47 protein-coding genes, 1 tRNA gene and 1 pseudogene (1 of these 49 running past the window's edge) are annotated in these 57,671 nt (G+C 56.9%); 21 read left to right on the top strand and 28 right to left on the bottom strand.

The window, feature by feature from the left end:
- The 8 genes from KGB03_RS11530 to arcD form a co-directional block, all read right to left on the bottom strand.
- A protein-coding gene (locus KGB03_RS11530; protein ID WP_223527113.1) for an efflux RND transporter permease subunit crosses the window boundary here: on the bottom strand, positions 1 to 1,469 show its 5' end (the start). 1,741 nt of this gene lie to the left of the window's left edge; 1,469 of the gene's 3,210 nt are visible here — the first part of the coding sequence; its start codon is at positions 1,467 to 1,469; its stop codon lies beyond the left edge, outside the window.
- On the bottom strand, positions 1,466 to 2,554 hold the full coding sequence (locus KGB03_RS11525; RefSeq protein ID WP_309140072.1) for an efflux RND transporter periplasmic adaptor subunit: 1,089 nt from the start codon (positions 2,552 to 2,554) through the stop codon (positions 1,466 to 1,468). The genes KGB03_RS11530 and KGB03_RS11525 overlap by 4 nt, the downstream gene beginning before the upstream one ends.
- Before the next feature lie 225 nt (positions 2,555 to 2,779).
- Positions 2,780 to 3,970: a cation:proton antiporter gene (locus KGB03_RS11520; RefSeq protein ID WP_223527111.1), complete on the bottom strand. Its 1,191-nt coding sequence runs from the start codon at positions 3,968 to 3,970 to the stop codon at positions 2,780 to 2,782.
- A gap of 84 nt (positions 3,971 to 4,054) precedes the next feature.
- Entirely contained in the window at positions 4,055 to 4,417 is a 363-nt protein-coding gene (locus KGB03_RS11515) for a DUF5064 family protein (protein ID WP_218537187.1), read from the bottom strand.
- Positions 4,418 to 4,480: 63 nt separating this feature from the next.
- Complete coding sequence (gene arcC / locus KGB03_RS11510) at positions 4,481 to 5,410, bottom strand: carbamate kinase (protein WP_111449877.1); 930 nt, start codon at positions 5,408 to 5,410, stop codon at positions 4,481 to 4,483.
- A 179-nt stretch (positions 5,411 to 5,589) separates the two neighbouring features.
- Positions 5,590 to 6,600 (bottom strand): ornithine carbamoyltransferase, encoded by a 1,011-nt coding sequence (locus tag KGB03_RS11505; protein WP_111449876.1) that lies wholly within the window; start codon positions 6,598 to 6,600, stop codon positions 5,590 to 5,592.
- A gap of 82 nt (positions 6,601 to 6,682) precedes the next feature.
- Complete coding sequence (arcA, locus tag KGB03_RS11500; protein ID WP_223527110.1) at positions 6,683 to 7,939, bottom strand: arginine deiminase; 1,257 nt, start codon at positions 7,937 to 7,939, stop codon at positions 6,683 to 6,685.
- A 35-nt stretch (positions 7,940 to 7,974) separates the two neighbouring features.
- Positions 7,975 to 9,402 carry an arginine-ornithine antiporter gene (gene arcD, locus KGB03_RS11495; RefSeq protein WP_223527109.1) on the bottom strand — a complete coding sequence of 476 codons (1,428 nt, stop codon included), beginning with the start codon at positions 9,400 to 9,402 and terminating at the stop codon, positions 7,975 to 7,977.
- 387 nt (positions 9,403 to 9,789) lie between these two features.
- Between arcD and KGB03_RS11490 the strand changes: the two are divergent.
- Positions 9,790 to 9,978, top strand: a pseudogene (locus KGB03_RS11490) (arginine-ornithine antiporter); the annotation flags it as partial.
- A gap of 106 nt (positions 9,979 to 10,084) precedes the next feature.
- Here the strand turns inward: KGB03_RS11490 and KGB03_RS11485 are convergent.
- From KGB03_RS11485 to KGB03_RS11445, 9 genes are all read right to left on the bottom strand, one after another.
- On the bottom strand, positions 10,085 to 11,893 hold the full coding sequence (locus tag KGB03_RS11485; protein ID WP_218537185.1) for a DAHL domain-containing protein: 1,809 nt from the start codon (positions 11,891 to 11,893) through the stop codon (positions 10,085 to 10,087).
- A gap of 173 nt (positions 11,894 to 12,066) precedes the next feature.
- Complete coding sequence (ftsH, locus tag KGB03_RS11480) at positions 12,067 to 13,890, bottom strand: ATP-dependent zinc metalloprotease FtsH (protein ID WP_223527108.1); 1,824 nt, start codon at positions 13,888 to 13,890, stop codon at positions 12,067 to 12,069.
- A 160-nt stretch (positions 13,891 to 14,050) separates the two neighbouring features.
- A complete protein-coding gene (locus KGB03_RS11475; protein WP_192407872.1) occupies positions 14,051 to 14,599 on the bottom strand; it encodes an Hsp20/alpha crystallin family protein in 549 nt (182 codons plus the stop codon).
- 1,161 nt (positions 14,600 to 15,760) lie between these two features.
- Entirely contained in the window at positions 15,761 to 16,912 is a 1,152-nt protein-coding gene (locus tag KGB03_RS11470) for an MFS transporter (protein ID WP_223527107.1), read from the bottom strand.
- A 100-nt stretch (positions 16,913 to 17,012) separates the two neighbouring features.
- Entirely contained in the window at positions 17,013 to 18,047 is a 1,035-nt protein-coding gene (locus tag KGB03_RS11465; protein ID WP_223527106.1) for a GlxA family transcriptional regulator, read from the bottom strand.
- A gap of 47 nt (positions 18,048 to 18,094) precedes the next feature.
- Positions 18,095 to 19,444 (bottom strand): MmgE/PrpD family protein, encoded by a 1,350-nt coding sequence (locus KGB03_RS11460; protein WP_192407878.1) that lies wholly within the window; start codon positions 19,442 to 19,444, stop codon positions 18,095 to 18,097.
- Positions 19,445 to 19,530: 86 nt separating this feature from the next.
- Complete coding sequence (gene proX / locus KGB03_RS11455; RefSeq protein WP_165933957.1) at positions 19,531 to 20,574, bottom strand: glycine betaine/L-proline ABC transporter substrate-binding protein ProX; 1,044 nt, start codon at positions 20,572 to 20,574, stop codon at positions 19,531 to 19,533.
- A 69-nt stretch (positions 20,575 to 20,643) separates the two neighbouring features.
- Complete coding sequence (gene proW, locus KGB03_RS11450) at positions 20,644 to 21,648, bottom strand: glycine betaine/L-proline ABC transporter permease ProW (RefSeq protein ID WP_223527127.1); 1,005 nt, start codon at positions 21,646 to 21,648, stop codon at positions 20,644 to 20,646.
- 8 nt (positions 21,649 to 21,656) lie between these two features.
- Entirely contained in the window at positions 21,657 to 22,694 is a 1,038-nt protein-coding gene (locus KGB03_RS11445) for a glycine betaine/L-proline ABC transporter ATP-binding protein (RefSeq protein ID WP_111449779.1), read from the bottom strand.
- Between the two features lie 448 nt (positions 22,695 to 23,142).
- On the opposite strand from KGB03_RS11445, the gene KGB03_RS11440 reads away from it, so the two are divergent.
- Positions 23,143 to 24,105 (top strand): LysR family transcriptional regulator, encoded by a 963-nt coding sequence (locus KGB03_RS11440; protein ID WP_218537179.1) that lies wholly within the window; start codon positions 23,143 to 23,145, stop codon positions 24,103 to 24,105.
- A gap of 138 nt (positions 24,106 to 24,243) precedes the next feature.
- On the opposite strand, the gene KGB03_RS11435 is transcribed toward KGB03_RS11440, so the two are convergent.
- Positions 24,244 to 25,479 (bottom strand): aromatic ring-hydroxylating oxygenase subunit alpha, encoded by a 1,236-nt coding sequence (locus KGB03_RS11435; RefSeq protein ID WP_223527105.1) that lies wholly within the window; start codon positions 25,477 to 25,479, stop codon positions 24,244 to 24,246.
- Positions 25,480 to 26,269: 790 nt separating this feature from the next.
- On the opposite strand from KGB03_RS11435, the gene KGB03_RS11430 reads away from it, so the two are divergent.
- The 4 genes from KGB03_RS11430 (at position 26,270) to KGB03_RS11415 (ending at position 31,060) form a co-directional block, all read left to right on the top strand.
- Positions 26,270 to 27,181, top strand: a complete 912-nt coding sequence (locus tag KGB03_RS11430) for a dihydrodipicolinate synthase family protein (RefSeq protein WP_223527104.1) — start codon at positions 26,270 to 26,272, stop codon at positions 27,179 to 27,181.
- A complete protein-coding gene (locus KGB03_RS11425) occupies positions 27,174 to 28,691 on the top strand; it encodes an aldehyde dehydrogenase (RefSeq protein ID WP_223527103.1) in 1,518 nt (505 codons plus the stop codon). The genes KGB03_RS11430 and KGB03_RS11425 overlap by 8 nt, the downstream gene beginning before the upstream one ends.
- Positions 28,688 to 30,034: an NAD(P)/FAD-dependent oxidoreductase gene (locus KGB03_RS11420; RefSeq protein WP_223527102.1), complete on the top strand. Its 1,347-nt coding sequence runs from the start codon at positions 28,688 to 28,690 to the stop codon at positions 30,032 to 30,034. Before KGB03_RS11425 ends, KGB03_RS11420 begins: the two co-directional genes overlap by 4 nt.
- A 108-nt stretch (positions 30,035 to 30,142) precedes the next feature.
- Positions 30,143 to 31,060, top strand: a complete 918-nt coding sequence (locus tag KGB03_RS11415) for a DMT family transporter (RefSeq protein ID WP_223527101.1) — start codon at positions 30,143 to 30,145, stop codon at positions 31,058 to 31,060.
- 103 nt (positions 31,061 to 31,163) lie between these two features.
- Here the strand turns inward: KGB03_RS11415 and fdhA are convergent, their stop codons facing one another.
- The 3 genes from fdhA to KGB03_RS11400 form a co-directional block, all read right to left on the bottom strand.
- On the bottom strand, positions 31,164 to 32,363 hold the full coding sequence (gene fdhA / locus KGB03_RS11410) for a formaldehyde dehydrogenase, glutathione-independent (protein WP_102614267.1): 1,200 nt from the start codon (positions 32,361 to 32,363) through the stop codon (positions 31,164 to 31,166).
- Positions 32,364 to 32,650: 287 nt separating this feature from the next.
- On the bottom strand, positions 32,651 to 33,406 hold the full coding sequence (locus KGB03_RS11405; protein WP_192407896.1) for an SDR family NAD(P)-dependent oxidoreductase: 756 nt from the start codon (positions 33,404 to 33,406) through the stop codon (positions 32,651 to 32,653).
- Positions 33,407 to 33,418: 12 nt separating this feature from the next.
- Complete coding sequence (locus tag KGB03_RS11400; protein ID WP_218537172.1) at positions 33,419 to 34,186, bottom strand: SDR family NAD(P)-dependent oxidoreductase; 768 nt, start codon at positions 34,184 to 34,186, stop codon at positions 33,419 to 33,421.
- A 239-nt stretch (positions 34,187 to 34,425) separates the two neighbouring features.
- Between KGB03_RS11400 and KGB03_RS11395 the strand changes: the two genes are divergently transcribed.
- Positions 34,426 to 35,133 (top strand): TetR/AcrR family transcriptional regulator, encoded by a 708-nt coding sequence (locus KGB03_RS11395; protein WP_033061698.1) that lies wholly within the window; start codon positions 34,426 to 34,428, stop codon positions 35,131 to 35,133.
- Entirely contained in the window at positions 35,123 to 35,899 is a 777-nt protein-coding gene (locus KGB03_RS11390; protein ID WP_218537171.1) for a pyrroline-5-carboxylate reductase family protein, read from the top strand. The genes KGB03_RS11395 and KGB03_RS11390 overlap by 11 nt, the downstream gene beginning before the upstream one ends.
- A 70-nt stretch (positions 35,900 to 35,969) precedes the next feature.
- On the opposite strand, the gene KGB03_RS11385 is transcribed toward KGB03_RS11390, so the two are convergent.
- From KGB03_RS11385 to KGB03_RS11375, 3 genes are all read right to left on the bottom strand, one after another.
- Complete coding sequence (locus KGB03_RS11385; RefSeq protein ID WP_223527100.1) at positions 35,970 to 36,353, bottom strand: VOC family protein; 384 nt, start codon at positions 36,351 to 36,353, stop codon at positions 35,970 to 35,972.
- Between the two features lie 63 nt (positions 36,354 to 36,416).
- Positions 36,417 to 37,541 carry an S-(hydroxymethyl)glutathione dehydrogenase/class III alcohol dehydrogenase gene (locus KGB03_RS11380; protein ID WP_223527126.1) on the bottom strand — a complete coding sequence of 375 codons (1,125 nt, stop codon included), beginning with the start codon at positions 37,539 to 37,541 and terminating at the stop codon, positions 36,417 to 36,419.
- A 55-nt stretch (positions 37,542 to 37,596) separates the two neighbouring features.
- On the bottom strand, positions 37,597 to 39,633 hold the full coding sequence (locus tag KGB03_RS11375; protein ID WP_218537169.1) for an NADH:flavin oxidoreductase: 2,037 nt from the start codon (positions 39,631 to 39,633) through the stop codon (positions 37,597 to 37,599).
- A 205-nt stretch (positions 39,634 to 39,838) separates the two neighbouring features.
- Here KGB03_RS11375 and KGB03_RS11370 point away from each other — a divergent pair, with 205 nt between their 5' ends.
- The 5 genes from KGB03_RS11370 to KGB03_RS11350 all read left to right on the top strand — a co-directional run bounded on the left by KGB03_RS11370 (position 39,839) and on the right by KGB03_RS11350 (position 44,358).
- Entirely contained in the window at positions 39,839 to 40,588 is a 750-nt protein-coding gene (locus tag KGB03_RS11370; protein WP_223527099.1) for an electron transfer flavoprotein subunit beta/FixA family protein, read from the top strand.
- Entirely contained in the window at positions 40,588 to 41,523 is a 936-nt protein-coding gene (locus tag KGB03_RS11365; RefSeq protein WP_218537168.1) for an electron transfer flavoprotein subunit alpha/FixB family protein, read from the top strand. The genes KGB03_RS11370 and KGB03_RS11365 overlap by 1 nt, the downstream gene beginning before the upstream one ends.
- A gap of 142 nt (positions 41,524 to 41,665) precedes the next feature.
- Positions 41,666 to 42,565, top strand: a complete 900-nt coding sequence (locus tag KGB03_RS11360) for a glycine betaine ABC transporter substrate-binding protein (RefSeq protein ID WP_192407908.1) — start codon at positions 41,666 to 41,668, stop codon at positions 42,563 to 42,565.
- 289 nt (positions 42,566 to 42,854) lie between these two features.
- On the top strand, positions 42,855 to 43,835 hold the full coding sequence (locus KGB03_RS11355) for an isopenicillin N synthase family dioxygenase (protein WP_223527098.1): 981 nt from the start codon (positions 42,855 to 42,857) through the stop codon (positions 43,833 to 43,835).
- A 22-nt stretch (positions 43,836 to 43,857) separates the two neighbouring features.
- On the top strand, positions 43,858 to 44,358 hold the full coding sequence (locus KGB03_RS11350; RefSeq protein WP_223527097.1) for an NAD(P)-dependent oxidoreductase: 501 nt from the start codon (positions 43,858 to 43,860) through the stop codon (positions 44,356 to 44,358).
- A 175-nt stretch (positions 44,359 to 44,533) separates the two neighbouring features.
- Here KGB03_RS11350 and KGB03_RS11345 read toward each other — a convergent pair.
- Positions 44,534 to 44,621: transfer RNA gene (locus KGB03_RS11345), tRNA-Ser, on the bottom strand.
- A 123-nt stretch (positions 44,622 to 44,744) separates the two neighbouring features.
- On the opposite strand from KGB03_RS11345, the gene KGB03_RS11340 reads away from it, so the two are divergent.
- The gene (locus KGB03_RS11340; protein ID WP_046048530.1) at positions 44,745 to 45,416 is read left to right on the top strand and encodes a Bax inhibitor-1/YccA family protein; all 672 of its coding nucleotides are present in this window, start codon (positions 44,745 to 44,747) and stop codon (positions 45,414 to 45,416) included.
- 65 nt (positions 45,417 to 45,481) lie between these two features.
- On the opposite strand, the gene KGB03_RS11335 is transcribed toward KGB03_RS11340, so the two are convergent.
- Complete coding sequence (locus KGB03_RS11335) at positions 45,482 to 45,919, bottom strand: Lrp/AsnC family transcriptional regulator (RefSeq protein ID WP_008155029.1); 438 nt, start codon at positions 45,917 to 45,919, stop codon at positions 45,482 to 45,484.
- 135 nt (positions 45,920 to 46,054) lie between these two features.
- On the opposite strand from KGB03_RS11335, the gene KGB03_RS11330 reads away from it, so the two are divergent.
- On the top strand, positions 46,055 to 46,951 hold the full coding sequence (locus tag KGB03_RS11330; RefSeq protein ID WP_218537167.1) for a DMT family transporter: 897 nt from the start codon (positions 46,055 to 46,057) through the stop codon (positions 46,949 to 46,951).
- Between the two features lie 14 nt (positions 46,952 to 46,965).
- Here KGB03_RS11330 and KGB03_RS11325 read toward each other — a convergent pair whose 3' ends face one another.
- A complete protein-coding gene (locus KGB03_RS11325) occupies positions 46,966 to 47,985 on the bottom strand; it encodes an FUSC family protein (RefSeq protein WP_223527096.1) in 1,020 nt (339 codons plus the stop codon).
- Between the two features lie 68 nt (positions 47,986 to 48,053).
- The gene (locus tag KGB03_RS11320) at positions 48,054 to 49,679 is read right to left on the bottom strand and encodes an NADP-dependent glyceraldehyde-3-phosphate dehydrogenase (RefSeq protein WP_192407916.1); all 1,626 of its coding nucleotides are present in this window, start codon (positions 49,677 to 49,679) and stop codon (positions 48,054 to 48,056) included.
- 212 nt (positions 49,680 to 49,891) lie between these two features.
- On the opposite strand from KGB03_RS11320, the gene KGB03_RS11315 reads away from it, so the two are divergent.
- The 6 genes from KGB03_RS11315 to KGB03_RS11290 all read left to right on the top strand — a co-directional run bounded on the left by KGB03_RS11315 (position 49,892) and on the right by KGB03_RS11290 (position 57,570).
- The gene (locus KGB03_RS11315; protein WP_223527095.1) at positions 49,892 to 50,779 is read left to right on the top strand and encodes a Dyp-type peroxidase; all 888 of its coding nucleotides are present in this window, start codon (positions 49,892 to 49,894) and stop codon (positions 50,777 to 50,779) included.
- A gap of 16 nt (positions 50,780 to 50,795) precedes the next feature.
- Complete coding sequence (locus tag KGB03_RS11310) at positions 50,796 to 51,764, top strand: Gfo/Idh/MocA family protein (RefSeq protein ID WP_223527094.1); 969 nt, start codon at positions 50,796 to 50,798, stop codon at positions 51,762 to 51,764.
- 74 nt (positions 51,765 to 51,838) lie between these two features.
- Positions 51,839 to 52,456 (top strand): transcriptional repressor LexA, encoded by a 618-nt coding sequence (gene lexA / locus KGB03_RS11305; protein WP_111449853.1) that lies wholly within the window; start codon positions 51,839 to 51,841, stop codon positions 52,454 to 52,456.
- Entirely contained in the window at positions 52,456 to 53,073 is a 618-nt protein-coding gene (gene imuA, locus KGB03_RS11300; protein WP_033061610.1) for a translesion DNA synthesis-associated protein ImuA, read from the top strand. The genes lexA and imuA overlap by 1 nt, the downstream gene beginning before the upstream one ends.
- Positions 53,074 to 53,080: 7 nt before the next feature.
- The gene (locus KGB03_RS11295; RefSeq protein ID WP_218537164.1) at positions 53,081 to 54,496 is read left to right on the top strand and encodes a Y-family DNA polymerase; all 1,416 of its coding nucleotides are present in this window, start codon (positions 53,081 to 53,083) and stop codon (positions 54,494 to 54,496) included.
- On the top strand, positions 54,472 to 57,570 hold the full coding sequence (locus tag KGB03_RS11290; RefSeq protein ID WP_223527093.1) for an error-prone DNA polymerase: 3,099 nt from the start codon (positions 54,472 to 54,474) through the stop codon (positions 57,568 to 57,570). Before KGB03_RS11295 ends, KGB03_RS11290 begins: the two co-directional genes overlap by 25 nt.
- The last annotated feature ends 101 nt before the right edge of the window (positions 57,571 to 57,671 follow it).

Here is a 57,671-nt window from a genome sequence, read left to right as displayed (position 1 = left end):
AAGGCCACGAGGCCGGAGATCACCACGGAGATGGCGATGGTAATCGCAAACTGTTTGTAGAGTTGGCCGGTGATTCCCCCCATGAATGCCACCGGGATGAACACCGCGCACAGCACCAGCACGATGGCCACCACGGGACCGGCCACTTCATCCATGGCGCGTTTGGCCGCCTCCTTGGGGTTCATCTTGTGCACGTGCATATTGCGTTCGACGTTTTCAATCACCACGATGGCGTCGTCCACCACGATGCCGATGGCCAGCACCATGCCAAACAGCGTCAGCATGTTCACCGAAAACCCAAGGGCCGACATGCCGATAAAGGTGCCAACAATCGACACCGGCACGGCGAGCACCGGGATCAGTGTGGCGCGCAGGCTCTGCAGGAAGATGAAAACCACCACGACCACCAACACCAACGCTTCGAAAAAGGTGTGTATCACCTCGGAAATCGACGCGCGGGTAAACGCGGTGGTGTCCATCACGATTTTGTATTCGATCCCTTCGGGAAAGGTCGTCTTCATTTGCGCCAGGGTTGACGTCACGGCCGCCGAGACGTCCAGCGCGTTTGCCCCCGGTTGTTGGTACACCGCGATCAATGTGGCGGGACGTCCCTGATAGGTGCTGCGCAGGGAGTAGTCTTTTTGCCCGAGCTCGGCTCGACCAATGTCCTTCAGACGAACAATGGCAGCCCCGTCATTGCTCGCGCGCAAGATGATGTTCTCGAACTCCGCAGGTTCAGTCAGGCGTCCCTTGGTGGTCACGGCAAAAGACTGTTCCACGGCCTGGCCCGTCGGGGATTGACCCACACGGCCTACGGCGAATTGCTGGTTCTGGTTGGTGACCGCTTTCTGCACGTCAGCGGCAGTAATCCCCAACTGGGCCATTCGATCGGGTTTGAGCCAGATCCGCATGGCGTAGTCCGGTGTGCCAAAAATACTGGCTTGGTTGGCGCCCGGAATACGCTTGATCGCATCCAGAATGTAGAGGTTGGCGTAGTTGGCGACATAGGTGCTGTCATAGCGGTCGCCGGCAGAATACACGGCAAGAACCATCATGAACGCCGAGGATTTTTTCTGTACCTGAATACCCTGGCTCTGAACCGCGGAGGGCAATTGCGGCAGGGCCAGATTGACCCGGTTTTGCACGTCCACCTGGGCAAGAGAAGGGTCGGTGCCAATCTCGAAGAAGACGTTGAGGGTCATGTTGCCCGTCGCGGAGCTCGACGAGTTCATGTAGATCATGTTGTCGGCGCCGTTGACCTGCTGCTCGATTGGCGCTGCCACGTTATTGGCCACGACCTGTGCATCGGCCCCCGGGTAGGTTGCTGAAACCGTAATTTGCGGTGGCGTAATATCCGGGTACTGGGCGACCGGCAATTTAGCCATCGCCACTGCGCCAGCCAAGGTGATGATGATCGAGATCACCGACGCGAAGATGGGGCGATCAATGCAATAGTGTGAAATGCTCATGGGCTGCGCCCAGTGTCTTGCGCCGATTTGGCAGCTGTCGGTTTCGCCGTTGTCTCGCCTGCCTGCGCGGGGGGAGCGGGGGCGATGATATTCAGCGGCCCTCCGGGCGTCACTCTGATCGCTCCGTCGACCACTATGCGTTCGCCCGCTTGCAAGCCTTGGGTAATGAACCAGTCATCGCCATGCCAGTCACCCACTTCGACAACGCGTTGTTCGGGCTTGCCCTCTGCATTGATCACCCAGACGAAGTGGCTCTTGGAACCCTCCAGAACTGCCTTTTGCGGCACCACAATGGCGTTCGGCCTGGAAGCTCCGATTGCCCGCGCCCGTACGAATTGGCCGGGACGCAGTTGGCCGTTGGGGTTGGCCACCACGGCGCGGACCAGAAAGGTGCCAGTGTCCTGGCTATAAGAGGGTGCGGCAAAATTCAGGCGACCACGGTCAGGTACCACTGACCCGTCGGCCAGCACCACTTCAACGACAAACTCACTGCGCAAAGGGAATATGAGGTGCCCGGAGGCAATCTCGTCGCGGTACTTGAGCGTCTCGTTTTCCGAAAGACTGAAGTTGACGTAGATCGGGTCCATCTGTGAGACGGTGGTCAGCAGCCCGGACTCACCTGGTGTGACGTAACTGCCTTCCTGCTTTTTGGCAAAGCTTGAAAGGCCGGTGAGGGGAGAGGCGATGGTGGTGTAACTGAGGTTCAACTGCTCGGTTCGAACCGTGCCCTCGGCGGCAAGCACGGCGGCCCGGGTCTGACGCTCATCGCCGACCGCATTGTCCAGATCCATCTTGCTGACCGCATTCTGCGCCGCCAAGGGACGGACACGGGCCAGTGTGGCCTTGGCCACTTCCCAGCGTGCCTGTTGTTGAGCCAATTGGCCCTGCGCCGACAGCAACGAGGCTTCAAAAGGTTTACGGTCCATCTGGAACAGCGTTTGCCCGCTTTTCACCAAATCGCCTTCGGTGTACAGCCGCTTTTCCAGGAAGCCGGCAACCCGGGCGCGGATCTCCACCTCTCGGGAACTCTGTGTTTGGGCAACGAATTCGAACGTCACCGGGGTGTTGCGCGCGGTGACCGTCATGACCGTTACATCGGGGGCTTGACGGGCAAGCGTAGTGGGCTCTTTGCCGCAACCTGCAACCAGGCTTAAGACCCCTACCATAATGGCGATGGGCAAACCGACGAGCTGTCTGACAACGTTCATGTTTGCGCCCATGCCCATACTCCATAAAGGTCACTCGAACAAAAGCGTAGCCACTATGTCTTCACAATGCGAACTAATAAACCGAGGAAAATTTCACTGAAATCAATGATCACGACGAGCCAGCCGAGCAACCCATGGATTGGCACTCAAACCATGTAGTAGCACGCTGAGTAAAACGGTACAGACAGCGGTAGCCACCAAGGTACGACTGGCTTGTAGAGGGAAGTCCAATATCATCACGGCAAAGACGATACTTGCCAGACCTCGCGGGCCAAACCAACCGATGAACAGGCGGGTTTCGAAATCGAAACGAGTCCCTGCCAGGCTGATGAGCACAGGCAGTATGCGAATCACGGTCAGACTGAGCACTGCGTAGAGCCAGATGTTCAGGGTAAGACTGCTCCAGGCCCGAGGGATGACCAGCGCGCCAAATACGACCCAGGTAATGACCGATAACAGGCTGGCGAATTCTTCGCTGGCCTTAAGCAGGTGATGTTTTTGCTCGGTAAACAAATAGCTTGCGAACAACCCGCCGACGAACGCGGCGATAAACCCGCTACCGCCTAATGCTTGCGCTGTGGCGAAGCAAAGAATGGCTAACCCGGGCAGTGTCAGTTGTGACCACATGGGAGTTTGCCAATGGTGTTTTTCGGAGTGACGCTGCAACAGCCAGGCGATAAGCGTAAGGGCGATACCGATGACTGCACCGATGCCCAACTCCTCGACAATCAACTCCACGGCCAGCGAGAGGGGTGACTGCGTCTGCTGTTCGACCAGCAGGGCCAGGAACATCAACAGTACTGGAACGCAGATGCCATCATTCAAACCGCTCTCCACGTTTAACCCTTCACGCACGGACGCCGAAACCTTGGGATTGCTCACAACGGCCTTACCCAGCGCAGCATCGGTGGGCGCCAGAAGGGTCGCCAGTATTGCCAATTCCACCAGGGGCACCTGCGGGAACAGCCAAATGCCGACCAACCAACCACTTAGCATGGTCAGTGGCAGCCCTATCATCAACAAGCGCAGCGGCACTCCTTCGTGCGCTCTTAGAACCTTGAGGTCGGCGTTGGCTGCATCGCTGAAGAGAACAATCGCCAATGTCAGTTCTGCGAGGATCTTGAGGCCGTCCTTGTCAATCCGGGGTTGGAGAATCCCCAGAAACGCCGGGCCGAGAATCAGACCGGCAAGCATGAACATGAGCGGACCATTGAGCAGACGTGACTCGAAACGCCCCGCAAATAGGCTGTAGGTCAGGAGGAAAGCGGCAAGCAGGGCTAAGTTCTGATACATCGATGACCTGCTTGTCCAGGTTGATGCTACGGCAATGGCATCATTGCCCTTCTGACTCGGCGCTTAAAACGCAGAAAAGTCAGGTTATTCCAGATGCTCGGGTTTGACCGTGTCCCCCGACTTCATATCCAGCTGCACCCTGACATCTTCGAACATCAAGTCGTAGTTTTTATGCATTGAACCGATGGCGCTGTACATCTTGGGTATGCCGTACTTCTCTGCAATTTGCGTGACGTTGCGACCAAAGTTGTAGGCCTGGTCCTTGGGCAGGAAGAATTTTTCTTCCATCTCCCGGCCCTGGATACTGCCGTGCATCGTGAACAGCATGCCTTTACCTTCCTTGGGATCCTGGTGGACTTCATAGTCGATGCATATGTTGTAACTGACATCGTCCTTGTTCAGCGCGTGGCGCTCGATGTGCAGATGACCGGGCTCAAAGGTAGCCATTGTTGTCTCTCCTTCAAAAAGGCATTGAATCAGGGCGGGTTTCAGGCCGTCCCCGGAGTTCTTTTATTGGTAGCTAATGCCAGGTTTCGCTGTGCTGATGCGGGTGCCGGCCGTGCCCTGAACGATGGCCTCGATGTCCGAGAGTGAGCCGATCACCGCGACTTTTCCGGTATGGCGGGCGAACTCGCAGGCGGCCTGAACCTTCGGTCCCATGGAGCCTGCTGCGAAGCCGAGTTTTTCCATTTCGTCGGGGTGTGCCTGAGCGATGGCCTTTTGGGTCGGTTTGCCGAAGTCGATGTAGGCGGCGTTGACGTCGGTGGCGATCACCAACAGATCGCTTTCCAGCTGTTCGGCCAGCAGCGCCGAGCACAGGTCTTTATCGATCACCGCTTCCACGCCCTGCAGTTTGCCGCTGGCGCCGTACATCGTCGGGATGCCGCCACCGCCGGCGCAAATCACGATGCTGCCTTTTTCCAGCAGCCATTTGATCGGGCGTATTTCGAAGATGCGTTTCGGTCTCGGGCTGGCGACTACGCGGCGGAACTTGTCACCATCCGGGGCAATCGCCCAGCCTTTCTCTGCCGCGAGTTTTTCTGCCTCTGCTTTAGCGTAGACCGGGCCGATGGGTTTGGTGGGGTTCTGGAAGGCCGGGTCATTGGCATCGACTTCGACTTGAGTGAGCAGGGTGGCGAAGGGCACTTCGAAGTCCAGCAGATTGCCCAGTTCCTGTTCAATGATGTAGCCGATCATGCCTTCGGTTTCGGCGCCGAGTACGTCCAGCGGGTACGGCGAAACCGAGGTGTAGGCGGCGGCTTGCAGCGACAACAGGCCCACTTGCGGGCCATTACCGTGGGCGATGACCAGTTCATTGCCGGCATAAATCTTGGCGATCTGTTCGGTGGCGACGCGGATGTTGGCGCGCTGGTTATCCGCGGTCATGGGCTCACCACGGCGGAGCAGGGCGTTACCGCCCAGAGCAACGACGATACGCATAATGCAGTCCTTCTAAATGAGGTGACTCGGTCTCCCTGTCGAAACCCGGTCAATGTGGGAGCGAGCCTGCTCGCGAAAGCGGTGTATCAGTCGACATTAATGGTGAATGTAAGTCCGTCTTCGCGAGCAGGCTCGCTCCCACAAGGTTTGTATTCCTGCAGGAGGAGCCGCATGGGTCCTTAGATATCCGCCAACGCCGACACCAGGATCGCCTTAATAGTGTGCATGCGATTTTCCGCTTGCTCGAAGGCGATGTTGGCCGGCGATTCGAAGACTTCTTCGGTCACCTCGACGCCATTGGCCAGGTGCGGATAGCGCGCGGCGATGTCCTTGCCGACCTTGGTTTCGCTGTTGTGGAACGCCGGCAAACAATGCATGAATTTCACGCGCGGGTTGCCGGCGGCCTTCATCATCTCGGCGTTGACCTGGTACGGCAACAGTTGCTCGATGCGTTCGTCCCATGCCTCCACTGGCTCACCCATCGACACCCAAATGTCGGTGTGGATGAAGTCCACGCCCTTGACCGCTTCTTTCGGGTCTTCGGTGATGGTAATGCGCGCGCCGCTTTCTTTGGCGAAGGCTTTGCACTGGGCAATGAAGTCAGCGTGTGGCCACAGGGCTTTCGGCGCGCCGATTCGCACGTCCATGCCGAGTTTGGCGCCGATCATCAGCAGCGAGTTGCCCATGTTGTAGCGGGCGTCACCGAGGTAAGCGTAGCTGATGTCGTGCAGCGGTTTGTCGCTGTGTTCGCGCATGGTCAGGGTGTCGGCGATCATTTGGGTCGGGTGGAATTCAGCGGTCAGGCCGTTGAACACCGGCACGCCGGCAAACTTGGCCAACTCCTCGACGATTTCCTGTTCAAAGCCACGGTACTCGATGGCATCGAACATACGCCCCAGCACGCGGGCGGTGTCTTTCATGCTTTCCTTGTGGCCGATCTGCGACGACACGGGGTCGATGTAGGTGACGTGGGCACCCTGATCATGGGCCGCGACTTCGAAGGCACAACGGGTGCGCGTCGAGGTTTTCTCGAAGATCAGTGCAATGTTCTTGCCTTGCAGGTGCGGACGCTCGGTGCCGGTGTACTTGGCGCGTTTGAGGTCGCGGGAAAGGTCCAGCAAATAGTGCAACTCGCGAGTCGTATGGTGCATCAGCGAGAGCAGGCTGCGGTTGCGCATGTTGAAAGCCATTTTGGATCTCCTTAGGTGTCGGTTATCCCCTTGGCCGCGCATGCCTTGGTGTAGAAGGCAGCGCGAGTCGAGGTGGGCCATTTTAATAGTCGATAGGGTCACGAATGATCGGGCACGTCATGCAGTGGCCGCCGCCACGGCCGCGGCCCAATTCGCCGGCGCTGATGGTGATGACTTCCACACCGGCCTTGCGCAGCAGGGTGTTGGTGTAGGTGTTGCGGTCATAACCGATGACCACGCCTGGTTCCACGGCCACCACGTTGTTGCCGTCATCCCACTGCTCGCGTTCGGCGGCGAAGCTGTTGCCGCCGGTTTCCACCACGCGCAATGCTTTGAGGTTAAGGGCTTTGGCCACGGTGTCGAGGAAGTTGGTCTCTTCGCGACGGATGTCGATGTTCCCCGGTTTGCTTTCGTCAGGGCGAAGGGTGAAGGCCACAATCTGGTTCACCACTTCCGGGAAGATGGTCACCACATCGCGGTCGCAGAAACTGAACACCGTGTCCAGGTGCATCGCCGCACGGGATTTCGGCAGGCCGGCGACAATCACTTTCTCGACGGCTTTGTTCTTGAACAAATTGACTGCCAGTTGGCCGATAGCCTGACGAGACGAGCGTTCGCCCATACCGATCAAAACCACCCCGTTACCAATCGGCATGACGTCACCCCCTTCCAGGGTGGAACTGCCGTGCTCCTTGTCCGGATCGCCATACCATATCTGGAAGTCGGCGTTGGTGAACTGCGGATGGAACTTGTAGATGGCCGTCGTCAGCAGGGTTTCCTGACGGCGGGCCGGCCAGTACATCGGGTTCAGCGTCACACCGCCGTAAATCCAGCACGTGGTATCGCGGGTGAACTGGGTGTTGGGCAGCGGCGGGAGGATGAAGCTGGAGTGCCCGAGAAAATCGCGGAACATCTGGATGGTCTTGCCGCCGAAGCTGTCCGGCAGGTCGTCAGCAGACACCCCGCCAATCAGGAACTCGGCAATCTTGCGCGGCTCGAGGCTGCGCAGCCAGGAACCGGTTTCGTTGATCAATCCCAACCCAACCGAGTCGGCGGTGATCTTGCGTTCCAGAATCCAGTCCAACGCTTCCGGGATGGCGACGATATCGGTCAGCAGGTTGTGCATTTCCAGCACGTCGACGTTGCGCTCGCGCATTTTGGTGACGAAGTCGAAATGGTCGCGCTTGGCTTGGGCGACCCACAACACATCGTCGAACAGCAGTTCGTCACAGTTGTTCGGGGTCAGCCGCTGGTGAGCCAGGCCTGGAGAGCAAACCATGACTTTACGCAGTTTGCCGGCTTCGGAATGGACGCCGTACTTAACTTTTTCGGTGGTCATTACAGTGATCCTCCAGATGACAAAACACTCAGGTGTTACAGGGTCAGGAAGCCGTCATACAGTCCGTAGGCTGCGACCAGGGCACCCACGACGACTGCTGCGAAAATCAACTTCTCGACGTTGGTGAAAACCGGTTTATTGACTTCAAGTTTAGCCTTGGCAAAAAGAATCGCGCCGGGGGCATAGAGCAGGGCGGAGAGCAGCAAATATTTGACGCCGCCGGCATAGATCAGCCAAACCGCGTAAATCAATGCAACGGCGCCGATGAACAGGTCTTTCTTGCGTTCTGCCACGGCTTTTTCATAGGTTTCGCCGCGCACTGCCAGCAGAAAGGCATAAGCCGCGGACCACAGATACGGCACCAGAATCATCGAGGTGGCGAGGTAGATCAGCGACAGGTAAGTGCTGGCCGAGAACAGGGTGATGATCAGGAACAGCTGCACCATCGCGTTGGTCAGCCACAAGGCATTGACTGGCACCTGGTTGGCATTTTCCTTGCGCAAAAACGCCGGCATGGTGTGGTCCCTGGCGGCAGCGAACATGATTTCCGCACACAGCAGCACCCAGGACAGCAGGGCCCCCAGCAAGGAGATGATCAGACCGACGCTGATCAGCACTGCCCCCCACGGCCCGACCACATGTTCCAGCACCGCGGCCATCGACGGGTTCTGCAGTTTGGCCAGTTCCGGCTGGGTCATGATGCCCAGCGACAGCACGTTCACCAGCACCAGAAACAGCAGCACAGTGATGAAACCGATCACGGTGGCTTTACCGACGTCGCTGCGTGTTTCCGCCCGGGCCGAGAAGATGCTCGCGCCTTCGATACCGATGAACACCCAGACGGTGACCAGCATCATTTTGCGCACCTGATTCATCACACTGCCCAGGTCCGGGTTTTTCAATCCCCAGATGTCGGCGGTGAAGATGTTCAGTTTGAAGGCGAAAATCGCGATCAGCACAAACAGTAGCAGCGGTACGACCTTGGCGACCGTGGTGACCAGGTTGATGAATGCGGCTTCCTTGATCCCGCGCAGCACGAGGAAGTGCACGGCCCAGAGCAGCACCGACGCACCGATTATCGCCGCCACCGTGTTGCCTTCACCGAAGATCGGGAAGAAGTAACCGAGGGTGCTGAACAGCAAAACAAAGTAGCCGACGTTTCCCAGCCAGGCACTGATCCAGTATCCCCAGGCAGACGAGAAACCCATGTAGTCGCCGAAACCCGCCTTGGCGTAGGCGTAAACACCGCCGTCCAGATCCGGCTTGCGGTTGGCCAGGGTCTGGAAGACAAAGGCCAGGGTCAGCATGCCGACGGCCGTAATGGCCCAACCGATCAGAACGGCGCCGACGTCAGCACTGGCGGCCATGTTCTGCGGCAGGGAAAAGATCCCGCCACCGATCATTGAGCCGACGACCAAAGCAACCAGAGCGCCGAGTTTCAGTTTTCCGGGGGATTCAGACATTGCATGACTCCATTTCGAGGGAGAGACAACACTTAGTTTTGTTAGCCAATGTTTACGTGGGTGTAATGCATTCTCATAGTTTGTTGTTATTTAAAGACTTATGGTTGTAAGGCTGTGCTCGATGTTGTTGCTATAAGCGTTTTAAATCAGGCAGAAAAAAATAATTGGTGACTTGACGCTAGTTGGTTTCAGGGTTTTGGCAAATTTAATTTTATGTTTTGGGAGAGGCAGATTAAGTGTTAACAATTAAGGATGAAATTACTATGTTGTCACTCGTTTTCATCGCGATAAGTTATAAAAAAGACACTGCCTGGTGTTAATGGGTAACCGCTATTACGCTTTGTTGGTCGGTTAATATCGACTATGAATTGAAGTGAGGCGCAAAAAATGTCCCAGCCGACGCAAAAACTTCGTTTGAATGCGCTGATTGCCTTAGTGGTGGGGTCGATGATTGGCGGTGGGATCTTTTCCTTGCCGCAGAATATGGCCGAGAAAGCCGATGCTGGCGCGATATTGATCGGCTGGGCAATCACGGCCGTTGGCATGCTGACCCTGGCCTTCGTCTTTCAGACGCTTAATCCCTGTGGGAGCGGGCTTGCTCGCGAAGGCGGTGTATCAGGCAACATTGATGTCGGCTGACACACCCTCTTCGCGAGCAAGCCCGCTCCCACAAGTACTGCGCTTAACTGACTGGCATTCCGGCGGTCGGCAATGCATGCGCCGTCTCCAGCGGAATCTCCAGCGTAAAAACCGCTCCGTGGCCTGGTCCGTCGCTATGCACGCAAAGATGCCCGTTCATCTCTACCGCTGCGAGTGCACAACTGTGCAGGCCAAAACCGTGGCCTTCCTTGCGCGTGGTGAAACCGTGATTAAAGATGCGGGTGATGTTCTCGGCAGCGATCCCTTCGCCCTGATCTTCTACGCTGAGGCGCAGTGTTGCGTTATCGACAATCTTGACGCCCAGCGTCATATGGCGCTGATGATCGCTGACCTTGGACATTGCATATTTGGCATTGCTGATCAGGTTGATCAGGATCAACAGCAGTCGGTGTTTGTCGCCGATGATCGTCGGCGTGTCCTGGTAGTCCTTGGTGACGACGACATGGTGGCGACTCAGCGCACCGGAATTCATGCGTAACGCATCCTCGAACAGATCGACGACGTTCAACGGCTCGACCAGCCTGGCGGCGCCGGCATAAGCCTGCTGAGTGGAAACGATGTCCTTGATGTGATCGATGCTTTTGCTGAGTTGTGACAGTTCCTCAACGATGCTCGATTGCTCAGCCGCAATGGAATCGACCAGTTGATTGAGGTAACCGCGCAGCAGTTTGCCTTTTTCATCGAAGGTCATGAACTGCCCCAGGTCTTCGGCATGCTCGTTCATCATGTTTACCGCTTTACCCAGGCCCAGGGTTTTGCTGACCGCTAATTTGCGCGTGATCAAATCTGCCGAGACATTAACGCTGTTCAGCACATTGCCGACGTTATGCAACACATTGGTTGCGATCTCTGCCATGCCGGCCATTCGCGCGGCATCGACCAGTTCGCGCTCGGCTTCGATCAACTCGCGGGTGCGTTCCTCGACGCGTTGCTCCAACCGCTCGTTTGCCGTCTGTAACTCGTTGTTCATCTTGTTGATCACGGCATAACTGCGAACCAGCCGGGCCGCCAGGTACAACAACAGCAACGCCATGATGCCGGCGCATATTCCGAGATAAAGGTGATATTGGTGGTCTGTTGCGCCAGTGCGCCGTTGTGTCTCGTTCAATAATTCGTTGAGGCTGTCCAGTTGCTGTGCGACCGGAATCACACTGATGCGATCAAGCAGGTCATTGACAATGGGCTGCTCTCGAACGATGGCGTTTACATGCTCGACAAATGCAGTAAAAGGCTGGCGCCGATCCAATGGCATTTGATCGATGTGTTCGTTGAGCTTGTTCAGTTGATGGGCGATCTCGTCGGCTTTGTCATGGGATACATAGAGGGCGTACTCGACGGTTGCCAGCATGAGATTGAATACGTTTGAGGCGGTGGTTAAATCCTGATTGTTGTTATTGTCCAGTAATGCCTGAATGTCATTTTCTTGTTCAGGCAGGGCATCCAGTGAGGTTCGCAATGCCGTGTTGTGCTGTTTGAATTGCTCGACCAATCGGGTTTTGTTTTCCACCGCATCCAGATAACCCTGGCGCCGGGATTGCCAAAGTGTCGAAAGCGGGCCGGCAGCGTTAAGGTCATCGAGATGCTGCCATCGTTGCTCTGCTTCAGGATGTGGCACCAGAAGCAGATTGTTGTTTATACCGATTTTTGCTCTAAGAATTTTCACGTTCCAATTGGCATCGAACTGCTTGAGTTGGCGAACGAAGTCGCGCGACTCGAAGTAGGTCGATGTGTCATAGGAATAGGATTTGATCAGCAAAAATACAAGTACGCTGAAAAGGGTCAGCGCAATGGCGCCCAAGGCCGTCCATTTGTAATGATTGGAAAGCGTCATTGCGGCATTCCTCCCTGGGCCAACTTGAGAGAGAGGATTTGCCGACGGTTAATAATTTCCATTTTTGCGCTCCCTGCAAAATGGCGACCATCACCACATTGTTTGTAAGCCTAGCGTTGTTGGCAGACACCGTTGAAAAAAACACCGAATGCGCTATCAGCGCCGCTATCGCCTCAATCAGGCTCGTCGCGCTTTGCTGCAGCGGGTAGCAGAGGCGGGAATTCCTCCGGTGTGAGGGTTTCCTTTTCCAGCAACAGGCGGGCCCCCTCATCCAGGTCGGTCCGACGACTCTCCAGCAATGCCTTGGCCCGTTGGTAGGCTTCATCGAGCAGGGCGCGGATACCCAGGTCGATTTCGCGGGCGGTCTGCTCCGAGTAATCCTTCTCGCCCACCGTGGCCATGCGGTCTCCCAGGTACGTTGCGTTTTGCCGCTCCAGCACCGATTGTCCGAGTTCGGCGCTCATGCCGAACCGGGTGATCAGTTGCCGGGCGATATCGGTCGCGCGGACAAGATCATCGGCGGCACCGGTGGAGATCTGGCCATAGATCAGGTCTTCGGCGGCACGCCCGGCCATTAGCACGACAATCCGGTCCTTGAGCGTCTGGCAACTGATCAGGAAGTGATCCTCGGTCGGTCGTTGCAGGGTATAGCCGAGCGAGCCGATGGCGCGGGGCACGATCGACACTTTATGCACCGGGTCCATCGCCGGCAGCGTGCTGGCGGCCAGGGCATGCCCCATCTCGTGATAGGCCACCACCCGACGCTCGTCAGGATCGAGCAGGCTGCTCTTGCGCTCGAGCCCCGCGATGAGGCGCTCTACCGCTGCGGTGAAATCATTCAGACCGACCGCCTCGGCGCCGCGTCGGGTGGCGACGATGGCCGCTTCGTTAACCAGATTGGCCAGGTCGGCGCCGGTGAAACCGGTGGTGATCTCGGCGATACGTGCGCCATCAAGCCCTGGCTCCACGGTGACTTTCTTGAGATGAACGCTGAGGATTGCTTCCCGACCTTTGCGGTCGGGGCGGTCGATCAGAATCTGCCGATCAAAGCGCCCGGCCCGCAACAACGCCGGGTCAAGGACCTCCGGGCGGTTGGTCGCGGCCAGCAACACCACGCCCTCGCGGGGATCGAAGCCATCCAGCTCGGCCAGTAACTGGTTGAGGGTCTGTTCTTTTTCGTCATTGCCGCCCAACGTTCCGACGCCGCGCATCTTGCCCAGCGCATCGAGTTCATCGATGAAGATGATGCAGGGTGCTGCCTGCCGTGCCTGTTCGAAGAGGTCGCGGACCCGTGCTGCACCGACCCCGACGAACATCTCGACGAACTCGGAGCCGGAGATCGAGAAAAACGGCACACCGGCTTCACCGGCGATGGCTTTGGCCACCAGCGTCTTGCCGGTGCCGGGCGGGCCGACCAGCAAGGTGCCCTTGGGAATGTGCGCACCCAAGCGTGCGTATCGTTGCTTGTCTTTGAGAAACGAGACGATTTCCACCAGCTCGGCCTTGGCTTCGTCGATGCCGGCGACATCGGCGAAGGTCACTCCGGTGTCGCGTTCGACAAACACCCTGGCCCGGGATTTGCCGACATTCATCAAACCGCCAAGGCCTTGTTTGTCCGCCATCCTGCGAAACAGGAAATTCCAGAAGACCATAATCAGGACAAACGGCAATAGCCAGCCCAACAGGCTGTTCATAAAAGTGTTTTCGGTAACTCCGGTAAAACTGGCGCCCGATTGAGAGAGTTCTGTCGCCAGCGCCGGATCGACCCGCACGGTGGAGAATCGATCGTGTCCGTTGATGGGCTCTTGCAACTTGCCGCTGATCTGGTCCTTATCGACCTGCAAATCACTGACTTTCTGCTCGTTCAACAATTGCAGAAACTGGCTGTACGGGAGGGGCTGCACCGTCTGGCGCTCGCCAAAGAATATCTGCATGAGACTCAGCACGATAAAAACGATCGCGAAGTAGGACAGATTCCACTGGTCATTCTTTTTCATGGCCTTGGCTCAGCATCAGCATGAGAACGCAGGTCGTTCAAAACGAGCCGCGCCGCCTGGCATTAACCGCGCCCGCCCGGTTACTTTTAGACTACGCCAAAAAAGCCCCGTGCCGGCTTCCCGACAAAGGGCTTTTCTGGCGTGAAGGGCTGTCTTGGATTCAGCTGGATTTGATTTGCACCTTTTTGTCCGCTTTCATGGCTTCGGGTTTTTTCGGCAGTGAAATACTCAGCACGCCTTTGCTGAAATTTGCTTCGATCTTGTCGGTATCGACACCTTTTGGCAGGCTGAACGCCCGCTCGAAGGCGCCATAATGACGCTCTGACACGTGATAGCCTTTTCTTTTTTCTTCCTTGTCCTCTTTCTTTTCACCCTTGATGATCAAATTGCCGTTGGACAATTGGATGTCGATATTCTCCTGATCCATGCCTGGCAATTCGGCGGTGATTTCGAAGCTTTCATCTTTCTCGGTAATGTCCACCGCAGGCAGGCTGCGCCCGATAAATTCCCGACTCCAGAACGGTTCGACATCGAACAGTCCTCGCCGGAAAGGCGTTAGACCCGAGCCACGATTGAAGTCTTCGAACAGGTGATCGACCTGCTGGCGCAGTTTTTCCAGAGGACGCCAAGGGTCTGATGTAGCCGTCGGTTGCTGATTGGTTTTTTCATCGTCGGTCTGCACCGGCATTTTCTTCTCGAAATTGGCCATTTTTCATACCTCCTCTCGAGTACTGCGGTGGGCCGGGAGCAACTCGGAGACCGGTCCACCACGACAAATTCAGGCCTTACCTTAAAAGGTTAGTATTCCTGCGACCGCCAGACCGACCAACAGTCGGTTGCTGACGGCGAGCCGTCTTTTTTCGAGAACTTGCGCGCACCGAAGTGCGAAGACGGGGAAAGTTTCGCACCTTCTGCGTAACCCAATCTGCAGGAGTCCAGCCTGTCTGATCACCAGTTAAAACTGTTCCAGTGAGAATGGGGAGAGCCTTGGCCGATGTTCGGCTACAGTAGGTAAGTCATCGAAATGGAGATCGGACATGCAATGCTTGATTTGCCAGGCTGCGGCTAAAATTGTTCACGCGACAGGATGCTGGTCCGAGGTCAAATGCTCGGCCGGATGTGGACACTTCAGGGTCTCAGCGAACCTTGTCGCGAAGATGAAGTTCAAGAACGAATTCTTTGACGTTGAGCGAACAAGGCAATGGCTTGAGATGGCTCGGAACGAGGGGCCAATGCCGTTGATATCGACCTACGATTACAATGTTTCCTTATTGCGCCGCGCCACCAATGAGCGATCTGGAAGCTTGTCGAGTCGTTCGAGGAAATCGATCACTTCGGAATAGATCTTCGTACTTCGATCCGCCCCGGGCCTGGCGTAATTGCAGTGTCAGTTCCTGCATTTCATTCTCCAGCTTGCTCAGGTAATGGCGGCAGGCTTCAGGTTCAGTCGGGCATCCAAGCCAGTCACTGGTGTCTTCGATGTCGAGAGGGGCCACGGTCATGTCTTGTTGGGACTGTTTATATAGGCAGCAATCGAGGCGAGACGGTCGGGCGAGGGTGCGACGACGAGCTGTGGGATTTTGGAGGGTGCTCGATCGGCAGGACGCCGGAAGAGGTCGAAAACGGGCCGAGTTATGGAACGCTTCCAGAAAAGCTATGGAATACATACAGATCGGCGGATATTTCGCCAAGCCCCAGAAACGACAAAGCCCTGAATAATCAGGGCTCTATCGGTACAAATATGGCGGAGGCAATGTCCGCTAATTTGACGTATTTCGAGTTCTATTGATGTCTGGCAGCGTGTCCGAGAATCTTGAAGTCCCGTTCTGTTCGGGGTAACAGCATGACCTTTACCTCTGAAAAGATCCGGTTAATTGCGAAGTAATCGAGCTGTCGCACTGACAAAAACCAGCAAAACACTCACGCAGCCCAGAGCAAATGACAAGGTACTCAGATGGGCGACCGCCCCGATAAATACGGGTCCTATCAGAATCCCCGTGTAGCCCATCGAGATGACAGCGGGGATAGCGACGGCCTGTGGCATACGTTGCTGACGGCCTACGGCAGTAAAGAGCACCGGGACAATGTTTGAGCAGCCGGCACCGACCAGAGCGTAGCCAATCAAGGATGCGGCCCAGCCGTCGATTCCAAGCGACACGATCATGCCAGCGGCTGCGCAGAGTCCGCCAAGCGCAACGACGCGCACGCCGCCTAGTTTGCTGACGATGGCATCGCCTGTCAGGCGGCCCGCCGTCATCGCTGCGGCGAAGGATGCGTAGCCCAAGCCGGCGATGCTTGGCTCTAACCCTCGGTTCGAGACAAGGAAAACCGCGCTCCAGTCGAGGATTGCACCTTCAGTGAGGAAGACGATGAAACAGAGCGCCCCTAAAAACAGCACGATACCCCTGGGCAACGCGAACATGGGTCCACCCCGTTCAGTGCCGTAAGCCAGCAAAGCCGGCGCTGCCTTGTAAAGCGATCCCAGAACGGCGGCAACGATACAAAGCGCCGCAACCAATGGATCCAGCCCGAAGGTCAATAAAGCAGTCATCGCCCCGGCGCCCACTATGCCTCCGACGCTGTACAGGCCATGGAAGCCGGACTGAAGTGCCTGGCCGCTGTTTTTTTCGACAATGACGGACTGAATGTTCATGGCGCAATCCAGCATGCCCATGCTGGCGCCGAAGAGAATGACCGCGATCACCAGGCCCGGCAGCCACGCCACGGTGCTCAATAGCGGAAGAAGGGCACACAAGACAATCGTCGCCCAGATTACGACCGGTCGGCATCCATAGTGTGCAGTGAGATAACCAGCGAAGGGCATGGCCACGATAGATCCACCGCCCAGGCCAAGCAGCAACAACCCCAGGCCGCCATCGTCCAGGCCAGCGCGGGCTTTAACCAATGGGACCAGAGGCGCCCATGCGGACATGAGTAAACCCGCGATAAGGAAGGCGATGCGTGTAGACATCCGCTCGCTGTGGTTAGCCGTGGGTACCAACACGGGCGATGGAGCATTCATAGTTCTCGGTAATCCTTATCGATGATGCTAGCCATCGTTTGTTGGGCTTAGACAGTACGGGTTTCTTGTGTGTGTTTGGCGGGCCGAGGTTTCGGAAAACCTAGCGCCTGCGCTCATACGTTGCTCTATAACTGCTTGGCGCTACGCCAAAGAAGTCACGAAAACGCATATGGAAATTGGCGAAACTACAGAAACCGGTCGCTATCGCGATATCGGTGATGGGGCGATTGCTCTGCAAAATAAGCTGCCGCGCTCGTGTCAAGCGCAGCTCAAGGTAGTAGCGTGTGGGCGTGGCCCCCACGAAACGGCAGAAGCGACGCTCTAATTGTCGTCGGGAAATGTTCACACACTCAGCGACTTCGTCGATGGATAACGGCTCTTCAATGTTCTTTTGCATCAGTTCTAAAGCAAGCTTCAGGGTTTGAGGCAAGGTAGGGTCAGAGTCAACGATGACCGTCGATATCCCAGACACTTCAGCGGTCTGATCACAACTGAGTATTTCCTCGACAGCATGGGTCAGCGAGACGCTTTGTTTAGTAGTGATGAGCTCGAGCATCATGCGTAACGAGCTGCTGGCGCCAGCGCACGTGATACGGTTTTTATCTATTACGTGAGTTCGACAAGAGACCAGGACTTTGGGGAAAACATCCTCCATCATCGCTCGTCCATCGGGATGGAAGGCGCACTCGACACCGTCCATTAGCTGAGCTTCCGCCAGGAAAAATGCACCGTTCCACAAACCTCCCATTGTCGCGCCAAGAGAGGCGACGTTACGCAGCTTGCGTCGTAATTGTGGATCGCTGACCAGCTTCACTCGTAAACCACCGGCGATAATGAGAACGTCGATACGATCCGGTAGTTGTGACAGCTCCAGGTCTGCTGAAATCGCAATGCCCAAATCGCTCATTACCAGACGGTTTTTGATGCCGACAGTCAACACCTCGAACGCCGGTGTCTCGCTAATCAGGTTGGCGGTCACCAGCGCATCGATAGCGCCGGTGAACGACATCATCGAGAAATTGTTCAAAAGCACGAAAGCCACACGAGTCACTGCCTGCGGCCTTACTGGTTTCTGCGCCGTATAGGAGTACCCCATGTTCTTGTCTTTGAGCACGCTCTCGAATACGAATGGCATAAATCCTCATTGACACCTGAACGAATAGCCAAGAAACCGTTGCGGATCTACGCAGCGGTTTTTGGAGCAGACAGCAACAAATCAAAGAATGATTGGCAGTCATCACTACCGGGCAATGCTTCAACACTGTTCTTGATGGCATTGCTGAGGGTGGTTCCCAAACTGTCATTTGCCAGTAAATGGTATTTAGCAGCGAATTCGTCACTCGACATAGGGTTGCCGGGGTCGCCCTTGGCCGTCGCGGTAGGGCTCGTAAGACGCGTGCCGTCTTTCAGGGTAACCGTGACGCGGGACAGTATTTCCTCCGGGAACCTGGCCGACAGGTCAGGCGCCTCATGAAGGGTGATTTTCTCGCTGATGCTCAAGATGTCTGGTGCATGAATGGAATCACCGGTGACCTCTTTTGGCCCCAACTTCCCGCGAACGATCAAGGCCGCCAGCGGGAACGCCAGCGCATACTGGGCCTCGTCCGCGTTCTTCGGAAAATGCCCCTGCAAGCACACAGACTCATGGAATGTTTCGACATCTATAGTCTCGATCAACTCTGCAGTGATGACCGGATGTGCTCGCATCAAATCGGTCATGGCGGTGAGTGCCGGTTGCGCCCAGCGACATACCGGCCAAGGCTTGAAATATTGCTCGTCGATCTCCCAACGGGTTCCGATGTCCTGCCAGAAAGTGGAAATCTCCAACGGTTCAACGGTGGCGGCTGGGGCGCCAGTGACACCGAGCTGCGCCATCAGTAGTGCGTTCAGTCCGGCATACGCCCCGGCGCCGTGGGCATCACGCAACATTGTCGGAAAGCTCACCAGGCGCATCATCGGGCATCTCGGGCCGAAGTATTCTGCGATACCCAACGCATGACGGAATGTCGCTTCATCAAGCTTCAGCAGACGGGCACCGGCGCAAACGACCCCGATTCCAGAAAAGGCGCCTGAGGCATGATATTCAGGAGCGGTGGCCATCAATGCCTGGCCCGCACGCAGGGCGGTCTCATAACCGATGCACAGTGCGCTGAGGAATTCCTCGCCGCTGATGTCTTTGCCCTGGCTGCGATACGCGTCAACCAATGCAACAAGGGCCGGGACAACGGTTGCACCCGCATGTCCCTTGGAGGTGAAGTGACCTTCATGTGCATCCAGGCTATCAACGCAGAAACCGCCTGCATACGCAGCGCCCAATGGATGCACGGCTCTGCCGTCGAACCAAAGGCGGCTGGACAGCTTGTTGGCAGAGTAGTGGGTGTCAGCGTAGGTTTTGAGCATCACGCTGGTTTGATTGTCGCGAGCACCGGCGGCCACACCAATGATGTCGAGCAGGCAAGTTTTAACCAACTCGCGTGTATGCAGGGGCGCGTCCTTGTAACTGAAATTCTGGACGAATGAATACAACTGCATTTCATGATTCCTGAATGATGAACGCCGAAACGGATAAAAAGTTGCCCGGGGAAGAGCAACCTTTTATGCAGATTTAAATGAAGGGATTAATTTTTTGCGGTGGCGGTATTAGCCGCGGCTCGTGCGTCTACCAGCCAGCTGTCGTATTTCGCGTGATGGGCCGCGATCCATTCTTTGGCGTGACGAGTAATGTCAGCGGCACTTTTTTCACCATTGTGCATTTTGAGATTTTGCGCGCTTTCATCGTCAGTAGAGATCTGCATTTCAGACAGGAACTTCACGGCAGCCGGATTTTTCTCGGCGAACTCTTTGTTGATGACCGCTCTGACACTGTCGACCGCGAAACCAAGGTTTTTACCATTGAAGGTAGTGTTGACATCGTTTTTACCACCTGGAAGATCCGTACGTGGCACGGTTAACCAAACAACATCTTTACCTTCGATCAGAACACCGGAGATCCACTGAGGTACCCAGGTGTAATAGAGAATCGGCTTGCCTTCTTTGTAACGAGCAATGGTGTCGGCCATCAGGGCAAAATAGGAGCCCTGGTTATTTGTGACAGTCTTATCCAGGCCATAGGCTTTCATATGGTGGGCAATGATCAGCTCACAGCCCCAGCCGGGGTTGCAACCAGTCAGGTCCGCTTTACCGTCACCGTTACTATCGAACAGCTTGGCAATCTCTGGCTTTTTCAAATCATCGAGAGAGGTGATGTGATACTGGTCAGCCGTTTTCTTATCGATCATGTAGCCCTGTAGTACGCCCGGCATAATATTGCCGGTTTTCACCATCGCTTCATCACCGCCGGCCTTCGCGTAGAACGATTTGTGCAGTTCCTCCCACAGATGAACCGAGAAATCAGCGTCACCATTGGCAATCGCAATCATCATGGTGGAGTATTCGGTTTCCTTAGGCGTCTGAACGTCGTAGCCCAATTCCTTGAGCCCCGCCATTGCGATCTCTCCGCGAAATCGCTCTTCGGCAATTGACGGGAAAATCGGGGTGATTGATACACCTTTTCCGGGCTCCTGCGCCGTGGCGGCTGATGCGAAAACAGGGGAGACCGCTAGTACTAAAAGCGCCACAGAATGAATGAATTTCTGTTTTATTCCGAAGGTTGTGAAGTTCATTATCGTTTGCCTTGGCTGGATTAAAGAAGTTGGCATTTCTTTTGGTTCACGACGCGCCGCTTAGCGGAGTTAGCTTTCTTTAGGACTGACTTCTATTTTCATGACAGTGTTTTTTCTTTTCAGGCGATAAATGACGCCCGCCGGTCCTGTCTGGTACCAGTGTTCACCTTTGGTTGCCCTGTTACTGCGTTCGCCCATTGCCTGGGTCAGTCGATCGAGGAAAATCGCCAGCAATACCAGACCCAATCCACCGACGGTTGCCAAGCCCATATCGAGGCGGCCAATCCCTCGAAGTACCATCATCCCCAGTCCACCAACCGATATCATTGAAGCGATCACCACCATGGACAGTGACAACATCAATGCCTGATTCAGACCCGCCATGATCGTCGGTGCAGCTAAGGGAAGTTGGACCCGCCTCAGCATCTGGCGTGGGGTGCATCCGAAAGCCCGTGCAGCTTCAACCTTGTCTTCCGGTACCTGGCGAATGCCCAGATTGGTGAGCCTGACCAGTGGTGCGACTGAAAAGATGATCGTGACCAGTACTCCCGGTACGTTACCGATGCCAAACAGCATCACCACGGGCACCAGATAAACAAATGCAGGCAGTGTTTGCATTGCATCGAGAACCGGGCGCAGAAGCATCTCCAGTCGGTCACTTCGGGCACACAGGACGCCCAGCGGAATGCCAATAACTGCACAGAAAAACAGTGAAGTGAGCACCAGGGCGAGGGTGATCATGGCGTCATTCCATACGCCGATCACTCCTAAGAGGGTGAGGGTGACGAAACAAAGTATGCCTATCTTTTTTCCTCCTATCTGCCAGCCGAAGAGGGTTGCAATAATAATGAATATTGACGGAGGAATAGCCAGTAATCCGAACTGAATACCATTAAGTACTTGGTCGATTGGCCATCTTATCGATCGGAAAACCTCGCGGAAATTATGAACCAGAAAGTTCAGGGCAACTTCTACCCATTGGCCCAAAGGGACGTTGATGGATTGAAAGGGGTCTAGGAAATTGAATTCGTTCATGTCATCACCTGAATGTCCGAGCCTGGCAAGCCAGCAAATAGAGCCTGTTAGTGTCGGCTCATTGTTTGAAGCAGTAGGCTCTTGGAGATCGTGCCTTTGAACACACCCTGGCGATCGAGCACGGCAACTGGATTAACGGCATCGGCAACGATGTGAAAGACGTCCTGCAGAAGTACATCGTCGCGAAGCGTAGGAGTGGAGTGATCCATGGCGTACGGATGCTCTGCGCAAATTTTGGCGACATCACCCGCCTTGAGGATCTTCGAGGCATCAAAGCCTTTGAAGAAAGCTCTGACGTAATCGTTCGCTGGGTTGCAAAGCAGCTCTTGCGGGGTACCGATCTGAACGACCTGACCACCCTCCATGATCGCGATGCGATGGCCGATGCGAATAGCCTCGTCAATGTCATGGGAGATGAAGATGATGGTGCGATGCTGTTCTGCCTGCAGGCGGATCAGCTCGCCCTGCATTTCGTGGCGAATCAACGGGTCGAGTGCCGAGAAGGCTTCGTCCATCAGCAGGATGGCAGGGTCGTTGGCCAGCGCTCGGGCCAGGCCTACCCGCTGTTGCATGCCGCCGGACAGTTGATGCGGATAGCTGTAGGCGTGGCCATCGAGCCCCACCTGTTTGAGTGCCTCGAGTGCACGTTTATGCCGTTCACTTTCCTCGACACCCGAGATTTCCAGGCCGAAAGCAACGTTGTCGATCACACTCATGTGGGGCATCAGGGCGAATGACTGAAACACCATGCTCATGTCTTTGCGACGAACGCTGAGGAGATCAGCATCTGACAGACCGGTGATTTCCTGGCCGTTGAGATGGATGGTGCCCGAGGTCGGTTCGATCAGTCGGTTGAACAACCGAACCATCGTCGACTTTCCAGAGCCGGAAAGTCCCATGATGACGAAAATCTCACCGCGTTTTACGGAGAAACTGGCATCAAAAACGCCAACGACTTGACCGGTTTTGCTGAAAATTTCATTCTTGTCAGCACCGCGAGCCAGCATCTCCATCGCGAGCTTTGGCTGAGCACCAAAGACTTTGTAAATGTTTTTTACCGAGAGTATCTCGTCACCAAGACTCATAACCCCTCCTGCTGCAATTACGACATAAGATCAAAAACTTAGGTGTACGTGTCTTGATCAGTTAAGACGGTGCTTGTGGGGGCAGTCAAAATGGGAGACAGATTGGGAATTAGTCATTGTGACCATCCTCTTTATTATGTGATGTTTATTATTTTTGTTTTATCGGCGCTGAATTAAGCAGTTCCTTGAGAACCAAGTTATTACCTAATAGGGTCAGCGTCTAACAACATTTCTTCCCGCCAATCAATAACGTGATGTTATCAATCATTTAAATAGGTCAATTTGCGACTGCGGCAGTGCTAGTTGCGAAGACGACTGCCGCTGGGCCTGTCTTAGACCCACTGTTTCAGCTACGCTCCAGTGTAGGCTCTAGGTGGAACCCTTCGGCCGATCTCATCCCTAACGGCCCTCCGAAAGGCCCCAAACCGGATATTCAATACTCTAGGTTATGGTTAAGCACATCGATCCAGACATGACGCTGCTGAAAATGCCGTCTCTGAAAGCAGTGAAGTCATTCGTAGCCGCCGCCAAATATCAGAGCTTTACGCGTGCGGCTGAAGCGCTGTGCGTTACCCAAGCGGCAATCAGCCGTCAGATTCGGGAGCTTGAGGCGTACCTTGGGGTGGATCTTTTCAAGAGGGTGGGGCGAGCGGTCGAGTTGACGGAAGCCGGGTCCATCTTTTTTGATGCGGCACAGCTATCTTTCGTCAATATTTCCCAAGCGGCGGAGCGCATTCGCACCAACAATGCAGGCAAACGCACGCTGACGCTTTGCTGTTCTCCCGCGTTTTCAGCCCTCTGGCTCGCAGCGAAGCTGCCGGGGTTTTTTACCAAGAACGCAGACATCGACCTCAATCTGGTAACCACTCAAAACTTTTTGTCGATGGAGCCGGGTGTAACTCCGGACATCTTCATCACCAAGATGGCCAGGATTCAGGATGGGTATCGTAGCTATCCGTTGTTCCATGACGTCATCTACCCGGTGTGCACGCCTCGTTACAAAGCGGAGCACCCTGAGCTATCCAGCCTGGAAGGATTACGCGACGGGGTTTTGCTAAACCTCAGCCCCTATGGCAGATCCCAAGTAGCGGAGCATGTTGACTGGGGCGTTTGGCTGGCTTATCACGATGTTGATATCGAGAAACGCCCCCACGACAGTCCTCACGTTTTCAACGCGAATGACTACAACCTGGTGATTAGCATGGTGTTGACCCACCAAGGCGTAGCGCTGGGATGGAATCACCTGGTCGAAAACCTGATCGAAAACGGCACGCTGATTCGGCCGATCGACGAGGAAGTGGTTCTCCATGAAAGCCAGCACTATCTGACATTTCGTGAAGACCGGATCAATGACGACGCCTGTTGTCGGCTACGCGACTGGATTCTGGCCCAGTTTTCCAGAGCCGTTTAGAGGAAAGGAAGGCGGCCGTGATTGAGCAATCACTCGAGGTGCGGGGGAGCTCCACCGCCAACAGGTATTGCTCAAGGCAGAACTGAAGGGGATGCCGGTGGTGATCATTCATGATTCTCACCACCGGCAGTGTTGCACTTAGCCGACAGATCTTAACGGGATGGTGTCATTGAGCTGATCAAGCATCGTTTTGCAGTACCAATCATCAAATTGACACACACCAATTTCGCTGGCCACCGACAACGGGCCTGGCTCGTAAGCAGGGGAGCTGACCCCGACCTGTGCCCCTTCAACCAAGGTGCGATCCTGGTCATTGGTTGCAAGCCAGACTTTGGTCAATCGATCGATGTCGTAGTCGACACCTTCCTGCGCGTCCTTCTTGACGATCCATTTTGTGGTGACCAACGTCTCACCCGGACCAATGGGCAGTACGCGGAAGCTCAGCGCGTGATCGCCCAGAAAGTGGTTCCAGGTTGATGGGTAGTTGAAATACAGCAGCGCACCGATGTTGGCTTCTCCGGTGGTGTCCAACCGGCCAGCGACCGCAGGCTTGCCATCCATTGTGTAGCTGACGGCCCCGGCAAACAGGGGGATGCGCGTCATTCGGAAACGACCTTTATCATCCATGACCAATCGGCTAGGCAGACCTGCCGCCTCGCAGCGATCCCAGTGCTCTTTGAGTTCGGGATCTTCATCGCCGCCGGCACCACCCACCGATGGGTTGTCCACGAATGAGTGCATCAATTCCGGGTGAGTACAATCGCAGTGGTAGCACTCACGGTTGTTCTCGAAAACCAGTTTCCAGTTGCCTTTTTCAATGATGTTCGACTCAAACGCGACTTTGCAGTCGTCCAGGTTATGAGGCGCAACGAAAGGGGTGACGGATTTTCTGAACGACGAAAAGTCTGGGGCGACCTCTGCAACGCACACATAGATGTACGTTTCGACGACCTCACAATGCACCGACTTCAACCCATGCTGAGACTTGTCGAAATCATCCCCCATGTTCCCGGCGAAAAGCAGTTTGCCGTCCAGCTCGAATGTCCATTTGTGGTAAGGGCACACCAGTTTGGCAACTTTGCCGCTGGCTTCCGGGCACACCTTGGAGCCGCGATGGCGGCAGGCGTTGTGGAATGCACGAATCTGCTTGTCTGCGCCGCGCACGATAGCGACAGGGTAGTCGCCGATTTGCAGCGACAGGTACTGACCTGACTTCTCCAGCTCAAATGTGTGCCCTGCGAAGATCCAGCTTTTGTGCCAGATCTGTTGCAGATCCTGCCTGTAAACGTCTGGATCGCTATAAAGGGCACCTGGCAGCGCGTGGTCAGGCTTGCGCTGCGCGATAAGATTTGAAACTGCCGATTTAGTGCTCACGGTCAACACACTCCAAAATACCAAGGGGGCGAAACGTTCAGCCTGCTCAGCGAGGTGAGGCCAAACGGTCTTGAGTTCGCAGTACCGCCTGAGGATGCAAGCCCATCAAACTGTGCTGCTTCTATCCGCGAACCGGTACGTTTTGCGACGTCCAGAAAGCGCCTTACGAAAAATGTGCCTTCTTGGATGGGGGTGCCATCCGTGCACTCATTTCGTTCAAGTCCTTACTCATGCAGACATTTCTGGAATGCCAATGTTTGCATCAATAGCTATATTTCTACATCACCTTAATTCGAGCCTGGGAAACCAGATCTTAATTAATGAGACGACTGTACGAGAAAAACGTTTATCCAATGTGTCGGTAGAATATCGCTGTTGTAAGGCTACGACGGTAATCGTGCGTCAACAAGAAACATTTACTCTTATCAATGCATAAACAAATGTTATCGATTGATGCCGCCGCTTCGGTGATGATTTTTTATGTTGTTGATTGTTAAGGAGAATTAATTTTATTGGCTGAAGGATTTACCCTTTCAGAAAGGTATGCGGCAGCAATACACTCTATTGACCACCTTCTTGGCGCATGCGAGTCTGGATTCAGCAGTCCATCGCACTAGTTGGTAACACAGCCTCTGCAGGTCATTTGTTAAAGCAGAAAACTGCTCTTTACAGACACTTTAAGCGTCAGGGCCTGTGTTCCGTGAAACATGGAGTTTTTTATTGCGCCTCAAGGCATCAACGCTGACGCGCTCGTTTATCTTCCACCTGACTCGCATTCGGAGCATTTATCTTGAAATTTGAAGGTATTTATACGCCAGCAGTAACTCCTTATAACTCGGACGGGGAGATTGACTGGAATGTGTACTCGCAAGTTTTGGAGTCGCTGATTGAGGCGAAGGTGCACGGCATTATTATCGGCGGGTCGACCGGCGAGTATTATGCGCAGACCTTTGAAGAACGCACCGAGTTGGCGGCCTACGCCAAAGATGTGATCGGCACTCGGGTGCAACTAATCGTCAGTACCGGGGCGATTCGTACCGAAGATGCGGTTCAGTACGCCAAGGATGCCAAATCGATCAAAGCGGACGCCATTCTTGTTACGTCCCCGCCTTACGCGTTGCCAACCTCACAGGAAAACGCGATTCACGCGCTCACTATCGATCGCGCAGCGGACTTGCCGATCATGCTTTACAACTATCCGGGGCGCATGTGCGTTTCGATGGATGAAGAGTATTTCACGCGTGTCAGCCAATCGAAAAACGTTGTCGCCATCAAGGAAAGTTCCGGCGACATGGGCCAGGTGCATAGGCTGGCCCGGCAGTTCCCCAACATCGCCTTGTCCTGCGGATGGGACGACCAGGCCCTCGAGTTTTTTGCCTGGGGCGCTCGCAGTTGGGTGTGCGCAGGTTCCAACTTCCTGCCCAAGGAACACGTTGCGCTTTATGAAGCCTGCGTGATCGAAAAGAACTTCGACAAAGGCCGTCAAATAATGTCAGCGATGATGCCGCTGATGAATGCTTTGGACGGCGGCAAGTTCGTGCAGTCGATCAAGTACGGCTGCGAAATTGCCGGATTGAACGTCGGTAACGTGCGCCTGCCATTGCAGCCACTTGAAGCGGACGAAAAGCAGAGTTTCGCGTCGGTCATTACTGAACTCAAACGTAACGTAGCCAACATTTCTTCGGGAGCCAGCCATGGGTGATCTTCTGAGCAAGGCCGATTATGCCGCTCTGGCCAAAGACATTTCGTTGCCATCCAAGGCGTTCATCAATGGCGCGTTTAAACCCGCGATCTCTGGCAAAACCTTCGCCACGAATAATCCGGCGACGGGGGAGTTTCTGACTGACGTCGCTGCGTGTTCGTCCGAAGATGTGGACTTCGCGGTGAGCAATGCCAAGGAGGCCTTTGAGGATGGACGCTGGAGATCTATTTCTCCTCGGGAGCGCAAAGCGGTTCTGTTGAAGTTTGCAAACCTGCTTGAAAGCCATCAATACGAACTGGCCGTCCTCGAAAGCCTCGATAGCGGCAAACCGGTCAGTGAATGTCAGTTGGTCGACATCCCGGACACCATCCACACGATCCGCTGGCACGCAGAACTGATTGACAAGATTTATGACAACACAGCACCGGTTGGCAGCGACGCGCTGACTATGGTGGTGCGGGAGCCGATCGGCGTGGTGGGCTGCGTATTGCCCTGGAACTTTCCACTGCTGATGCTGGCCTGGAAAATCGGCCCGGCGCTCGCTGCGGGCTGCTCGGTCATCGTCAAACCTGCTGAACAAACCTCGCTGACCACGTTGCGTGTCGCTCAGCTGGCGTTTGAAGCCGGTATACCCGCTGGTGTACTCAACATTGTGACCGGCACGGGCAAAGACGTCGGTGAGCCCATTGGTTTGCACAACGATGTCGACATGGTGAGCTTCACGGGCTCCACCGCGACCGGCCGCCGCTTCCTGCATTACGCCGCCGATTCGAACCTGAAACGCATCGTCCTTGAGTGCGGCGGAAAAAATCCGGCCGTGGTGATGGACGATGCCCAAGACCTGGATCTCGTCGCTCAGCATGTCGTCAACGGCGCGTTCTGGAACATGGGCGAAAACTGCTCCGCGACTTCACGTCTGATCGTCCATGCGTCGGTTAAAGACGAACTGCTGGAGCGCATGGGCGCCTACATCCGCGAATGGAAGATGGGTGACCCACTCGATCCGCAGAACCGCGTAGGGTCGCTGGTCAGCCCAGAGCATTTCGCAAAAGTGAAGTCGTACCTTGAGCACGCCACCGCCGGAAAGCTTCAAGTTGTTTACGGTGGCGCGACCAAAGACGGTGCCTTCGTAGAACCGACGGTGATAGACGGCGTGGATCGGAATAGCCGGTTGTTCCAGGAAGAGATCTTCGGCCCGATTCTTTCAGTCACCACGTTCAACACGATCTCCGAAGCCATTGCCCTGGCCAATGACACGGTGTACGGCTTGGCGGCCTCGGTTTACACCGCCAGCTTGCGCCGGGCGATCAAGTTGTCGCGGGAAATTCGTGCCGGCATCGTCACCGTCAACTGCTTTGGCGAGGGTGACGCATCGACACCATTCGGTGGCTACAAGGAGTCAGGCTTCGGTGGTCGGGACAAATCCATTTTCGCCCATGACCAGTACACCGAAATCAAAACCATCTGGATCGATGTGTCTGATCGGTCGGACGAAGAGACCGAAAAATGAGCAGCCATACCATCAAGCGCCTGCCGGTAGACACCGGGGTTTCAGGTTGGGAGGCGATTTCCGCACGCACTGCGCCTGTCCGCATGCTTGATGGAAACGTGACGGCGGATTGGCTGATTATCGGTGCCGGTTTTGCCGGCCTGTCCGCCGCTCGCAGACTTTCACAGTTACACCCGGGTGACAGCATTGTTGTGGTCGATGCTCATGAAGTCGCCAAGGGGCCTGCGGGCAGAAACTCTGGTTTCATGATCGATGTGCCGCACAGTCTGTCGTCCGGGGAATATTCCGTGGCGAGTGAGTCTGCAACGGCCCTGGAAATCACGCAAAATCGTTTTGCGATTGCATTTGCCGCTGAAGCTGCGCGGGAGTACGGCATGTCCGCCGACACCTTCGACCCTTCAGGGAAGATCAACGCGGCCGCCACTGAGCGGGGATTGAAGCTGAACGTCAATTACGCTCAATCCCTTGAGCGCATTGGCGAAAAGTTCGAGATGTTTGATGCCGCGCAAATGCGCGAAATCACCGGGTCCGCCTACTACCACGGGGGGATCTACACGCCCGGCGCAGTGATGATTCAACCCGCGCAATACATTAGAGACCTGGCAGCAGGGCTCGACGGGAAAATCACGCTGTTCGAGCGCTCTCCGATTATTGAGTTGACCAAGCAGGGAAGCGGTTGGAGCGCTCGATCTCATAACGGTACGGTGCACGCACCCAAGGTCATCCTGGGAGTTAACGGGCACATTGAAGACTTTGGCCATTATCAAGGACGCTTGCTGCACGTCTTCACTTACGCGTCCATGACGGCGGCGTACAGTGATGATGAATTCAGGAAAGAGGTGCCGGGCAAAGCCAAGTGGGCCTTACTGCCAGCGGATCCAATGGGCGCGACCGTTCGCAAGATCTCTTCAGACGGTCTCTCGCGAATTGTCATTCGGACAAAGTTCACCTATGACCCGAGTATCCAGGTCACTCCAGAGCGGGTAGCTGCGGTGGCTAAGGAGCAGCGACATTCCCTGGATGCGCGCTTTCCCGAATTGAAATCCACGGCGCTGGAATTCAGTTGGGCCGGCCGCCTGTGCTTAAGTCGTAACAGCGCCGCTGCATTTGGCGAGATTGAAGAAAACCTGTACTCGGCTTGCTGCGAAAATGGACTGGGTACTGTGAAAAGCACCCTGGCAGGTGTGATGGTTGCGGAATTGGCATCGGGTACGCGTTCGGAGTTTCTCGATAGCTTCAGTCACGCGCCAGGCCCCAGCAAGCTACCCCCCAAGATAATAACGAAACTGGGCGTCAGTTCGGTTATTCGCTGGCATGAGTTTTGGGCCGGGCGAGAAGGTTAACAAATTTAAGTTGTCGGCTTTTCCAATAAAGGACGTTTAACAAGTCACTAATAAGAACGGAATAATCCATGAGAAATATCTGGAAGGCATCCTGCAAAGGGGAAGGGCATGACCGAAGTGCAATTGAAGAGCGACCGAACAAGAAATACTGCGCCCACTGTTGCCGCTAATCCTGGGGTCGCGAAGCCCCAATTCGGGATCTTTCTATGCTTGCTTTCAATGCTTATCTTTGCGAGCCAGGACGGAATAACCAAGGTGCTTGTCAAAGACTTCCCGGTTGCCCAACTGGTCATGATGCGCTATTGGGTGTTTGTCGTTTTTGCCCTCGGCTATGCCGCCTGCCACGGTAGGGCAAAAGCGTCGTTTCGCAGTAAGCACCCCTGGCTGCAAATCATTCGAGCGTTGCTGGCTGTGGGTGAAACCGTACTGTTTGCAGTGGGGCTACGATATTTGGGCCTGGCCGAAATGCATGCACTCTATGCCGTATTTCCGCTGATGACACTGGCATTGGCGGGATCGGTGCTTGGGGAGTTCATAGGGCTGCGGCGCTGGGTTGCTGCGGCGATAGGGTTCACCGGCACACTGATCATTCTCCGACCAGGCGCGGGCGTCTTTGAACTCGCGGCGCTGATCCCCCTGCTGGCTGCTTTGGCGTTCGCGGTGTTCAACGTACTGACGCGCCGGATTAGCCAACACGACTCCTTTGCTACGAACATGCTCTACATGGCAAGTGTGGGTGCCCTGACGGTCACATTTGCGGGGCTGCCTGCATGGGTGACTCCGACTCCAGTCCAGGGCCTCTTGATGGGGATCCTGGCATTGACCGGAGTAGTCGCACAGATTCTCTTCATTCAAGCACTGAAATACGCGACCGCTTCTTCTCTGCAGCCGTTCAACTATGCGCTTCTGGTGTTCGCCACGTTGATTGGTGTGATCGTGTTTGCCGAGCGCCCGGACACCTGGGTGGTTGTCGGTGCAGCGTTGGTGATTATTGGGGGGCTGTATGCGATTAAGGCAAAGGCGTGAACGTACCTGAGTGTATGAAGTAATCAATGCGTGGTTGGTTTTCAGGGCGAGACACGGCGATAAAAAAGGGCAGCTCAAAGCTGCCCTTTCCCCAACCTACTCCTTAGGCCGCGCTAAACAGCTTGTGCGGATCCATGACAAATTTCTTCGGCACTCCGGCATCGAACTCGTGGTAACCGCGCGGCGCGTCGTCCAGGCTGATCACCTGCACGCCGACGACCTCGGCAATGTGAATGCGGTCCCACATGATCGCCTGCATCAGCTGGCGGTTGTACTTCATCGTCGGGGTCTGGCCGGTGTGAAAGCTGTGGGACTTGGCCCAGCCGAGGCCGAAACGGATGTTCAGGCTGCCATGCTTGGCGGCTTTGTTGACCGCACCCGGGTCTTCGGTGACATACAGACCGGGGATACCGATATTGCCGGCGACGCGCACCACGCCCATCAGCGCGTTGAGCACTTCGGCCGGGGCCTCGTGCTGTGCGCCGTCATGGCCGTGGCCACGGGCTTCGAAGCCGACCGCATCGACCGCACAATCGACTTCCGGCTCACCGAGCAGGTCGGCGATTTGCTCGTGCAGTGGAGTGTCCTTGGTCAGGTCGGCGATCTCAAAGCCCTGAGCCTTGGCATGCGCCAGACGCAGCGGATTGACGTCGCCGACGATCACTACCGCCGCACCCAGCAGACGGGCGGAGGCGGCGGCAGCCAGTCCGACCGGACCGGCGCCGGCGATATACACCGTGCTGCCAGGGCCGACACCGGCGGTCACCGCGCCGTGGTAGCCGGTCGGCAGGATATCGGAGAGGCAGGTCAGGTCGCGGATTTTCTCCATTGCCTTGTCGCGGTCGGGCAGCTTCAGCAGGTTGAAGTCGGCATACGGCACCAGCACGTATTCGGCCTGGCCGCCAACCCAGTCGCCCATGTCCACATAGCCATAGGCACCGCCGGGGCGCGCCGGGTTGACCGTCAGGCAGACTCCGGTGTGCTGCTCCTTGCAACTGCGACAACGGCCGCAGGCGACATTGAACGGCACCGAGACCAAGTCACCGATTTGCACGTTTTCAACGTCGCGGCCCTTCTCGATCACCTCACCAGTAATTTCATGGCCAAGCACCAGCCCGACCTGAGCCGTGGTCCGGCCACGCACCATATGCTGGTCGGAGCCGCAGATATTGGTCGAGACCACGCGCAGGATCACGCCATGGTCAATGCGCTTGCCGCGCGGGTCTTGCATTTTCGGATAGGGGATGGTCTGCACCTCGACCTTGCCTGCGCCGAGATACACGACACCACGATTACCAGACATGATTTCACCTCGCTTTTGTTGTTGTGAGAACACGGCCCTTGTACTAGGAAGGGTCGCGTGGCCTTACAGTGCGGCGGTATATGTCTTGCGTTTGCGCGTGAATGCAGATGGGTTGGAAGTCACCTTCCAACGACGCGTGATTAGCCGTCATCATATCGATCCTACGCCTGGTATCAGTACCCGGCGAGAGCATTTAGCACCCAATCACCACCAGTTTCAGGACTCTCAACTGTGCATACGCGAACTCTCGCGGCATCGTCAGTTCCGACCGAGTTGGGCGAATTCGATCAAAACGGCAGTGGCAGTTTCGCCGTGCGCCCCCCATCCACCACAAGCACTTGCCCGGTGATAAAGGCCGATGATTCGGAGGCCAGGAAAACGACTGTCCCGCCAACATCCGCCGGCAATCCGGTACGCCCGACCGGATGAAGGCGCAGGAGTGCCTGGCGCGCCGCACGCGGATCAGTTTGAGCGGCGAGGTACGCATCACTCAACTCGGAATTGATCCACCCTGGAGCAATGGCATTGCAGCGGATCCCGTCCCGGCCGAGATCGATTGCCAAGGCTCGGGTCAGCCCATGGATGCCGGCCTTGGAGGCACAGTACGCGGCATGTTCAGGGTTGGCGCCTATCCCTTCGATCGACCCGATATTGATAATGCTGCCGCCGCCTCGCAGACGCATCTGTGGCACCAACGCCTTGCACAAGAATGCTGGCGCCCGCAGATTGACTGCCATCATGCGATCCCAGTCCTGCTCGGTCATATCATCAATGGATTTCTCGAACATGAACCCGGCGTTGTTAACCAGGACATCGATTCCGCCAAGCTGCTCCTGGGCGAACTGGGCAATCAAATTGGGTGACTCCATCGAGGCGAGATCAGCTTCGACGAAATAGACTTGAGGGTGATTTTGCAAGTCGGCGTCCAGTGCCTGACGCTGAGCGATCAACACAGAAGCTCCCGCCTCAAGCAATTGTTCGGTGATGCCTCGGCCAATCCCTCTGCCGCCCCCGGTCACCACTACATTCTTACCATTGAGCATCGCTACCTCTCCTTAGCCGGATACCGGCTTAGCGCCTGTGACTTCCACCGTTTCACCGGCGATGTACCTGGCCTCGTCGGACGCCAGAAATGCGATGACATCCGCAATGTCTTCAGGCTCGGCGATACGGCCTAATGGCACGCTTTTGTTCAGTTCTTGCACGGCCTTATCCGGATCCAGGCCACGACGCTCAAAGCCGCTGCGTATCATTGGGGTATTGATTTCGTGCGGGCACACGGCGTTGACGCGGATGCCCAAAGGGGCGCAATCGCGGCCCAGGTTCTTGGTTAACGCCGCGACGGCCCCTTTGCTTGTGCAATACGCCACGTGGGCGGGGCCGGGATAAATGCCCCAGACAGATGATGTGTTGACGATTGCGGCGCCCGGGCGATTTTTCATGTGCGGTATCGCGGCACGGCAAATGAAGAACACCGCATTCAGGTTTACGCCCATGGCGTCGAACCACATGTCGTCAGTGGTTTCCTCAATCGTGCCGCGGGGAATGATGCCCGCATTGTTCAATACGATGTCGATCCCCGAAAAAACATCGATAGCCGTTTGGACAATCGCTTCGCAATATTCTTTTCGGCGTAAATCGCCTGCCACGTAGTGCACTTCGGCTCCCAGATCACGGACTTTTGCGGAAATTGATTTGCAACCGGCTTCATCAAGATCAGACAAAACAAGCTTTGCGCCTTCTCGGGCGAACAATAATGCTAACGCCTGTCCGACACCGCCGGCAGCGCCGGTAATGACCACCACTTTATTATTGAATTTCATAGGGCAACCTGCCTGAAGTTTTTGGCGCAGCCATTATTTGGTTTCAATGGATCGCAGCGTCCAACAACTTTTTTACTGGGCCAAAGGATGACGTGGCGTTATCCAAAAAATCGCGCGCGCAACATCCTCTTGGCATGGCGAACATATGTCTAAAAAATGTACGCCGATGTACATGCCGTGTACGCCACAGATTCTGGGGTGTACAGTGACGAGGAATTTTCAAAGAAAGGTCAACCCGAATGTCACAGACAGGAAGGGCGAAAACCAAAGCGCAGGACGCAGGTTGGCGAGGCTCCGTCGATGGTTGGCTGGATGCCGCCTACGATGCTCTTAAAGAGTCGGGTGTGGATGCTGTGCGGGTGATGCCGCTGGCCAAGCGTTTGAATTTGTCTCGTACCAGCTTCTACTGGTTCTATGAAGATCGGGAACAGCTGCTAGCGGCGCTCCTGGCTCGATGGCGGGACAAGAACACCGGCGGTATGGTCAGCCAATGTGAGAGTTATGCAGAAAGTATTTCCGAAGCGATTCTCAACGTCTTCGAGTGCTGGCTGAACCCTGAGCTGTTCGACTCGCAGTTTGAATTTGCCGTGCGCAGTTGGGCGCTGCAATCGGACGAGGTCAAAGCTGAAATCGCTTTAGCCGATGAAGCGCGGATGAATGCCCTGGCCGCGATGTTCCGACGGTTTGGTTACGACGTCGAGGGGGCTGACGTTCGGGCCAGGACGATCTACCTCACACAGATCGGCTACATCTCCATGAAAACTGATGAAGATATTGTCGTGCGATTTCGACGGATTCCTCAGTACGTGAGCGTGTTTACCGGCAAAGTACCGAAGAGGCGCGAGCTGGACCGCTTTTATGGAAAGTTCGGCTACGCAGAAAAAGAGCCCGGTGTTTTCGTTCCCTTGGTCGATACATTCGAGGAGTCTCCTGCCGATGGAGAATAGAACCCTGGGCATCATTGGGGGCACCGGCTGGCTCGGGCGCGCAATCGCGCAGGCGCTCCTTGAAAGCGGCTTCATCAAGCCTGACCATTTGTTGATCTCGAACCGCTCCGGCGTCAGTACTTTCGAGCCAGGCGTGAGGCTGCTGGCCGACAACCAGCAGTTAGTGGATCTCAGCGATATTGTCGTGCTGTCCATCCGGCCGGAGCAGTTTCGCGAACTGCGGATCAACGCCCGCGGCAAGGTAGTGATTTCTCTGATGGCCGGAGTTCCGGCGGCAGCCATCAGCGCGGCAACCGGTGCGGATGTAATCGTGCGGGCCATGCCGAATGCGGCCGTGGAAATCAGGCAGTCGTTCACGCCCTGGTACTGTGCCGGAAACCTTGTTGAGCGCGACCGCCAGTGGGTGCAGCGACTGTTCGAGTGCGTAGGTTCGGCGGACGAAGTGCCTGAGGAAGACTGTATTGATTATCTCAGTGCATTGTCCGGGACTGGGCCGGCCTTCCCGGCGATGTTGCAAATGGCGCTGACTAATCAGGCGGTGGCTGCAGGAATTCCCCTAGCCATCGCGCAGCGCGCTGCACAAGGCGTGGTGGTGGGGGGCGGCCAGATGCTAGCCAGCCGCGATCCGCGGCAAATGATTGAGTCGTTGATGGCTTACCGTGGCGTGACGGCGGCAGCACTGCAGTCGATGGCCGATCAGAACATCGAGTCCATTGTGGGGGCGGCGGTAAAGGCCGGCGCTGAAGTTGCGCGTCGGGGAATGTAGCCAGGGCAGGGGATAGACAGTGAAGGCCCGCTGAAGGGCCTTCACTGTAGAAAGCGTCAACCGATTGCGATTATTCGGCCTTGAAGCAATAGACAGCCAGTTTGTTGCCATCAAGGTCCCGAGCGTAAGCGGCATAGGCATTTTCAGCCCAGCTACGCGAACCCGGTTGGCCTTCACAGGTGCCACCGGCAGCGAGTGCGGTTTCGTGGAATGCATGTACTGCAGCGCGATTCGGCGCTTCGAAGCTCACAGTCACGCCATTGCCAACGTTGGCAGGATTGCCATTGGCGGGTTTTAGCACGAAGAACGACGGTTTATCCACGCCCCAAATGGAGCCGGATTCATCAAGGTCGGCAACACGGTTAAGACCAATTTCTTTGAGAACACCATCATAGAAGGTCCGTGCTTTGGCAAGGTCATTGGTACCGACAGTGACATGGGTAAAAACAGACATTTTGATTTCCTTTGGGTTGTGATGCGGGTGTGAGCGCTGGCCGGTATCACGGCAGTGCCTTGGTCAAAAATGAATGACGGTGCGGATGCTTTGCCCTGCATGCATCAATTCGAAAGCCTTGTTGATGTCTGAAAGGCCAAGGTTGTGAGTGATGAAGGTTTCCAGCGGAATTTCGCCGGTGCTCGCTTTCTCGACGTAGCTGGGAAGCTCCGTGCGGCCCTTGACTCCACCAAACGCGCTGCCACGCCAGACGCGCCCGGTTACCAGTTGAAAAGGGCGGGTACTGATTTCCTGGCCCGCACCGGCAACACCGATAATGATCGATTCACCCCAGCCCTTGTGGCAGCACTCCAGAGCAGCTCGCATCAATTTGACGTTGCCGACACATTCAAACGAATAGTCCACGCCACCGTCGGTGAGCTCGACAATCACGTCCTGGATGGGCTTGTCATAGTCCATGGGGTTTATGAAGTCGGTCGCGCCGAGCGATAGGGCGACGTCCCGCTTGGCCGGGTTGATATCAATGGCGATGACTCGCCCGGCGTTGGCCATTTTCGCGCCGATGATGGCCGCCAGCCCGATCCCGCCGAGCCCGAATATCGCAACGCTTGCCCCGGCCTCGACCTTGGCAGTGTTGAGTACGGCACCTATGCCTGTGGTCACGCCACAGCCCAGCAGGCACACCTGCTCTAGAGGCGCATCCTTGGGGATTTTGGCCAGGGAGATCTCCGGCAATACCGTGTACTCGGAGAAAGTCGAGCAGCCCATGTAGTGGAACACTGGCTGGCCCTGAAAGGAGAAACGCGATGTTCCGTCAGGCATCAGGCCCTTGCCCTGCGTCACTCTGACTGCCTGGCACAAGTTGGTCTTGCCCGACAGACAGAATTTGCATTGTCGGCACTCGGCCGTGTACAGCGGAATCACATGGTCGCCGACCGACAATGACGTAACGCCTTCGCCGATCGACTCGACGATCCCACCGCCCTCATGACCCAACACGGCAGGAAAGATCCCCTCGGGATCGTCGCCCGACAGGGTAAACGCATCCGTGTGGCAGACACCGGTTGCCACGATTCGTACCCTCACTTCGCCAGCCTTGGGTGGTGCGACATCGATGTCCACCAGCTGCAACGGCTGTCCTGGGCCAAAAGCGACTGCCGCCTTCGATTTAATGGTCACTGCTGACATGGTTTCCCTCTTGTTCATGGCGAGCCTCCGTTCCAACAGGAATGGAGGTTCGGATTCAGATTTCTTTCACCAGGCGCAACGCGTCGTAGATGGCCGCGTGGGTGTTGCGAGCAGACACGGCGTCGCCGATCCGGAACAGCTGGAAACGTCCTTCGGGATTGGTGACGATGTTCTGTGCCGTGCCGGCTATCAGGTCATGCTGCTCTACCGCGCCGCCATTGGTGGAGAGAGGACGCAGGTCGAAGTACAAGTCGTCCAGAGGAAGAGTGCCGTGGTTGACGACCACCTGATCGACCACGCGCTGCTTGTGGACCTGCCCGTAATCGCTGCCAAAGGTTGCAACGAGCCCGTCATCACGTTTTTCCACTGTGTCGACCCGATAGGTGACGGTGAAGGTGACGTCCAGGTCCTGCAGGCTGCGCATGTAGGGCACCAGGTTCATGGCCATGACTTCAGGTGCAAACGAGCGGTCAGGGGTCACGATTTCTACTTTCGCGCCGCTATTGGCGATGACTTCGGCTGCCTGTAGAGCAGCATGATCCCCGGCATCGTCGAAGATCAGTACGTTGCGACCGGGCTTGATGTCACCGGAAATGATGTCCCAGGTTGAAACCACGAGTTCGTTGCCTTTGCGGAGCACCTCGGTATCCGGTAGACCGCCGGTCGCGACGATGACCACGTCAGGCTCGAAGGCTTGCACGGCGTCGGCTTCGGCCCAGGTGTTGAAATGAAACTTCACCCCCAGTCGTTCGCATTGCGCCATGCGCCAATCAATGATGCTGATCATCTCGCGACGACGCTCGCTCAATGCCGTCAGACGAATCTGCCCGCCAGGTTGGTCAGCCGCCTCAAGTACCGTTACATCATGGCCGCGCTCACCGGCGACCCGCGCCGCTTCCAGCCCGGCAGGGCCCGTACCGACCACCAGCACCTTGCGCTTGACCGCGGCTTTGGGAATGTCATGAGGCATAGTGGTTTCCCGCCCCGTCGCTGCGTTGTGGATACAGTAGGCCGCGCCACCCTGATAGATGCGATCCAGACAATAGTTGGCGCCGACGCACGGGCGAATATCTTCTTCGCGCTTCTCGATGATTTTGCGCACGATGTGCGGATCGGTCATGTGCGCGCGGGTCATGCCCACCATGTCCACTTTGCCCGAAGCGATCGCGTAGCGCGCCGTGGCAACATCGGGAATCTTCGCCGCGTGGAAGGTCGGGAAGCCTGTTGCCGAACGGATCTCGCCAGCGAAGTCGAGGTGGGGTGAGTTGCGCATACCCTGAATCGGGATGACATCGGTCAGGCCGGCGTCCGTATCGATGTGGCCGCGTACCACGTTCAGGAAATCGACCAGTCCGCTGTCCTTGAGCATGTGGGATATCTGCATGCCCTCGCTGGCATTGAAGCCACCGGGCAGTTCTTCATCACCGGTGTAGCGAACCCCGAGCAGAAAGTCTTCGCCGACCCGTTGGCGGATGCCACGCAGGATGTCGAAGGTAAAGCGCATGCGGTTTTCCAGCGAGCCGCCATAAGGGCCGTCGAGGTCATTGGTCAACGGCGACCAGAACTGGTCCATCAAATGCCCGTAAGCCTGAAGCTCCAGACCATCGAGACCTGCCGCCTTCATGCGCTCCGCCGCGTCTACATAGTCCTTGATGATCCGCTCGATGTCCCATTCTTCCATTTTCTTCGGGAAGGAGCGGTGTGAAGCCTCGCGACGGTGTGACGGCGACACCACCGGCAACCAGTCGGCCTTGTCCCAGCGGGTGCGGCGGCCCAGGTGAGTCAACTGGATCATCACTGCCGCACCGTGTTCGTGGCATTCATCGGTCAGGTCCTTCAACCATCCGACCACTTCATCCTTGTAGGCGAGCACATTGTTGAATACCGGCGGGCTGTCTCGGGAGACGGCTGCGGAACCGGCAGTCATGGTCAGGGCGACACCGGCCTTTGCGCGCTCCACGTGGTAGGCGCGATAGAGATCCTTGGGCATGCCATCCACAGGGTAGGCCGGTTCATGGGAGGTGGTCATGATCCGGTTTCTGAGGGTCAGATTCTTGATTTTATAGGGTTGCAGCAAGGGATCGCTGGACATCGTGGTGCGCTCCAAAGTGGGCTTCATCAGGCTTGGTGACTTGAAATTAGGATAAATGTACACCTGTGTCAATGGTTGGTGACACAAGTGTACATTTTGCTTGCGCAACAAAAAATCCAGGATTAACATCCGTCAAAACAAGGACTGAACTGGCTCATCCACGCCTGTCATCCATTGCATCGATTGATGAGTGCCCGAGGAAATTATGAAAGTGCTCGTAGCGGTAAAACGCGCCATCGACCCGAACGTGAAAGTTCGTGTTAAAGGTGATGGTTCAGGCGTCGACCTGAATGGCGTAAAAATGGCCTTGAATCCTTTCTGCGAGATCGCAGTGGAAGAAGCTATTCGCCTTAAGGAAAAAGGCGTGGTTTGCGAGGTGGTGGTCGTTTCAGTTGGCACTTCTGCTGCGCAAGAACAATTACGCACGGCATTAGCGCTTGGCGCAGATCGAGCACTCCTGGTTGAAACGAACGCGATGCTCGAGCCGCTCAACGTGGCCAAATACCTAAGCCAAGTGATCGATACCGAAAAGCCGCAATTGATCCTTTTTGGTAAACAGGCTATCGACCAGGAGAACAACCAGACCGGGCAGATGGTTGCGCAATTAATAGGTAGTGGTCAGGCCACCTTTGCCTCAGCCATCAGCTATGCCGATGGTCGATGGGTTGTTGAGCGTGAAGTCGATGGTGGCAGCCAGGTTGTGGCCCTTACGGCACCCGCAGTTGTTACCTGTGATCTGCGCCTTAATGAACCGCGCTATGCCTCGTTGCCGAACATCATGAAAGCCAAGAAAAAACCTCTTGAGGTGATTGCCGCTGATGACTTGGGCGCGAACGTGAGGGAGCACACCCGGCTGCTCAAGGTGACGCCACCTCCAGTGCGAAAAGCAGGTATCAACGTCAGTTCGGTATCTGAACTGGTGGAAAAACTGAGAAACGTGGCGGGGTTAGTTTGATGCGCACATTGGTTATAGCCGAGCACACAGGTAGTCAACTCACGGCAGGCACGTTGAGTGCAATTACTGCTGCTATCGATCTGGGCTTCGAAACGGATTTGCTTGTGATGGGGGGGGCGGAGGCATCAGACGTTGCGGAACAGGCCGCGCTTACCAAGGGCCTGCATCGAGTGCTGCTCGCGCAGGATGAGATGTTCGAGAAGACGCTGGCCGAAAATGTCCAGCCACTGATCACTTCGCTAGTGGGCGACACTTATACCCATGTAATGGCCGATGCGAGCAGCATGGGTCGCAATGTGTTGCCACGGGTAGCGGCCAGCCTGGATGTCGGAATGCTTTCGGACGTCATCAAAATTGTGTCGGCAGACACTTTCGAGCGACCCATTTATGCGGGTAATGCGATCGCCACCGTTCAGTCCATCGATTCAGTCAAGTTGTTGACCCTCCGTGCCTCGGCTTTTGCCCAAGCCTCGTCCCATCAGGATCGCTGCGAAGTCATGGCCGTTAATGGGGGGCGCAGTGCAAGCACTGTCAGCTTTGTAAGCGAACAGCTGACGGTGAGCGAAAGGCCTGACCTGTCGAGTGCTCGTGTCGTCGTTTCCGGTGGTCGCGGGATGCAGAGCAAAGCGAATTTTGCATTGATCGAACGTGTTGCAGACAAGCTCGGTGGCGCCGTAGGTGCATCACGCGCTGCAGTGGACGCAGGTTTTGCCCCCAACGACTTGCAAGTCGGGCAGACGGGGAAAATAGTGGCACCGGATCTCTACATCGCCGCAGGTATCAGTGGCGCCATTCAACACCTGGCCGGTATGAGTGGATCAAAGGTAATCGTCGCGATCAACCAGGACGCTGAGGCGCCGATCGCCCAAGTTGCAGATTACATGTTGGTTGCGGATTTGTTTGAGGCATTACCGGCGCTCGAACAGGCATTGTGAGTGAGTTGATAATGATTCCATGGCAGAACAATGTGCGAAATTTTATATTTGAAAGTTTAATATTAGCTTCGCATTTTTATGAGGGAAGTTGATGCTTCTGCTGTCCTGCCAATAACTATTAATACAGCACGCGGAGATGCACATGATTACGTTATCCAGTAAAACTTGTACCGGCTGGCTTGCAGGTTTGGTTATGATCTCCAGCAGCCTGATAGCTCAAGCCGAGGAGCCCGCGCCTATCCGTATTGGTTGGGTGAATTGGTCGGATACGGAGATCGCTGTAAAGCTGGCAGACACAGCGTTGCGAGATCACCTGAAGCAACCGGTTAAATTGGTTCTGGCCGATATTGGTATTCAGTTCCAGGCGCTGGCTAACGGTAATATCGACCTGATTCCTATGGTTTGGCTGCCAAGCACTCACAAGTCCTTTTATGACAAATACCGCGACAAGCTCGAAGACTTGGGGGTGCTTTATGAGGGGCGGATTGGCATGGCGGTACCCACTTCTATTCCTGTCAGTGAAATCGCCAGTGTCGAAGACCTTAACAAGCCAGAGGTAAGGGAAAAACTCGGCGGCAAGATTTTGACTTCCGAAGTGGGTAATGGTCAGTACAAACTTACCGAAAAGGCCATTAAAGAATATCGTCTTGATGGTTATAAGATGGTCGCTTCTTCAGAGTCTGGAATGTTGAGCGAGTTGGATCGTAATCTGAAACGTGACAAGTGGTCTTTGATTAACGCATGGAGCCCGCACTGGATGTTCTCCAAGTGGTCACTGCGATATTTGGATGATCCGAAGCAGATTTTCGGAGGCTCTGAGCAAATCCACGCGGTCGCACGCAAAGGTTTTAGCGCAGAACACCCCGATGTTGCTCGATTCTTCGCCAACTTCAAAATCCCTAAAGCTGACCTTGAGAAAATGATGGCTACTGCGCGTGATAGCTCGGCAGATAAGGTAGTTGCAGAATACTACTCAGCCAACAAGCCCCGCTTTGCAGCAATGTTTGACGGCACGACTGCTGCAACAACAGCGGGCCAGTGACGACAGACACTGTCTTGTCACTATTTTGCAGTTCGATGCCCTTTGCAGTGAGTGAAGAGGTATTGAGTGTTTATCTTTGGATCGGATTTTTATAAATGCCGGACACAGGCCACTGTATTGCCTTGCGGCGTTATATGATGAGTGGTTCTTGAACATTAGTTTGAGAAAAATAAACGAGCAGTAGCATGCGGGCACGCTGTTGAATCATGTGACTCAGTGAGATTAAAGAGGGCGTCGCCGTGCTTTCTAAATCTTCTGCCTAATTGACATTCTTGAAAGGAGAACATGCATGACAGAGTTATTTGATATTCGTCTGGCTAGCAAGCAAACAGCTTTCACTGAAATTCCAGTCATAGATATATCGTCGCTCATAAACGGCGAAAATCCACTGGAGGTGGCAAGCCAAATAGGTGACGCATGCGAAAAGGTGGGTTTTTTTTATATAAAAAATCATGGTATTGACCAGCAGTTAATAGATGAGATGTATGCGCTTACCAAAAGCTTTTTCAAGCTTCCTTTTGATGAGAAGAACAAGCTCAATGTCGTAAATTCCGGGCCCACGCTACGTGGTTATATACCGATGTACGCGGAAAACGTCGATCCTGCTAATACCCGCGATTTCAAAGAATGTTTTGATTGCGGAGCTCATTACGATGAGGTCTCTCCATTTTTTGGTCCTAATCAAATGCCGTCGGCACTGCCGCAATTTGAGAAGGTCGCCGAAGATTACCATTCCTCTGTATTGGCACTCGCGCGAATGCTTATTGGTGGGATCGCGCTGAGCTTGGGTCTACCACAAAATTACTTTGAACACCTTCAGCGTAAGCCCATCACGATTCAGCGGATTTTGCGTTACCCGCCCCAGATCGGAAGAATTTCCCAAGAGGAGATTGGTATTGGGGCGCACACGGACTATGGTTTCTTGACGGTCCTATCCCAAGATGCAGTTGGCGGTTTGCAAGTCAGGAACCGTGCAGGGGAGTGGGTTACTGCCCCTCCAGTTGAATGCACTTTTATCGTCAATATTGGTGATCTGGTTCAAACCCTCACCAATGATCGCTACACCTCGACAATGCATCGCGTCATAAATGCCAGCGGTCTAGAACGCTATTCAATACCTTTCTTTATTGATTTGGATTTCGATGCGGTGGTTGAACCTGTGCCAACCTGCGTGAGTGAGGCTCTACCCGCGAAGTATGAAGCGTACACGTGTGGCCAACACAAATTTAAGCGTTTCGTTGATAGCTATGCGCATTTGAAAGGCGAATAGGGGGGCAATGTGCGTCCTATACATGGCCAATCCCGCCGATGCGCAGAAATGGCGAGATGGCCTGTCAACGCTCGCTCCTCAACTAGAGTTCCGCCAATGGCCTGATATCGGTAACCCGGCAGAGGTGCACTACATCCTGGCTTGGGAGCCTCTTGCCAGCCTTGCGGAGCAGTTTGGTAATCTTCGGCTCCTCTACGCTGCGGGGGCTGGAGTTGATCAGTTCGATTTGGCCCGTTTGCCTGCTCACGTGTCGCTCATACGGCTGGTAGATAGCTCGATGGCGGACATCATGGCTGAGTATGTTCTGTTTGGTGTTCTTGCCTTGCATCGAGACATCCTCGCTTACCAAGAGGATCAGCGCAGGGGTCGCTGGCAACCTCGACCAATCGTGCACGCTTCACAGCGGCGTGTTGGTGTCATGGGGGTTGGTAATCTCGGACGCGCCGCGCTTGATCGCCTTCAGCCTGTGTCGAAAAGAGATCACAACCTCTGTTTTCGTTCCGGCGCTTCCTGCGGACGCTGATTCAAACCCCGTTCTTCACGGCTGCAGATAAAGGCAAGAGACCATTCGAAAAATTAGCCGCTGGTCGAAAAGCAATACTTCATCCAGGGTGTGGGCTGAGGTGTGGGCTCGACGATTTTTCCAAAAGCCAGAAACGACAAAGCCCTGAATAATCAGGGCTTTGTCGGTACAAATATGGCGGAGGCGATGGGATTCGAACTCATGGACCTGTTACAGTCGACGGTTTTCAAGACCGTTGCCTTAAACCACTCGGCCACACCTCCGTTTGCGTTGCGGGCGCCATAATACCTGAATGAAACACACTGTCAAACTCTCTGCATAGCTTGTTACAGAGCGTCTGTTATGATCTTTGCGACTGAACGTTTCAAACCAACAGGAGTGTCGCCATGCGCGAACAGGATTACGCAGTTAATAACAGCGTGCAGGCTGAGCAGCTAGAGGTTAGCCGCGTCCTGCGCAACACTTACGGCTTACTCGCTCTCACCCTCGCATTCAGCGGCGTGATGGCGTTTGTCGCTCAGCAGATGCGTGTCGGCTACCCGAACGTTTTCGTGGTGCTGATCGGTTTCTACGGCCTTTTCTTCCTCACCAACAAACTCCGTGATTCGGCCTGGGGCCTGGTGTCGGCATTTGCCCTGACCGGTTTCATGGGTTTCCTGCTCGGCCCGATCCTCAACCGTTACCTGGGTATGCAGGGCGGCGCCGAGGTGGTCAGTTCGGCCTTCGCGATGACTGCGCTGGTATTCGGCGGTCTGTCGGCCTACGTGCTGATTACCCGCAAGGACATGAGCTTCCTGGGTGGTTTCATCACCGCAGGCTTCTTCGTGCTGCTGGGTGCGACGCTGGCGAGCCTGTTCTTCCAGATCAGCGGTCTGCAACTGGCGATCAGCGCAGGTTTCGTGCTGTTCTCCTCGGTCTGCATTCTGTTCCAGACCAGCGCCATCATTCACGGCGGCGAGCGCAACTACATCATGGCGACCATCAGCCTGTATGTATCGATCTACAACCTGTTCATCAGCTTGTTGCAGATCTTCGGCATCATGAGCCGCGATGATTAATCGTCAGCCTTGAGGAAAAAACCCGCTTCGGCGGGTTTTTTCTTGCCTGGGATTTGAGTAAAGGGTCACGCCATCGGTGGCAAACGGCGTTTGACCGGGGTTTTCTTGACGATTGCAGTGTTGGTTTCGGCGTGGGTGTTGAGGCGGTCGAGCAGGGTGTCCAGTTGTTCCATCGAACGCACATGCAGGCGGGCGATGAAACAGTCGTCGCCGGTGACTTTGTCGCACTCGGTAAATTCGGGAATGGCCTGGATCTGCCGTTCCACTTCCTGCAACTGGCCCGGCAGCGGGCGAATGCGGACGATGGCTTGTAGTTGATAGCCAAAGCATTTGGGGTCGATCTCGACGGTGTACCCCTTGAGCACGCCACGCTCTTCGAGACGACGCAAACGCTCGGCGACGCTGGGCGAAGACAGGCCGCTGATTTGCGCCAGCGCCTTGAGCGAGCGGCGTGAGTCTTCCATCAATGCCGTGATCAGCACTTGGTCGATATCGTCGGTCATGGCGAAACCCCTATTAGGCAATTAACTCAAACCGCCTTGATAAAAAAGGCAGATTCCGAGTTTAGCCTGCTTTTTGCGCTGGAGAAGCCCCCCAGCGGATTGGCATACTTTGGGCTCAAACACAGGAGTCTGATGATGGACAAATCAATACGTCACGGGTCATTTGAAATGACCGCCGCCATGCTGATTTCCGGGACCATCGGCTGGTTCGTGCTGGTGTCCGGGCAACCGGTGTTGGACGTCGTGTTCTGGCGTTGCGTGTTCGGTGCCGGCACGTTGTTGCTGATCTGCGCGGCATTCGGCTTCCTGCGTCCCGGCATTCTGACCCGCACCACGTTCCTGCTGGCCGTGCTCAGCGGCGTGGCGATTGTCGGCAATTGGGTGCTGTTGTTTGCTTCTTACTCCCGCGCCTCGATTGCCATCGGTACCGCGGTATACAACGTTCAGCCGTTCATGCTGGTGGGGTTGGCCGCGTTGTTCCTCAACGAGAAAATTACCCTGCAGAAACTGTTCTGGCTGGGCATTTCGTTTCTCGGGATGCTGGCGATTGTCAGCGCACATGGCGGGCAGGGCGAAAGTGGTAATGATTACCTGATGGGTATCGCTCTGGCGCTGGGGGCGGCATTTCTTTACGCGATTGCTGCGTTGATCATCAAGCGCCTGACCGGCACACCGCCGCATCTGATCGCGTTGGTCCAGGTCACCACCGGCGTGCTGTTACTCGCGCCATTCGCGCACTTTTCGGCACTGCCGCAAGCGCCGAGCGCCTGGGCCAGCCTGGTAACCCTGGGCATTGTCCACACCGGCGTGATGTATGTGCTGCTCTACGGCGCGATCCAAAAACTGCCAACGGCACTGACCGGTGCGTTGTCCTTCATCTACCCGATTGCGGCGATTTTCGTTGACTGGTTTGCCTTCGGCCATCGCCTGGAGCCGCTGCAATGGATCGGTGTTGCCGCGATTCTGTTGGCCGCTGCCGGCATGCAACAGGGCTGGACCCTGAAGTTTCGTCGGACGGTGACGACGCAGTAAGCCGTAAAGAAACGTCAGATGTTCCAGCGCGGTGCCGTCTTGGCCAGGCGCTGGCGCATCTCGCCGATGTTGGCGGCTAATTGCCGGACCAATAACCGGTAGCCGTCCAGCGGATTGTAAACCGGCGCGGTCAGGCTTGAATCCGACGGCAATTCGACGGGCCGGTTGAGCCGCTGGGACGCACCGGATTTCAGCGCCCGGGCCATACCGATCAGTTGCACCCGAATCAGTCGATGCTCGGCTTTCAAGGACGATTGCAGATGGGCCATGGCATCGGGGTCACTGGCGTCAGGTCGGGTGTTGCCGAGAATTTCCAGGGTGCTGACACACATCCGCAAGTGGCGCTGAATGGCATCGAGTTCGGTCATGGAGATCCGTACTTCCTTGGACACCGACGGCATCAACGAGCGCAGTTGCACCATCACCGTGTTCAGGCTCCCCACGAGTTTATGGTGTTCGTCATCGGTGACCGATTGGCCATTGATGATGCGTCCGTAGATCGTCGCGCAGTCGCGCAAGGCATCGGCCAGGTTGTAGCGCCAGGAATAAACCGCGTAGAGCGGCAAGGCGAAAGAAAATGCCAGGGCCAGGGCGATGCCGATCAGGATGTCCACCCCACGCCACAACCCGTCGGTGATCGGATTGTCGCCATGCCCCGCGACGATAAACACGGTTATCGCCGAGAGTAACGCGGTGTAACCGCCCTTGCCGATGGCGTGGTACGAGAAGAACCCACAGACCACGGCCATCGCGAAATAGGTCAGCCACGGCATCCCGAGCCACGCCTGTTGCGCCACCAGCAGCAAGCCGACGCCAGCACCGATCAAGGTGCCGATGGCGCGTTCGGCGGCTTTTTTGCCGATGTTGCCGTGATGCTGCAAGCCGCCGATCACCACCAGCATCGTCACCGACGCCCACTCACCGTGGGGCAGATGGATGCCGGTGGTCAGCAGGATCGTTGCCAGCAACCCCAGCGACACGCGCACCGCGTGGATCACCCTGGCGTGGCGATAGCGCCGATACGGGTCCAGCAACGGACGCAGCAGTCGGCGCAGTAGCAGTGGCAGTCGGCTGTCTCTGAATGTGCTCAGGCTCGGTCTCCTCAGAAGATGTAATCGGTGGTCAGGAAACTCGAACTGCGTCCGCTGATGATTTCGCTGATGAGTTCTTTGTTGGTTTCCTGGAACTTGGTCGCCACCAGGGTGCGAATCGAAAACACCCGCAACGCATCATGCACCGACAGCGTGCCTTCGGCGGAGTTCTTGCGGCCGTTGAACGGGAAGGTGTCCGGGCCGCGCTGGCACTGGGCGTTGAGGTTGATCCGGCCGACCTGGTTGGCGAAGGTGTCGACCAGCCGGCCGACCGCCACCGGGTTGGTGCCGAAAATACTCAGCTGCTGGCCGAAGTCCGATTCCAGAACGTAATCGATCACTGTGTCCAGATGCCGGTAAGGCACGATTGGCACGACCGGGCCGAACTGTTCTTCCTGATAGACGCGCATCTGTGGCGTCACCGGGTACAGCACGGCGGGGTAGAAGAACGAAGCGCGGGCTTCACCGCCGTTGGGGTTGACCACGGTGGCGCCTTTGCCGACGGCATCCGCCACCAGCGAATGCAGGTAATCGACCTTGCTCGCTTCCGGCAACGGCGTCAGTGCCACGCCGCTGTCCCACGGCATGCCGGGTTTGAGGCTGGCAAGTTTGGCGTTGAATTTCTCGATGAAAGAGTCGACCACGTCTTCATGGACGAAGAGGATTTTCAACGCGGTGCAGCGCTGACCATTGAATGACAGAGAGCCGGTGAGCGCTTCGCTGACTGCGTTATCCAGATCCACCTCGGGCAGCACGATGCCGGGGTTTTTCGCGTCCAGGCCCAACGCCGCACGCAAGCGGTGCGGTTTTGGATGGAGTTTTTTCAGGTCGCTGGCGGCTTTGTTGGTGCCGATAAACGCGAAGATGTCGATCTTGCCGCTGGCCATCAGCGCGCTGACGGTCTCGCGGCCGCTGCCGTAGATCACGTTGATCACCCCGGCCGGGAAGCTGTCGCGGAACGCTTCCAGCAACGGACGAATCAGCAGTACGCCGAGCTTGGCCGGTTTGAACACCACGGTGTTGCCCATGATCAGCGCCGGAATCAGCGTGGTGAAGGTTTCGTTCAGCGGGTAGTTGTAAGGCCCCATGCACAACGCCACACCCAGCGGGACGCGGCGGATCTGGCCAAGGGTGTCCTGTTCCAGTTCGAAGCGGCTGGAGCGACGGTCGAGTTCCTTGAGCGCATTGATCGTGTCGACGATGTAATCGCAGGTGCGGTCGAACTCTTTCTCCGAGTCCTTGAGGTTCTTGCCGATTTCCCACATCAGCAACTTGACCACGGCCTCGCGCTGTTCGCGCATGCGTCCGAGAAAGGTTTCGACGTGCTGGATGCGTTCGGCCACACGCATTGTCGGCCACAGACCCTGGCCCCGGTCATAGGCGCGGACGGCGGCGTCGAGGGCGGTCAATGCGGTGTCGGCATCGAGCAGTGGCGTGCTGCCGAGGATCACTTGTTCATCGCCATTTTCACCCGTCAGGTACACCGGGCTGCGGACTTGGGCGAGGGGCCCGGACCAGGTTTTCAGCTCGCCGTCGACCAGGTATTCACGCTGCTCGGTCTGGCCATCGAGGCGATATTTTTCCGGGATGTCGCTGGCGTCGGGAAACAGGTTGCCAAGGATGTGTGCTGTGGTCATGTCGCTACCCCGTCTGGATTGGGTGATGCAATTGATGAATCGTTTTAGCAGACCTCGGACTCGCTTGTCATGGCTCATCTTAGGATTCTTTTGGCTTGACGTTGCGGATCGTCGTAGCGGCTATAAGGTTACGGGGCTGCGACCTTTTGCCCTGAAAACACACAAGTGCCGATCCTGCGGTTAAACTTCGCGCTCTTTCTGAAGGAGTTCATATGAGTTACTACCAGCCGGGCATTCTCGCCACCCCAGTTCCGCCTCAAGCTCGTCATATGTTCTTCGCACTCGAATCCGCCGCTGCCTTGCCGGCCGCGCTGGAGAATCTCAAGGGACTGGTGGACGGGAAGTCGGCCGTGGTCGGTTTCGGTGAGTCCCTGGTCAAGGCGCTCAAGGGGCAAATCGATGGCCTGCGCACCTTTCCAGCGTTGACCGGTGTCGGCGTCGATAACCCGTCGACCCAGCACGCGCTCTGGTGCTGGCTGCACGGTGTCGACCGTGGCGAATTGCTCAACCGCAGCAATGCCATCGAAGCCGCGCTGGCCCCGGCCCTGCGCCTGGTGCAGATGAACGAAACCTTCCGCCACCTCTCCGGCCACGATCTGACCGGTTACGAAGACGGCACCGAAAACCCTCACGACGAAGCCGCCGTTGCTGCTGCGCTGGTGAGTGACGGCGCTGACGGAATGGTCGGCGGCAGTTTCGCCGCGATCCAGCAGTGGCAGCATGATCTGAAAGGCTTTCACGCGATGCCGTCCCATGAGAAGGACAACATCATGGGCCGTCGTTTGAGCGACAACGAAGAACTCGACGACGCGCCGATCTCCGCTCACGTCAAACGCACCGCCCAGGAGAGCTTCGCCCCCGAGGCTTTCGTGGTGCGCCGCTCCATGCCTTGGATCGAAGGCGATCGCGCCGGCCTGATGTTCCTGGCCTTCGGTTTCTCCCTCGACGCTTTCGAAGCCCAACTGCGCCGCATGAGCGGTCTGGAAGACGGCGTCACCGACGGTTTGTACCGCATCAGCCGGCCGATCACCGGCGGCTATTACTGGTGCCCGCCGCTCAAGGACGGTCATCTGGACCTGCGCGCACTGCGCGTCGGCTAAACATCAGGGAGTGACTATGAACGTGGTGCGCTGGGGCATGATCGGGTGTGGCAGCGTCGCTGAACGCAAGAGCGGGCCGGCCTTCTACAAGGCGCCCGGCTCGGCGCTGGTGGCGGTGATGGGCCGGCGTCTGGAAGCGGTGACGGATTACGCGGCGCGCCACGGCATCGCTCGGGTCTACACCGACGTGGAAGCGTTGATCAATGATCCCGAGGTCGACGCGGTGTACATCGCCACGCCACCTGACAGTCATCACGCTTACGCCTTGAGGGTGGCCGCCGCCGGCAAACATTGCTGCGTCGAAAAACCCATGTCGTTGAATGCCGGGCAAAGTCATGAGATGCAAAAGGTCTTTGCCGACGCCGGGTTGCACCTGTTTGTTTCCTACTACCGACGTTCGCTGCCGCGCTTCCAGCAAGTGCGGCAATGGCTGGAGGAAAGGCGGATCGGCGAGGTCCGGCACCTGACCTGGACCCTGACCAAAGCGCCATCTCCGACCGATCTTGGCGGTACAGATAACTGGCGCACCGCCCCGGCTATTGCTGGCGGTGGTTATTTCGCCGACCTGGCCAGCCATGGCTTCGACCTGTTCCAGTACCTGCAGGGTGACATCGTCGAAGTCGCCGGGTTTACCGCGCACCAGGCCGGTTTATATGCCGCCGAGGATGCCGTCAGCGCCAGTTGGCGGTTCGCTTCGGGCGCCTTGGGCATGGGTTGCTGGAATTTCGTTGCGGACCGTCGAGAGGATCGTGTCGTGCTGATCGGCAGCAAAGGCCGGATCAGCTTTTCCGTATTCGATGAACATCCGGTTCAGCTTGAAGCCGATGAAACCCTCAGCCTGCACATTGATAATCACGACCACATTCAATGGCATCACGTACTGGGTATGAACGCGCACATTCGGGGAGAAGCGCAGCATCCAGCGGTTGCCGAACAGGCGCTGAAAACCGATTGGGTGATGGACCAGATCCTCAAGCGCGGTTGATAAAAGATCAAAAGATCGCAGCCTCGTTTCACTCGTCAGCTAGTCCTTGCCAGAAAAAAGCCAAAAGAGTACAAATGTACTCCATGACGACTTTAACTCCCCGCCGTACCGCCATCCTGACCTTTATCCGCGATCGAATCGCCGAGCAGGGCCAGTCCCCGAGCCTCGCTGAAATCAGCGAGGCGTTCGGTTTCGCCTCCCGCAGCGTGGCGCGCAAGCATGTGCTGGCGCTGACCGAGGCCGGTTTTATCGAGGTCAATGCGCATCAGGCCCGGGGCATTCGTTTGCTCGGGCAACCGGCGCGGCCCGAATTGCTGGACATTCCGGTACTCGGTCGGGTGGCGGCGGGGGCGCCGATCGGTGCCGATGCCGAGGTTCACAGCCGCTTGCTGCTCGACCCGTCGATCTTCTCGCGGGTGCCGGATTACATGCTGCGGGTCCAGGGTGACTCGATGATCGAGGACGGCATTCTCGACGGCGACCTGGTGGGCGTGCACCGCAATCCCGAGGCGGTCAACGGCCAGATCGTCGTTGCGCGACTCGACGGGGAAGTCACCATCAAACGTTTCGAGCGGGTCGGGGAGAGTGTCCGATTGCTGCCACGCAATCCGGCCTACCAGCCGATCATCGTCGAAGCCAGTCAGGACCTGGCCATCGAAGGGGTGTTCTGCGGTCTGGTGAGGCAAGGGTGATGGGCGCCGTCGTTGCGCTGGATACGCTGTTCAATGGCGGCCAGGTCTGGAAGGGCCGGCCTGCGCCACCGGCTGTCAGCCCGCAACCCACCGGGCATGCCGCGCTGGATGCGGCGTTGCCCACCGGTGGCTGGCCGGAAGCGGCGCTGACCGAAATCCTTTTGGCCGGGCAGGGTGTTGGCGAGTTGCAACTGGTGTGGCCAGCGCTGGCGCGGTTGTCCGCCGCGGGCGAGCGCATCGTGCTGGTGGCGCCGCCTTACGTGCCCTATCCCCAGGCCTGGCAGAACGCCGGAGTCGATCTGCGTCAATTGTCGATCATCCAGGCCAGCGAGCGCGATGCCTTGTGGGCAGCGGAACAATGCCTGCGTTCGGGCAGTTGCGGCGCAGTGCTGTGCTGGCCGCACAAGGCCGATGACCGGGCGTTGCGGCGTTTGCAGGTGGCGGCGGAAACCGGCTCGACCCTGGCGTTTGCCTACCGCTCGATCAATGAGGCGATCAACCCTTCGCCCGCGGCACTGCGCATCGCCATCGATGCCAGGCCTGCGCAATTGCGCGTGCTCAAGTGCCGGGGCGGGTTGGCGCGTTCGGCGCCGATTGCCTTCCCCGTGGGACATTGAGGTTGCCATGCGCTGGGTGTGCATTCTCTTCCCGCAATTGGCGCTGGACGCGGTACTGCGTCAGCGCGCCGATCCCGATGAGCCGCTGGCGCTGCTGACCGGCCCGGCCCAGCGTCGGGTATTGCAAGCGGTCAACGCTTCGGCCCGGGCGCTGGGCTTGCGTCCGGGCCAGTCGATGACCGCCGCCCAAGCCTTGAGCAAAGGTTTTGTCACGGCTGAATACGACGCTGCCGAGATCGAGCACTGGCAGCAGTTTCTGGCCGCCTGGGCTTATCGATTCAGTTCACAAGTCAGCGTGCATTACCCGCGTGCGGTGGTGTTTGAAATCGAGTCCAGCCTGGGGTTGTTCGGCGCCTGGCCACAATTCGAGGCGCGGTTACGGGCCGAGCTCGGCGAGTTGGGGTTTCGCCATCGGATTGTTGCCGCGCCCAACCCGGTGGCGGCACGGGTGCTGGCCAACGCTTATGACGGTCTGGTGGTGCCCGACGATCAAGCCTTGCAACATCACCTAGGGCAGTTGCCCATCGACCGGATCGGGCTGGAAACCAGCGTTGCCAGCGCATTGTCGCGCATGGGGTTGCGCACCTTGAGCCAGGTTCAGGCGTTGCCTCGCCATAGTCTGGCCCGGCGTTTCGAGGCCCAGGTGCTCAAGCATCTGGACGCCTTGCTCGGGTTACGGCGGCTGGCGCTGGCGTTCTACTTGCCGCCGGACCGGTTCGATGTGCGCATCGAGCTCAACTTCGACGTGCAGTCCCATCAGGCGCTGCTGTTTCCGTTACGCCGGTTGACCGGTGACCTGTCGGCGTTTCTTTGCGGTCGGGACAGCGGCGTGCAGCGTTTCGACCTGCACCTGGAGCACGCCGGCTTGCCGGACACCGTCATCAAGGTCGGCCTGCTCAGCGCCGAACGTGATCCGGCGATGCTCTTTGAACTGGCCCGGGGCCGGTTGGAGCAAGTCCAGGTCGAGGCCCCGGTGCGCGGTTTTCGCCTGCGCGCCGAAGACTTGCCGGCCTTCGTTCCCCAGTATCAGGAACTGTTCGACGACCGCCCGCAGCAGTCCTTGCCCTGGGAGCAACTGCGCGAACGCTTGCGTGCGCGGTTGGGGGATGACGCGGTGCAGGGCTTGCGGTTCCAGGCCGATCACCGGCCGGAATGCGCGTGGCAGGCCAGTGTCGACAGTCAGCGCTGTGCAGGGCTGCCTGCGGTGCAACGTCCGGGCTGGCTGCTGACTGAACCGCTGGCGGTGCACGAAGGTTCGGCGCGCATCCTGATGGGGCCGGAACGCATCGAGTCCGGTTGGTGGGACGGCGCCGATGTGCGCCGCGATTACTTCCTGATCGAAACCCGTTCCGGCCAGCAGGGCTGGGCCTATCGTGCGGTCGGTGAGGACGGCCCGTTGTGGCTGCAGGGCTGGTTCGCATGAGTGTCGACTATGCCGAGCTGCATTGCCTGTCGAACTTCAGTTTCCAGCGCGGTGCTTCCAGTGCCCTCGAACTCTTTGAGCGGGCGAAAAAGCAGGGCTATCAGGCCTTGGCGATCACCGATGAATGCACGCTGGCCGGTATCGTCCGCGCCTGGCAAGCGGCCAAAGCCGTGGAGCTGCCGCTGATTATCGGCAGCGAAGTGCGCATCGAGAACGGTCCGAAACTGGTGTTGCTGGTGGAAAACCTCGAGGGTTACCAGACCCTGTGCCGACTGATTACCCGAGCGCGGCGCCGCACGCAGAAAGGCCAGTATCAAGTCCTGCGCGAGGACTTCAGTGAACCCTTGCCGGGGCTGTTGGCGTTGTGGGTGCCGGACGCGGTCGATGACGTCGAACAGGGCCACTGGCTGAAACAGACCTTCGTCGATTGCCTGTGGCTGGCCGTCCAGCTGCATCGCGGCCAGGACGATACCCGACGGCTGGCTGTGCTGCTGACCCTGGCGGGCGAACTGCGAATTCCGGCAGTGGCCAGCGGTGATGTGCACATGCACGCTCGTGGGCGACGCGCCTTGCAGGACACCATGACTGCGATCCGTCATCACGTGCCGGTGGCGGAGGCCGGGTTGCGTCTTCATCCCAATGGCGAGCGGCATGTGCGCAGTCTCGAGGCGCTGCAATCGATCTACCCGCAAACACTGCTCGACGAAACGCTGAACATCGCCCGGCGCTGCACCTTCGACCTCGGTCAGTTGCGTTATCAATATCCCCGGGAGCTGGTCCCTGAAGGCCAGACAGCCACATCCTGGCTGCGTCATTTGACCGAAGAGGGCATCGCGTGGCGCTGGCCAAAAGGCCCGCAAGCCCAGGTGCTGACGCAGATCGACAAGGAACTGGAACTGATCGCCGAGCTGGGCTACGAAAGCTATTTCCTGACGGTTCACGACATTGTGCGATTCGCCCGTGAGCAAAAAATCCTGTGTCAGGGCCGTGGTTCGGCGGCCAACTCGGCGGTGTGCTTTGCCTTGGGCATCACGGAAATCGATCCGGACCGCACCACGTTGTTGTTCGAGCGCTTTCTCTCCAAAGAGCGCAACGAACCGCCGGACATCGACGTCGATTTCGAACACGAACGCCGCGAAGAAGTCCTGCAGTACGTGTTCCAGCGTTATGGCCGGAGCCGCGCGGCGCTGACGGCGGTAGTCAGCACGTATCACGCGGCCGGCGCGGTGCGTGATGTGGCCAAGGCCTTGGGTTTGCCGCCGGATCAGATCAACGCCCTGGCCGATTGCTGTGGCCACTGGAGTGATGAAACACCGCCCGTGGAACGCCTGCTTGAAGGCGGGTTCGATCCCGAGAGCCCGGTGCTGCGCCGGGTGCTGAGTCTGACGGGGCAACTGATCGGTTTCCCCCGACACCTGTCCCAGCACCCCGGTGGTTTCGTGATTTCCGAGCAGCCTCTGGACAGCCTGGTCCCGGTGGAAAACGCCGCCATGGCCGAGCGCACCATCATCCAGTGGGACAAGGACGACCTCGATGCCGTCGGGCTGCTCAAGGTCGATATCCTGGCGTTGGGCATGCTCAGTGCGATCCGCCGCTGTTTCGATCTGTTGCGCCGTCATCGCCATCGGGACCTGAGCCTGGCGACGATCCCGGCCGAAGACTCGCAGACCTACGACATGATCGGTCGTGCCGACACCATCGGCGTGTTCCAGATCGAGTCCCGGGCGCAGATGTCGATGCTGCCGAGGCTCAAACCCCGGACCTTCTATGACCTGGTGATCGAGGTGGCGATTGTCCGTCCGGGGCCGATTCAGGGCGGGATGGTGCATCCGTACCTGCGACGCCGAAACAAGGAAGAACCCGAGGTCTATCCGTCCCCGGCACTGGAAACCGTGCTCAAGCGTACGTTGGGCGTGCCGCTGTTCCAGGAGCAGGTGATGCAGATTGCCATCGTCGCCGCCGACTACAGCCCCGGCGAGGCCGATCAGTTGCGCCGCTCCATGGCCGCCTGGAAACGCCACGGCGGGCTGGAGCCGCACAAGGATCGCCTGGCCGCCGGGATGAAGAAAAACGGCTACACGGCCGAGTTTGCCGCGCAAATCTTCGAGCAGATCAAAGGCTTCGGCAGTTATGGTTTTCCCGAGTCCCACGCGGCCAGTTTCGCCTTGTTGACCTACGCCAGTTGCTGGTTGAAATGCCACGAGCCGGCGGCCTTCGCCTGTGCGCTGATCAACAGCTGGCCCATGGGTTTCTACAGCCCGGACCAGATTCTGCAGGACGCGCGCCGGCATCATTTGCAGATTCGCCCGGTGGACGTGCGCGCCAGTGACTGGGATTGCAGCCTCGAACCGATCACCGGTGCCCAGCCGGCGATTCGCATGGGGTTGCGGATGATCAAAGGCTTTCGCGAGGACGATGCCCGACGCATCGAAGCCGCACGGTCGAAGGGGGCGTTTATCGACATTGCCGACCTCGGCGAACGGGCGCGACTCGACGCCCGCGCCCAGGAGCAACTGGCCGATGCCGGTGCGCTGCGTGGCTTGGCGGGTGACCGTCATCGGGCGCGCTGGGACGTGGCGGGAGTGCAGAAACAGCTCGGCTTGTTTGCCGGTCTGCCGAGTCAGGAGGAGGGCGCGGTGTCGTTGCCAAAACCCACCGTCGGCGAGGACCTGCTGGCCGATTACAACAGTGTCGGCACCACGCTCGGGCCGCATCCGCTGGCTCTATTGCGGGGTGAATTGAAAGCCCGGCGCTGCCGCAGTTCGAAGGAACTGATGGAGGTCGAGCATGGACGACCGGTCAGCGTCGCCGGGCTGGTGACCGGCCGACAACGCCCGGGCACCGCCAGTGGTGTGACCTTTGTCACCCTTGAAGATGAGTTCGGCAACGTCAACGTCATTGTCTGGCGCGACCTGGCCGACCGGCAGCGCCAGGTGTTGGTGGGCTCGCAATTGCTCAAGGTCGACGGGCGCTGGGAAAAGGAAGGCGAAGTCCGGCATTTGATTGCCGGACGGTTGAGCGACCTGAGCCCATTGCTCGACGGCATCAGCGTACGCAGCCGGGATTTCCGTTGACCTCGAAACTTATGGCTGTCACAGATCTCATGTGGGAGCGGGCTTGCTCGCGAAAGCGGTTCATCATTCAACTTTATGTTGCCTGATACACCGCTTTCGCG

This window comes from Pseudomonas sp. BF-B-26 (assembly GCF_019956495.1).
Taxonomy (GTDB): Bacteria; Pseudomonadota; Gammaproteobacteria; order Pseudomonadales; family Pseudomonadaceae; genus Aquipseudomonas.
Note: the sequence above shows the minus strand (reverse complement) of the source record. Positions and strands in the feature narration are given on the sequence as shown.

What these genes read in the sequence shown, in the direction of transcription:
- KGB03_RS11525 (WP_309140072.1), bottom strand. Translation starts at nt 2,554, where the DNA reads ATGACGGTCACCGCGCGCAACACCCCGGTGACGTTCGAATTCGTTGCC.
- KGB03_RS11520 (WP_223527111.1), bottom strand. Translation starts at nt 3,970, where the DNA reads ATGTATCAGAACTTAGCCCTGCTTGCCGCTTTCCTCCTGACCTACAGC.
- KGB03_RS11515 (WP_218537187.1), bottom strand. Translation starts at nt 4,417, where the DNA reads ATGGCTACCTTTGAGCCCGGTCATCTGCACATCGAGCGCCACGCGCTG.
- arcC (WP_111449877.1), bottom strand. Translation starts at nt 5,410, where the DNA reads ATGCGTATCGTCGTTGCTCTGGGCGGTAACGCCCTGCTCCGCCGTGGT.
- KGB03_RS11505 (WP_111449876.1), bottom strand. Translation starts at nt 6,600, where the DNA reads ATGGCTTTCAACATGCGCAACCGCAGCCTGCTCTCGCTGATGCACCAT.
- arcA (WP_223527110.1), bottom strand. Translation starts at nt 7,939, where the DNA reads ATGACCACCGAAAAAGTTAAGTACGGCGTCCATTCCGAAGCCGGCAAA.
- arcD (WP_223527109.1), bottom strand. Translation starts at nt 9,402, where the DNA reads ATGTCTGAATCCCCCGGAAAACTGAAACTCGGCGCTCTGGTTGCTTTG.
- KGB03_RS11485 (WP_218537185.1), bottom strand. Translation starts at nt 11,893, where the DNA reads ATGACGCTTTCCAATCATTACAAATGGACGGCCTTGGGCGCCATTGCG.
- ftsH (WP_223527108.1), bottom strand. Translation starts at nt 13,890, where the DNA reads ATGAAAAAGAATGACCAGTGGAATCTGTCCTACTTCGCGATCGTTTTT.
- KGB03_RS11475 (WP_192407872.1), bottom strand. Translation starts at nt 14,599, where the DNA reads ATGGCCAATTTCGAGAAGAAAATGCCGGTGCAGACCGACGATGAAAAA.
- KGB03_RS11470 (WP_223527107.1), bottom strand. Translation starts at nt 16,912, where the DNA reads ATGAATGCTCCATCGCCCGTGTTGGTACCCACGGCTAACCACAGCGAG.
- KGB03_RS11465 (WP_223527106.1), bottom strand. Translation starts at nt 18,047, where the DNA reads ATGCCATTCGTATTCGAGAGCGTGCTCAAAGACAAGAACATGGGGTAC.
- KGB03_RS11460 (WP_192407878.1), bottom strand. Translation starts at nt 19,444, where the DNA reads ATGCAGTTGTATTCATTCGTCCAGAATTTCAGTTACAAGGACGCGCCC.
- proX (WP_165933957.1), bottom strand. Translation starts at nt 20,574, where the DNA reads ATGAACTTCACAACCTTCGGAATAAAACAGAAATTCATTCATTCTGTG.
- KGB03_RS11445 (WP_111449779.1), bottom strand. Translation starts at nt 22,694, where the DNA reads ATGAGTCTTGGTGACGAGATACTCTCGGTAAAAAACATTTACAAAGTC.
- KGB03_RS11440 (WP_218537179.1), top strand. Translation starts at nt 23,143, where the DNA reads ATGGTTAAGCACATCGATCCAGACATGACGCTGCTGAAAATGCCGTCT.
- KGB03_RS11425 (WP_223527103.1), top strand. Translation starts at nt 27,174, where the DNA reads ATGGGTGATCTTCTGAGCAAGGCCGATTATGCCGCTCTGGCCAAAGAC.
- KGB03_RS11420 (WP_223527102.1), top strand. Translation starts at nt 28,688, where the DNA reads ATGAGCAGCCATACCATCAAGCGCCTGCCGGTAGACACCGGGGTTTCA.
- KGB03_RS11415 (WP_223527101.1), top strand. Translation starts at nt 30,143, where the DNA reads ATGACCGAAGTGCAATTGAAGAGCGACCGAACAAGAAATACTGCGCCC.
- fdhA (WP_102614267.1), bottom strand. Translation starts at nt 32,363, where the DNA reads ATGTCTGGTAATCGTGGTGTCGTGTATCTCGGCGCAGGCAAGGTCGAG.
- KGB03_RS11405 (WP_192407896.1), bottom strand. Translation starts at nt 33,406, where the DNA reads ATGCTCAATGGTAAGAATGTAGTGGTGACCGGGGGCGGCAGAGGGATT.
- KGB03_RS11400 (WP_218537172.1), bottom strand. Translation starts at nt 34,186, where the DNA reads ATGAAATTCAATAATAAAGTGGTGGTCATTACCGGCGCTGCCGGCGGT.
- KGB03_RS11395 (WP_033061698.1), top strand. Translation starts at nt 34,426, where the DNA reads ATGTCACAGACAGGAAGGGCGAAAACCAAAGCGCAGGACGCAGGTTGG.
- KGB03_RS11390 (WP_218537171.1), top strand. Translation starts at nt 35,123, where the DNA reads ATGGAGAATAGAACCCTGGGCATCATTGGGGGCACCGGCTGGCTCGGG.
- KGB03_RS11385 (WP_223527100.1), bottom strand. Translation starts at nt 36,353, where the DNA reads ATGTCTGTTTTTACCCATGTCACTGTCGGTACCAATGACCTTGCCAAA.
- KGB03_RS11380 (WP_223527126.1), bottom strand. Translation starts at nt 37,541, where the DNA reads ATGTCAGCAGTGACCATTAAATCGAAGGCGGCAGTCGCTTTTGGCCCA.
- KGB03_RS11375 (WP_218537169.1), bottom strand. Translation starts at nt 39,633, where the DNA reads ATGTCCAGCGATCCCTTGCTGCAACCCTATAAAATCAAGAATCTGACC.
- KGB03_RS11370 (WP_223527099.1), top strand. Translation starts at nt 39,839, where the DNA reads ATGAAAGTGCTCGTAGCGGTAAAACGCGCCATCGACCCGAACGTGAAA.
- KGB03_RS11365 (WP_218537168.1), top strand. Translation starts at nt 40,588, where the DNA reads ATGCGCACATTGGTTATAGCCGAGCACACAGGTAGTCAACTCACGGCA.
- KGB03_RS11360 (WP_192407908.1), top strand. Translation starts at nt 41,666, where the DNA reads ATGATTACGTTATCCAGTAAAACTTGTACCGGCTGGCTTGCAGGTTTG.
- KGB03_RS11355 (WP_223527098.1), top strand. Translation starts at nt 42,855, where the DNA reads ATGACAGAGTTATTTGATATTCGTCTGGCTAGCAAGCAAACAGCTTTC.
- KGB03_RS11350 (WP_223527097.1), top strand. Translation starts at nt 43,858, where the DNA reads ATGGCCAATCCCGCCGATGCGCAGAAATGGCGAGATGGCCTGTCAACG.
- KGB03_RS11340 (WP_046048530.1), top strand. Translation starts at nt 44,745, where the DNA reads ATGCGCGAACAGGATTACGCAGTTAATAACAGCGTGCAGGCTGAGCAG.
- KGB03_RS11335 (WP_008155029.1), bottom strand. Translation starts at nt 45,919, where the DNA reads ATGACCGACGATATCGACCAAGTGCTGATCACGGCATTGATGGAAGAC.
- KGB03_RS11330 (WP_218537167.1), top strand. Translation starts at nt 46,055, where the DNA reads ATGGACAAATCAATACGTCACGGGTCATTTGAAATGACCGCCGCCATG.
- KGB03_RS11320 (WP_192407916.1), bottom strand. Translation starts at nt 49,679, where the DNA reads ATGACCACAGCACACATCCTTGGCAACCTGTTTCCCGACGCCAGCGAC.
- KGB03_RS11315 (WP_223527095.1), top strand. Translation starts at nt 49,892, where the DNA reads ATGAGTTACTACCAGCCGGGCATTCTCGCCACCCCAGTTCCGCCTCAA.
- KGB03_RS11310 (WP_223527094.1), top strand. Translation starts at nt 50,796, where the DNA reads ATGAACGTGGTGCGCTGGGGCATGATCGGGTGTGGCAGCGTCGCTGAA.
- lexA (WP_111449853.1), top strand. Translation starts at nt 51,839, where the DNA reads ATGTACTCCATGACGACTTTAACTCCCCGCCGTACCGCCATCCTGACC.
- imuA (WP_033061610.1), top strand. Translation starts at nt 52,456, where the DNA reads ATGGGCGCCGTCGTTGCGCTGGATACGCTGTTCAATGGCGGCCAGGTC.
- KGB03_RS11295 (WP_218537164.1), top strand. Translation starts at nt 53,081, where the DNA reads ATGCGCTGGGTGTGCATTCTCTTCCCGCAATTGGCGCTGGACGCGGTA.